This window comes from Kribbella caucasensis (assembly GCF_004361855.1).
In the GTDB taxonomy this organism is placed as follows: domain Bacteria; phylum Actinomycetota; class Actinomycetes; order Propionibacteriales; family Kribbellaceae; genus Kribbella; species Kribbella caucasensis.
The window spans coordinates 1-55,994 of record NZ_SNWQ01000031.1 but is presented as its reverse complement, the minus strand read 5'-3'; the positions used below and the strand labels follow the sequence as shown (position 1 = coordinate 55,994).

Annotated in this window: 55 protein-coding genes, 1 tRNA gene and 1 riboswitch (1 of these 57 running past the window's edge); of the genes, 37 read left to right on the top strand and 19 right to left on the bottom strand. The window is 68.5% G+C overall.

Annotated features, from left to right (window positions below; all coding sequences use genetic code 11):
- Positions 1–1,001 carry the 5' portion of an alkaline phosphatase D family protein gene (locus EV643_RS38825; RefSeq protein ID WP_133805228.1) on the bottom strand. 580 nt of this gene lie to the left of the window's left edge, so 1,001 of the gene's 1,581 nt are visible here — the first part of the coding sequence; its start codon is at positions 999–1,001; its stop codon lies beyond the left edge, outside the window.
- A gap of 186 nt (positions 1,002–1,187) precedes the next feature.
- Here EV643_RS38825 and EV643_RS38820 point away from each other — a divergent pair, with 186 nt between their 5' ends.
- Entirely contained in the window at positions 1,188–1,670 is a 483-nt protein-coding gene (locus EV643_RS38820) for a GNAT family N-acetyltransferase (RefSeq protein ID WP_133805227.1), read from the top strand.
- On the opposite strand, the gene EV643_RS38815 is transcribed toward EV643_RS38820, so the two are convergent.
- From EV643_RS38815 to EV643_RS38785, 7 genes are all read right to left on the bottom strand, one after another.
- The gene (locus tag EV643_RS38815; protein ID WP_238166103.1) at positions 1,667–3,091 is read right to left on the bottom strand and encodes a diguanylate cyclase domain-containing protein; all 1,425 of its coding nucleotides are present in this window, start codon (positions 3,089–3,091) and stop codon (positions 1,667–1,669) included. The two genes, EV643_RS38820 and EV643_RS38815, sit on opposite strands and share 4 nt — an antisense overlap.
- Positions 3,092–3,367: 276 nt before the next feature.
- A complete protein-coding gene (locus EV643_RS38810) occupies positions 3,368–4,126 on the bottom strand; it encodes a sugar phosphate isomerase/epimerase family protein (protein WP_133805226.1) in 759 nt (252 codons plus the stop codon).
- 60 nt (positions 4,127–4,186) lie between these two features.
- On the bottom strand, positions 4,187–5,002 hold the full coding sequence (locus EV643_RS38805; RefSeq protein WP_133805225.1) for a sugar phosphate isomerase/epimerase family protein: 816 nt from the start codon (positions 5,000–5,002) through the stop codon (positions 4,187–4,189).
- Entirely contained in the window at positions 4,999–6,153 is a 1,155-nt protein-coding gene (locus EV643_RS38800) for a dihydrodipicolinate synthase family protein (RefSeq protein WP_133805224.1), read from the bottom strand. Before EV643_RS38800 ends, EV643_RS38805 begins: the two co-directional genes overlap by 4 nt.
- Positions 6,150–7,313 (bottom strand): Gfo/Idh/MocA family protein, encoded by a 1,164-nt coding sequence (locus EV643_RS38795; RefSeq protein ID WP_133805223.1) that lies wholly within the window; start codon positions 7,311–7,313, stop codon positions 6,150–6,152. Before EV643_RS38795 ends, EV643_RS38800 begins: the two co-directional genes overlap by 4 nt.
- Before the next feature lie 74 nt (positions 7,314–7,387).
- Entirely contained in the window at positions 7,388–8,125 is a 738-nt protein-coding gene (locus EV643_RS38790; protein WP_133805222.1) for a cupin domain-containing protein, read from the bottom strand.
- Positions 8,126–8,460: 335 nt separating this feature from the next.
- Entirely contained in the window at positions 8,461–9,216 is a 756-nt protein-coding gene (locus tag EV643_RS38785) for a GbsR/MarR family transcriptional regulator (protein WP_133805221.1), read from the bottom strand.
- A 225-nt stretch (positions 9,217–9,441) separates the two neighbouring features.
- Between EV643_RS38785 and EV643_RS38780 the strand changes: the two genes are divergently transcribed.
- On the top strand, positions 9,442–10,113 hold the full coding sequence (locus tag EV643_RS38780; protein ID WP_133805220.1) for a DUF4097 family beta strand repeat-containing protein: 672 nt from the start codon (positions 9,442–9,444) through the stop codon (positions 10,111–10,113).
- Between the two features lie 68 nt (positions 10,114–10,181).
- Here EV643_RS38780 and EV643_RS38775 read toward each other — a convergent pair whose 3' ends face one another.
- Positions 10,182–11,627 carry an FGGY family carbohydrate kinase gene (locus EV643_RS38775; protein ID WP_133805219.1) on the bottom strand — a complete coding sequence of 482 codons (1,446 nt, stop codon included), beginning with the start codon at positions 11,625–11,627 and terminating at the stop codon, positions 10,182–10,184.
- Positions 11,628–11,769: 142 nt separating this feature from the next.
- On the opposite strand from EV643_RS38775, the gene EV643_RS38770 reads away from it, so the two are divergent.
- From EV643_RS38770 to EV643_RS38740, 7 genes are read left to right on the top strand one after another with little or no spacing between them, the layout of a single operon-like run.
- Positions 11,770–12,648 (top strand): nucleoside hydrolase, encoded by an 879-nt coding sequence (locus tag EV643_RS38770; protein ID WP_133805218.1) that lies wholly within the window; start codon positions 11,770–11,772, stop codon positions 12,646–12,648.
- A gap of 15 nt (positions 12,649–12,663) precedes the next feature.
- Positions 12,664–13,995 (top strand): ABC transporter substrate-binding protein, encoded by a 1,332-nt coding sequence (locus EV643_RS38765; RefSeq protein ID WP_133805217.1) that lies wholly within the window; start codon positions 12,664–12,666, stop codon positions 13,993–13,995.
- 9 nt (positions 13,996–14,004) lie between these two features.
- Entirely contained in the window at positions 14,005–14,940 is a 936-nt protein-coding gene (locus tag EV643_RS38760) for a carbohydrate ABC transporter permease (protein WP_133805216.1), read from the top strand.
- Positions 14,937–15,827, top strand: a complete 891-nt coding sequence (locus EV643_RS38755) for a carbohydrate ABC transporter permease (RefSeq protein ID WP_133805215.1) — start codon at positions 14,937–14,939, stop codon at positions 15,825–15,827. The genes EV643_RS38760 and EV643_RS38755 overlap by 4 nt, the downstream gene beginning before the upstream one ends.
- Before the next feature lie 21 nt (positions 15,828–15,848).
- Positions 15,849–16,850 (top strand): sugar phosphate isomerase/epimerase family protein, encoded by a 1,002-nt coding sequence (locus EV643_RS38750; protein WP_133805214.1) that lies wholly within the window; start codon positions 15,849–15,851, stop codon positions 16,848–16,850.
- The gene (locus EV643_RS38745) at positions 16,847–17,788 is read left to right on the top strand and encodes a transketolase (protein ID WP_202869955.1); all 942 of its coding nucleotides are present in this window, start codon (positions 16,847–16,849) and stop codon (positions 17,786–17,788) included. Before EV643_RS38750 ends, EV643_RS38745 begins: the two co-directional genes overlap by 4 nt.
- On the top strand, positions 17,785–18,741 hold the full coding sequence (locus EV643_RS38740) for a transketolase family protein (RefSeq protein WP_133805213.1): 957 nt from the start codon (positions 17,785–17,787) through the stop codon (positions 18,739–18,741). The genes EV643_RS38745 and EV643_RS38740 overlap by 4 nt, the downstream gene beginning before the upstream one ends.
- Here EV643_RS38740 and ribB read toward each other — a convergent pair.
- Positions 18,734–19,354, bottom strand: coding sequence for a 3,4-dihydroxy-2-butanone-4-phosphate synthase (gene ribB / locus EV643_RS38735; protein ID WP_133805212.1), 621 nt, complete (start codon positions 19,352–19,354; stop codon positions 18,734–18,736). The two genes, EV643_RS38740 and ribB, sit on opposite strands and share 8 nt — an antisense overlap.
- A 93-nt stretch (positions 19,355–19,447) precedes the next feature.
- Positions 19,448–19,581: riboswitch (FMN riboswitch) on the bottom strand.
- 171 nt (positions 19,582–19,752) lie between these two features.
- On the opposite strand from ribB, the gene EV643_RS38730 reads away from it, so the two are divergent.
- The 3 genes from EV643_RS38730 (at position 19,753) to EV643_RS38720 (ending at position 24,026) form a co-directional block, all read left to right on the top strand.
- A complete protein-coding gene (locus tag EV643_RS38730; protein WP_133805254.1) occupies positions 19,753–21,324 on the top strand; it encodes a glycoside hydrolase family 140 protein in 1,572 nt (523 codons plus the stop codon).
- A gap of 68 nt (positions 21,325–21,392) precedes the next feature.
- Positions 21,393–22,376, top strand: coding sequence for a sugar-binding transcriptional regulator (locus EV643_RS38725; RefSeq protein WP_133805211.1), 984 nt, complete (start codon positions 21,393–21,395; stop codon positions 22,374–22,376).
- A 303-nt stretch (positions 22,377–22,679) separates the two neighbouring features.
- A complete protein-coding gene (locus EV643_RS38720; protein ID WP_238166102.1) occupies positions 22,680–24,026 on the top strand; it encodes a threonine/serine exporter family protein in 1,347 nt (448 codons plus the stop codon).
- 308 nt (positions 24,027–24,334) lie between these two features.
- Here the strand turns inward: EV643_RS38720 and EV643_RS38715 are convergent, their stop codons facing one another.
- Positions 24,335–25,861, bottom strand: coding sequence for a glycoside hydrolase family 183 protein (locus EV643_RS38715; RefSeq protein WP_133805210.1), 1,527 nt, complete (start codon positions 25,859–25,861; stop codon positions 24,335–24,337).
- A 527-nt stretch (positions 25,862–26,388) separates the two neighbouring features.
- Between EV643_RS38715 and EV643_RS38710 the strand changes: the two genes are divergently transcribed.
- The 4 genes from EV643_RS38710 (at position 26,389) to EV643_RS38695 (ending at position 29,831) form a co-directional block, all read left to right on the top strand.
- Entirely contained in the window at positions 26,389–27,600 is a 1,212-nt protein-coding gene (locus EV643_RS38710; RefSeq protein ID WP_133805209.1) for a 3,4-dihydroxy-2-butanone-4-phosphate synthase, read from the top strand.
- A complete protein-coding gene (locus EV643_RS38705) occupies positions 27,588–28,352 on the top strand; it encodes a class I SAM-dependent methyltransferase (protein ID WP_133805208.1) in 765 nt (254 codons plus the stop codon). Before EV643_RS38710 ends, EV643_RS38705 begins: the two co-directional genes overlap by 13 nt.
- Positions 28,353–28,426: 74 nt before the next feature.
- Complete coding sequence (locus tag EV643_RS38700; RefSeq protein WP_133805207.1) at positions 28,427–28,834, top strand: cyclic nucleotide-binding domain-containing protein; 408 nt, start codon at positions 28,427–28,429, stop codon at positions 28,832–28,834.
- Positions 28,815–29,831 (top strand): adenylate/guanylate cyclase domain-containing protein, encoded by a 1,017-nt coding sequence (locus tag EV643_RS38695; RefSeq protein ID WP_133805206.1) that lies wholly within the window; start codon positions 28,815–28,817, stop codon positions 29,829–29,831. Before EV643_RS38700 ends, EV643_RS38695 begins: the two co-directional genes overlap by 20 nt.
- A gap of 223 nt (positions 29,832–30,054) precedes the next feature.
- Here EV643_RS38695 and EV643_RS38685 read toward each other — a convergent pair whose 3' ends face one another.
- Both EV643_RS38685 and EV643_RS38680 read right to left on the bottom strand, forming a co-directional pair.
- On the bottom strand, positions 30,055–31,257 hold the full coding sequence (locus EV643_RS38685) for an HAAS signaling domain-containing protein (RefSeq protein WP_133805204.1): 1,203 nt from the start codon (positions 31,255–31,257) through the stop codon (positions 30,055–30,057).
- Complete coding sequence (locus tag EV643_RS38680; protein ID WP_133805203.1) at positions 31,254–31,580, bottom strand: PadR family transcriptional regulator; 327 nt, start codon at positions 31,578–31,580, stop codon at positions 31,254–31,256. Before EV643_RS38680 ends, EV643_RS38685 begins: the two co-directional genes overlap by 4 nt.
- Before the next feature lie 128 nt (positions 31,581–31,708).
- Here EV643_RS38680 and EV643_RS38675 point away from each other — a divergent pair, with 128 nt between their 5' ends.
- Positions 31,709–32,635 (top strand): helix-turn-helix domain-containing protein, encoded by a 927-nt coding sequence (locus tag EV643_RS38675; protein ID WP_133805202.1) that lies wholly within the window; start codon positions 31,709–31,711, stop codon positions 32,633–32,635.
- Here the strand turns inward: EV643_RS38675 and EV643_RS38670 are convergent.
- Positions 32,632–34,599, bottom strand: coding sequence for a Xaa-Pro dipeptidyl-peptidase (locus EV643_RS38670; RefSeq protein WP_133805201.1), 1,968 nt, complete (start codon positions 34,597–34,599; stop codon positions 32,632–32,634). The genes EV643_RS38675 and EV643_RS38670 overlap by 4 nt on opposite strands.
- 145 nt (positions 34,600–34,744) lie before the next feature.
- Between EV643_RS38670 and EV643_RS38665 the strand changes: the two genes are divergently transcribed.
- Positions 34,745–35,758, top strand: coding sequence for a LacI family DNA-binding transcriptional regulator (locus EV643_RS38665; RefSeq protein ID WP_133805200.1), 1,014 nt, complete (start codon positions 34,745–34,747; stop codon positions 35,756–35,758).
- 15 nt (positions 35,759–35,773) lie between these two features.
- Positions 35,774–36,688: a 1,4-dihydroxy-2-naphthoyl-CoA synthase gene (locus tag EV643_RS38660; RefSeq protein WP_238166101.1), complete on the top strand. Its 915-nt coding sequence runs from the start codon at positions 35,774–35,776 to the stop codon at positions 36,686–36,688.
- Positions 36,689–36,776: 88 nt separating this feature from the next.
- Here the strand turns inward: EV643_RS38660 and upp are convergent, their stop codons facing one another.
- A complete protein-coding gene (gene upp / locus EV643_RS38655) occupies positions 36,777–37,418 on the bottom strand; it encodes a uracil phosphoribosyltransferase (RefSeq protein WP_133805198.1) in 642 nt (213 codons plus the stop codon).
- A 134-nt stretch (positions 37,419–37,552) separates the two neighbouring features.
- On the opposite strand from upp, the gene EV643_RS38650 reads away from it, so the two are divergent.
- The 6 genes from EV643_RS38650 to EV643_RS38625 all read left to right on the top strand — a co-directional run bounded on the left by EV643_RS38650 (position 37,553) and on the right by EV643_RS38625 (position 42,171).
- The gene (locus tag EV643_RS38650) at positions 37,553–37,756 is read left to right on the top strand and encodes a hypothetical protein (protein WP_133805197.1); all 204 of its coding nucleotides are present in this window, start codon (positions 37,553–37,555) and stop codon (positions 37,754–37,756) included.
- Between the two features lie 87 nt (positions 37,757–37,843).
- Positions 37,844–39,199 carry a hypothetical protein gene (locus tag EV643_RS38645; protein WP_133805196.1) on the top strand — a complete coding sequence of 452 codons (1,356 nt, stop codon included), beginning with the start codon at positions 37,844–37,846 and terminating at the stop codon, positions 39,197–39,199.
- 183 nt (positions 39,200–39,382) lie between these two features.
- Positions 39,383–39,883, top strand: coding sequence for a tRNA adenosine deaminase-associated protein (locus tag EV643_RS38640; protein ID WP_370452424.1), 501 nt, complete (start codon positions 39,383–39,385; stop codon positions 39,881–39,883).
- Between the two features lie 28 nt (positions 39,884–39,911).
- Complete coding sequence (tadA, locus tag EV643_RS38635) at positions 39,912–40,346, top strand: tRNA adenosine(34) deaminase TadA (protein WP_133805252.1); 435 nt, start codon at positions 39,912–39,914, stop codon at positions 40,344–40,346.
- A gap of 13 nt (positions 40,347–40,359) precedes the next feature.
- A tRNA-Ser gene (locus EV643_RS38630) sits at positions 40,360–40,450 on the top strand.
- Positions 40,451–40,662: 212 nt separating this feature from the next.
- Positions 40,663–42,171, top strand: coding sequence for a potassium/proton antiporter (locus EV643_RS38625; RefSeq protein WP_133805195.1), 1,509 nt, complete (start codon positions 40,663–40,665; stop codon positions 42,169–42,171).
- A gap of 35 nt (positions 42,172–42,206) precedes the next feature.
- On the opposite strand, the gene EV643_RS38620 is transcribed toward EV643_RS38625, so the two are convergent.
- Both EV643_RS38620 and EV643_RS38615 read right to left on the bottom strand, forming a co-directional pair.
- Complete coding sequence (locus EV643_RS38620) at positions 42,207–42,770, bottom strand: LytR C-terminal domain-containing protein (protein ID WP_133805194.1); 564 nt, start codon at positions 42,768–42,770, stop codon at positions 42,207–42,209.
- A 4-nt stretch (positions 42,771–42,774) separates the two neighbouring features.
- The gene (locus EV643_RS38615; protein WP_133805193.1) at positions 42,775–43,068 is read right to left on the bottom strand and encodes a type II toxin-antitoxin system VapB family antitoxin; all 294 of its coding nucleotides are present in this window, start codon (positions 43,066–43,068) and stop codon (positions 42,775–42,777) included.
- A 153-nt stretch (positions 43,069–43,221) separates the two neighbouring features.
- Between EV643_RS38615 and EV643_RS38610 the strand changes: the two genes are divergently transcribed.
- From EV643_RS38610 to EV643_RS38585, 6 genes are all read left to right on the top strand, one after another.
- Complete coding sequence (locus tag EV643_RS38610; RefSeq protein WP_133805192.1) at positions 43,222–43,926, top strand: L,D-transpeptidase family protein; 705 nt, start codon at positions 43,222–43,224, stop codon at positions 43,924–43,926.
- Between the two features lie 114 nt (positions 43,927–44,040).
- On the top strand, positions 44,041–45,579 hold the full coding sequence (locus tag EV643_RS38605) for a helicase HerA-like domain-containing protein (RefSeq protein WP_133805191.1): 1,539 nt from the start codon (positions 44,041–44,043) through the stop codon (positions 45,577–45,579).
- Between the two features lie 240 nt (positions 45,580–45,819).
- Complete coding sequence (locus EV643_RS46785; RefSeq protein WP_305000429.1) at positions 45,820–47,463, top strand: diguanylate cyclase; 1,644 nt, start codon at positions 45,820–45,822, stop codon at positions 47,461–47,463.
- 98 nt (positions 47,464–47,561) lie between these two features.
- Entirely contained in the window at positions 47,562–48,086 is a 525-nt protein-coding gene (locus EV643_RS38595) for a SigE family RNA polymerase sigma factor (protein ID WP_133805190.1), read from the top strand.
- Positions 48,083–48,814 (top strand): hypothetical protein, encoded by a 732-nt coding sequence (locus EV643_RS38590; protein ID WP_133805189.1) that lies wholly within the window; start codon positions 48,083–48,085, stop codon positions 48,812–48,814. The genes EV643_RS38595 and EV643_RS38590 overlap by 4 nt, the downstream gene beginning before the upstream one ends.
- A 72-nt stretch (positions 48,815–48,886) precedes the next feature.
- Positions 48,887–49,633, top strand: coding sequence for a hypothetical protein (locus EV643_RS38585; RefSeq protein ID WP_133805188.1), 747 nt, complete (start codon positions 48,887–48,889; stop codon positions 49,631–49,633).
- Positions 49,634–49,684: 51 nt separating this feature from the next.
- Here the strand turns inward: EV643_RS38585 and EV643_RS38580 are convergent, their stop codons facing one another.
- Entirely contained in the window at positions 49,685–50,902 is a 1,218-nt protein-coding gene (locus tag EV643_RS38580) for a DUF8814 domain-containing protein (RefSeq protein ID WP_133805187.1), read from the bottom strand.
- Positions 50,903–51,086: 184 nt separating this feature from the next.
- Here EV643_RS38580 and EV643_RS38575 point away from each other — a divergent pair, with 184 nt between their 5' ends.
- Both EV643_RS38575 and EV643_RS38570 read left to right on the top strand, forming a co-directional pair.
- Entirely contained in the window at positions 51,087–51,605 is a 519-nt protein-coding gene (locus tag EV643_RS38575) for a SigE family RNA polymerase sigma factor (protein ID WP_133805186.1), read from the top strand.
- Complete coding sequence (locus EV643_RS38570) at positions 51,602–52,672, top strand: hypothetical protein (protein ID WP_133805185.1); 1,071 nt, start codon at positions 51,602–51,604, stop codon at positions 52,670–52,672. The genes EV643_RS38575 and EV643_RS38570 overlap by 4 nt, the downstream gene beginning before the upstream one ends.
- A gap of 290 nt (positions 52,673–52,962) precedes the next feature.
- Here EV643_RS38570 and EV643_RS38565 read toward each other — a convergent pair whose 3' ends face one another.
- The gene (locus EV643_RS38565; protein ID WP_133805184.1) at positions 52,963–53,766 is read right to left on the bottom strand and encodes a helix-turn-helix domain-containing protein; all 804 of its coding nucleotides are present in this window, start codon (positions 53,764–53,766) and stop codon (positions 52,963–52,965) included.
- A 115-nt stretch (positions 53,767–53,881) separates the two neighbouring features.
- On the opposite strand from EV643_RS38565, the gene EV643_RS38560 reads away from it, so the two are divergent.
- The 4 genes from EV643_RS38560 (at position 53,882) to EV643_RS38550 (ending at position 55,991) form a co-directional block, all read left to right on the top strand.
- Positions 53,882–54,235 (top strand): nuclear transport factor 2 family protein, encoded by a 354-nt coding sequence (locus EV643_RS38560; protein WP_133805183.1) that lies wholly within the window; start codon positions 53,882–53,884, stop codon positions 54,233–54,235.
- 101 nt (positions 54,236–54,336) lie between these two features.
- Positions 54,337–55,119, top strand: a complete 783-nt coding sequence (locus EV643_RS38555) for a methyltransferase domain-containing protein (protein ID WP_133805182.1) — start codon at positions 54,337–54,339, stop codon at positions 55,117–55,119.
- 304 nt (positions 55,120–55,423) lie between these two features.
- Positions 55,424–55,555: a hypothetical protein gene (locus EV643_RS46580; RefSeq protein WP_255513081.1), complete on the top strand. Its 132-nt coding sequence runs from the start codon at positions 55,424–55,426 to the stop codon at positions 55,553–55,555.
- Positions 55,548–55,991 carry a hypothetical protein gene (locus EV643_RS38550; RefSeq protein WP_238166100.1) on the top strand — a complete coding sequence of 148 codons (444 nt, stop codon included), beginning with the start codon at positions 55,548–55,550 and terminating at the stop codon, positions 55,989–55,991. Before EV643_RS46580 ends, EV643_RS38550 begins: the two co-directional genes overlap by 8 nt.
- The last annotated feature ends 3 nt before the right edge of the window (positions 55,992–55,994 follow it).

Below are 55,994 nucleotides of genomic sequence, written 5' to 3'. Positions count from 1 at the left end.
CAGGTCGAGGAGTCGCCGTCGCCGCAGGGCTGGTCGGAGCGGTACTGCCGGGTGTCGAGCATGGTGATGTCCGCCAGTCGCCCGTACGGCAGCCGCCGGTGCAGCCGCACATCCGGCCCGGACGGCATCTGGTCGTGCCGCAGCGGCATGTTCTCGTACATCGCCTGGAACGCGGCCGCCCGCCGGGCCCGGAACACCACCGGGTCCTGGTCCGGCTCGGTGTCCTTCTGGGACAGGTCGCCGGCCCAGTTGTTCTCCACCTCGTGGTCGTCGATCGTCTGGATCCACGGGTGCCGGGCATGTGCGGCCTGCAGAGGCGCCTCGGTCTTGTAGAGCGAGTACTGCAGGCGGTACCGCGCGAGGTCGAACGTCTCGGTGTGGAACCGCGGGTCGGTCACCACGCCCCGCCGGTTCATCTTGACCCCGGACTCGTAGATGTAGTCGCCCAGGTGCACGACCAGATCCAGGTCTTCCTCCGCGAGGTGGTCGTACGCCGTGAAGAACCCGTCCTGCCACGCGTTGCACGAGGCGAACGCGAATCGGAGTTCGCGGGGCGACGCGTACGGGTGCGGCGTTGTCCGGGTCCGGCCGATCGGCGACACCTCGCCGCCGGTGCGGAACCGGTAGTAGTACTCGTGGTCCGGCTGCAGCCCGTGGATCTCCGGGTGGACCGAGTGGCCGAGCTCGGACGTCGCCAGCACACTCGACCGGCGCACGATGTGCCGGAATCGCTCGTCCCGGGCGACTTCGTATTCCACTCGCACTGCTTTGTCCGGCATCCCGCCGCGCCCGTCAACGGCGTACGGGTCGAGGGCGAGACGCGTCCACAGCACCACGCTGTCGTGCCGCGGGTCGCCGGACGCGATGCCGAGGGTGAACGGGTTCCCGGTGCCCGCCGGGGCGGCGTACGTGGTCGAGGCGTCCCAGACTCCGGTGCCGAGCAGTACGGCGGCGGTGCCGGCGCCTCCGAAGCCGAGAAATCGGCGACGTGAGACTGGCATGAGGTTCCTCCTTGGGCGGATGGGGGATCCGGGTCAGCCTGCAGCCGTCAGATGACCTCCGGTCGGCGGTCGCCCGTCGCGCAGGTTAACGAAGTTGTTCGGTAAGTTAACAGCAATCACCGGTAGATCGACCAGAGCTCAGCATCAGATCAGTGCAGCTGATCCGGGGACCGGCAGGATGGGGGCATGCAGGCAGACGAACGGATCCGGCGTGCGCGGCCGGACGACGTACCGGCGATCGTGGGACTGGTGCACGGACTGGCGGAGTACGAGCGTGCCCCGGATGAGTGCCGGCTGACGGCTGAGCAGCTGGAGACCGCGCTGTTCGGCGGCTCCCCGGCCGTCTTCTGTCACGTCGCGGAGCTCGAAGGCGAGGTGGTCGGGTGCGCGCTCTGGTTCCTCAACTTCTCCACCTGGCGCGGCGTCCATGGCATCTACCTGGAAGACCTCTTCGTCAGCCCCGACCAACGCGGCTCCGGCCTCGGCAAGGCCCTCCTGATCGCACTCGCCCAGGAGTGCGTCGCCCACGGCTACGAACGCCTCGAGTGGTCCGTCCTCGACTGGAACACCCCCGCCATCGACTTCTACAAGTCCCTCGGCGCCCTGCCTCAAGATGAGTGGACCACCTACCGCCTGACCGACGAGGCCCTCACCAAGCTCGGCAGCTAACTACGCGTGCGGTTCTTGGCTTGGTACATGGCGTGGTCGGCGGTGCGGAGGAGTTCGTCCAGGTCGGTGCTGAGAGGGGTGACGGCTGCGGTGCCGATGCTGGTGGTCACGGGGACGTCGATGCCGGTGAGAGGGCGGCGGATGGACTCCTCGAGCCGGCGGATCAGAGCGGTCAGGTCGTCGTCGTCGATCTCCTCGGCGAGGATGGCGAACTCGTCGCCGCCGAGACGCGCGACCGTGTCGCCGTGCCGGACCTCGGTGAGCAACCGCTCGGCGATCTCCCGGAGCGCCCGGTCGCCGGCTTCGTGACCGTACCGGTCGTTGACCTGCTTGAAGTGGTTCAGGTCGCAGAACAGCAGTACGCCGCGCCGCCCGCTCTGCCGCGACCGTTGCAAGACGGCGTCGAAGCGGTGCTGGAGCAGCCGCCGGTTCGCCAGCCCGGTGAGCGGATCGTGGCCGGCGTGGTGCTGGAGTTCGCGCTCGGCGTCCTTGCGCGCGGTGATGTCGTCGATCTGGATCAGCAGGATCCCCGGCTGATCCTTGCCCTGGTCAACGATCGCCGCGGTGCCGCCGAGCCAGATGTGGTTGCCGTCGGCCCGCAAGAACCGCCGCTCGAACCGGTGCGGCCCAGGGCCTGAGCTGAGCTGGTCGCGTTCGCGTTGGGTCTGCCCGGCGTCCTCGTCCTGGAGGTAGTCGAGCATCCGGCTGCCGATCAGCTGGCTCTGGTCGTACCCAGTGATCCGGCAGAAGGCGTCGTTGACCCGCAGGATCCGGCCCGCGTCCGGACCTTCGAACGCGAGCGTCGCCATCCCGTTCCCGGCACCCTCGAAGACCAGCCGGAACGTCGTCTCGCTCGCCTCCAGCCGCGCCTTCTCGGCCAGCAACTGGTCGGTCAGCCGCGCCTTGTCGATCGCGAGCCCGGCCTGGGTCGCGAAGATCTCCAGCAGTTCGCGGTGAATCGGCCCCGGCCGCCGCTGGTCCTCGGGCAGGTCGACCGCCAGCATCCCGACCAGCTCGCCGTCGGACGAGTACAGCGGCGCGAACAACGCGTCCAGCGGATGCCACGCGTCCGGCTCGGACGACACGGGTACGTCGGGGACCCAGCCGACCACTTCGCCCTCGGGCAACCGCTCATGCGGTACGAAGCGCAACCCGCCCCACTGGTCCGCGATCTTGAACTCCGCGTCGAAGATGTCCGCCGCGCTGACCGTGCCGAGCAGGGCCTCCTTGGCCTCGGGGGATCCGGCGACCGCGATCACCTCGAACTTGCCGTCCGGCTGCCGCAGGTTCAGCACCGCGATCCCGAAGCCGAGCCCGTTGACGACTCCGTCGACCACGGCCTGCAGGGTTTCGGCCAGGCTCCGCCCAGCACCCATCCGGGCGCTCACCTCGTAGAGACGGCGAACTGCGGTCAACCGCACAGTGGGCTCGTTCTGCACTGTGAATCTCCGGCGTCACGGCGTCGGCGGCCTCACCCGGGACCCCGCCGTGGTGAGGGCCCCTTTACAGAGTGACAGATCCGGCCACTGGGACAGCGCCTTCCGGCAAACGAATGCGGACTTTCGTGCCGGTCGGAGAGCATGCTCTCGCAGTGAGTGACGACAACAGAGCCTAACTCACCGACCGTGATCCGATCCCCAACCGCCGACCCGAGATCGCGTCGAGCCTGTACGCCCGACCAGCAGCCAGAAGCCCGATCAGTAGCGCAGTTCGGCCAGGGTCTGGTAGCTCGTCCGGGCCGAGTCCCACTGGTCGGTCGGTGCGTCGTGCTCGACCAGCCAATGCTCGATCCCGGCCTGCCCGGCCGCCGCGAACATCGCCGCGAAGTCGAGCCGGCCGCTGCCGACATCCGCGAACGACCCGTCCTCGGCCATGTCCTTGACGTGCAACGCCGGGAACCGCCCTGGGTACGTCTGGAAGTAGTGCACCGGATCCTTGCCCCCGTTCACCACCCAGTACAGATCCAATTCGAAACCGAGAAGTTCCGGTTCGACCTCGTCGCACAGGATGTCGAACAGCACTTGGCCGTCGACCTCGTCGAAGTCGTGTCCGTGGTTGTGGAAGAGCAGCCGCAGTCCCGCGTCCCGGGCCGCCTTGCCGCCCTCGGTGAACGCGCCGGCCGCTTCCCGGAAGCCGGCCAGGGTCCGCAGTTCCCTGGGCAGCGACGGTACGACGATCCACTGGCCGCCAAGCGTTTTGACGTCGGCGAGCGCACCCGCCCAGTCGTCGGTCAACCGGCTGTACGGGACGTGCTCCAGCACGATCCGGAGCTCCGCGTCATCGGCGAAGGACCGGATCTCCTCGGCGGAATGGCCGTGCCTGCCGCTCACGCCGATCGACCGGTAGCCGATCTTGGCCAGCTGCCGCAGGGTACCGGGATAGTCCGCGGCCAGTGCTTCGCGCATGCTGTACAGATGCATCCCGATCCCGTCGGCGGGGATGGTGCGGTCGCTCATAGCTCTCCTTCGGCTGGGGTCGTTGCTTCGGGGAGTTATTGATGCAGGTGATTATTTGCTTCAGGCAACGTGCTCCAGATAACGCCGCAGAGCCAGGTCGAAGACCTCCTGGCCGGGTGCGTCCCACAGGTCCTGGTTGAAGATCTCCACCTCGACCGGCCCGGCGTACCCGGCCGCGTCGCAGGCCTCGCGCAGTCGGCGCAGCTCGATCGAACCATCGCCCATCATCCCGCGGCCGAGCAGGTTGTCGACCGGCAACGGGACGATCCAGTCGCTCACCTGGTACGAGCAGATCCGCTCACCGGCCCGCTCGATCTGCCGGTACACATCCGCGTCCCACCACAGGTGATAGGCGTCCACGATGACGCCCACCTGCGTTGCCGGGAACTGCTCCGCGAGATCGAGTGCCCCGCCCAACGATGACACGACGCACCGGTCCGAGCAGAACATCGGGTGCAGCGCTTCCACCGCGAGCCGGACTCCCCGTTCACCCGCGTACGGCGCGAGCTCGGCCAACCCATCCCGAACCATCGCCCGTGCCCCGTCGAGATCACGCGAACCGGCCGGCAGCCCACCGCTGACCAGCACCAGTACGTCGGTGCCGAGCGTGGCCGCCTCGTCGATCGCGCGCCGGTTGTCCTCGATCTTCATCCGCCGTTCGGCCTCGTCCGTCGCAGTGAAGAATCCGCCGCGGCACAACGACGACACCCGTAACCCGGCGTCCGCGACCAACTTGGCCGCCCGCTCCACGCCGTACTCCTGAATCGGCTCCCGCCAGAGCCCGATCCAGTACAGCCCGGCCTTGTTGCTGGCCGCAACGACGTCCTCGAGCGGCCAGTACTTCGTGGTCGCCTGGTTCAGGCTGTACCGGTTCACGCGTCGACCCCGTTCACGGCCAGCAGTTGGCGGAAGCGGCTCACGGCAAGGGACGGATCAGTCAGTACGCCGGCCTGATCGGCCAGCCGGAACGTCTCGGCCAGATGGGGCAGCGACCGTCCGGTCTGCAGTCCGCCGACCATGGTGAACCCGGGCTGGTGCCCGTTCAGCCAAGCGAGGAAGGCGATTCCGGACTTGTAGTAGTACGTGGGCGCCGCGAAGATGTGCCGGGCCAGCGGTACGGTCGGCGCGAAGATCTCCTCGTACCGCGTGAGCTCGCCGTCGTCGAGTGCTTTCAGCGCAGCCGCCGCGGCCGGTGCGATCGCTGCGAAGATCCCGAGCAACGCATCGGAGTACCGCTGGTCGTCGCCGCGGATCAGCTCCGGGTAGTTGAAGTCGTCGCCGGTGTAGAGCCGTACGTCGATCGGTAGGCGATTGCGCAGGGCAACTTCCTTCGCGGCGTCCAGCACCGAGACCTTGATCCCGTCGACCTTTGCGGTGTTCTCCGCGATCAGGTCGACCACCACATCGGCCGCGGTGTCGAGCGATTCGCTGCCCCAGTACCCGGTCAACGCGGGATCGAACATCGACCCCAGCCAGTGCAGGATCACCGGACGCGACGACTGCGCGAGCAGCCGGTCGTAGACCTTCCGATAGTCGTCCGGGGACGAAGCCGCCGCACACAACGCGCGGCTGGCCATCAGGATCGGCTGCGCACCGACCTCCTCGGCGACGGCCAACTGCTCCTCGTACGCCGCGATCACCGTCTCCAGGGAATGATTGCCAGGGGCAAGCTGATCCGTCCCGACACCCACCGCGATCCGGCCGTCCGGGGCCTCAGCCGAAGACCGCCGGATCAGCTCCTGGGTCGCGGCCCAATCGAGCCCCATCCCGCGCTGAGCGGTGTCCATCGCCTCGGCCACGGACAACCCGAGCGACCACAGGTGCCGCCGGAACTCCAGCGTGTGCTCCCAGTCGATCACCGCAGGCGCACCGGGCGCGTTGTCCCCCAGCGGATCCGCCACCACATGCGCCGCCGCGAAGGCCAGCCGGCTGCGGGCAGGCTCATAGGTGCCCTGGGCAACAGGTGTGCCGATCAGCTGATAGGTCTCCAGTCCACCGGCGGCGGGTAACCGCAGCGACAGCGTCATGCCTTCGCCTCGATGTCGAGCGCCGGAACCTCCAGCTTGCGGCCCTCCCGCCACGACTGCAGCCCGAGCTCCGCGAGCTGCACACCCTTGGCGCCCTCGACGAAGTCCCAGGTGAACGGTGCGTCGTCGACCACATGCCGCAGGAACATCTCCCACTGCACCTTGAACCCGTTGTCGAACACCTCGTTGTCCGGCACGGTGGACCACTGGTCGCGGAAGTTCTCGGTCGCCGGCAGGTCCGGATTCCACACCGGCTTCGGGGTCGCGGACCGGTGCTGGGCCCGGCAGTTCCGCAGCCCCGCGACCGCCGACCCCTCGGTCCCGTCCACCTGGAACTCGACCAGCTCGTCCCGGAACACCCTGGTGGTCCACGACGAGTTCAGCTGCGCGACGATCCCGCCTTCCAACTCGAACACGCTGTACGCCGCGTCCTCCGCGGTCGCGTCGTACGGGTGGCCCTGCTCGTCGTACCGGGTCGGGATGTGCGTGGCGCCCTGGCAGTAGACCGACTGGACCGGGCCGAAGATCTGGTCGAGCACGTACCGCCAGTGGCAGAACATGTCGACGATGATTCCGCCGCCCTCTTCCTGCTTGTAGTTCCAGGCCGGCCGCTGCGCCTCCTGCCAGTCGCCCTCGAACACCCAGTAGCCGAACTCGCCGCGGACCGACAGGATCTGCCCGAAGAACCCGCCGTCGACGAGTCGCTTCAGCTTCCGCAGACCGGGCAGCGACAGCTTGTCCTGGACGACACCGTTCTTCAGCCCGGAGTCGCGGACCAGCCGGGCCAGGTCGATCGCGGCGTCCAGGCCCTCGGCGATCGGCTTCTCGCAGTAGATCGCCTTGCCGGCCTCGACCGCCGCGCGGACGCCCTTCTCCCGCAGCTGGGTGAGCTGGGAGTCGAAGTAGATCTCCACATCCGGCTCGGCCAGCGCCTCGGACAGGTCGGTGGTCCACCGGGTCAGCTCGTACTGCTCGGCGATCCGGCGCAGCTTCAGCTCGTTGCGGCCGACCAGGATCGGCTCGGGGATGATCATCGACCCGTCGGCGGCCTGCAGGCCGCCCTGCTCGCGGATCGCCACGATGGAGCGCTCCAGATGCTGGCGCAGGCCCATCCGGCCGGTCACTCCGTTCATCACAATGCCGACGTGTCGCTCGTTCACTGTGCTGCCTCTCTTCGGCGCTTCGTCTGCGCTCTGCTCTGTCTAGGTCGGGCCGGATTCCGTACTGCGGATGGTCAGGTGGTGCCGAGGTCGTACACGTCGAGGCGGCCGCACATCCCGTGCCGGCCGTACTCCGTCGGGTTGGGCAGCTGGTGGAGTTCGGCGGTCCAGAGGTGGGGGGCCTCGCCGGCTTCCAGAGCGTCGAGGGCTTGCCCGGTCTCGTCAGCGAGCCGGCGAGCGCCTTGCTCCCAGCGGCGACGCCAGTCCGCGAGCTGCGGACGGACGAGCCCGATCGCCGCCTGGTAGAACGCGTCCAGCGCACTCGACCCGTCCACCTCGTACGCCGCGCGCAGGGCGGCGTACCCCTCGAGCGCAAGGTCGCGGCGAGCCATCGCGGACGTTGTGCGCGCCTCGCCTTCGCCGATGAGCGTGGTCGCCTTGAGATAGGTCTCGCGGTCGGTGAGGTGTTCGGGTGCGAGGGTGAGGACGGCGTCGCCCGCCTCGGGGAGGCCGGAGTTCGACATCAGGGTGAGGATCTGCAGGCCGCCGCCGTTGACCAGCCGGTGGATCGTGCCGGGGTCGAACCAGACCACGGTGCCGGCCTGGAGCGGGGTCTCGGTGTACCCCTTCGGGTTGAGCGTCTGGACCGCACCGGAGCCGGCGATCACGTAGTAGCCCTCGGAACAGGCGAGGTGCACGTGCGGGGTGCCGCCGACCAGACCGTCGGGGGCCTCGATGTCGTACACCTTGAGCAGCGAGACGCCGATGCCGCCGGGCAGGGCCGTGGACGGGCCCGGACTGAACTCGCACATGGTTCCGCCTCCCGCATCCGCCGTGGAAAGGGCTTTCCAAGGCTTGTGCGGCAACCTTAGGTGTGCGTTCCCGGCAGAGTCAACCCGATGCCGCTTCCGGCCGGAAAGCGATTGCACTCTCCCCGCCTGTCGTACTCCCGTGCACCGCCCGGATCGGGGATCCGGGGCGTCGAGTCGTGCATCAGAAGGCGGGGCAATCGGTTGCCGAGCCCCGATATCCACGACTCGGTAAGCCCGGCCGCCTGGCCGACCACACGCACCGTCGCACAGATCGGGGAGGGCTCCTGGCGGGACCGGGGTGGGTTCTTGCCCGGCAGCGGCCCGGCAGCCCGGGTCTATTCGCGGTCCGAACCTGGCGTGGCAGTGCCGTCTGGGCTCGCTTCGGGTTTTGTGTAGAGGACTTCGCGGACCTGTTCCGCGGCGCGGAGGATGGCCTCGCTGATGAAGTCGCTGAAGCGGGCGATGTTCTCCAGGCGGGCGGCGGCCGGGCGGTCGCGGCCGAGGACGTCGACGCCCTGCCGGGCGATCTCGGCGACCTGGGCCATGCCGCGGGCGCTGTCGATCGTCGACTGGTACCAGACGCCGTCGTCGACGAAGTAGCGCTCGCGGCGGCGTTCGTCGCGGACCCGGCGGACGAGGCCCTGATCCTCGAGGAGCGCGATCGCCTTGGAGACCGACGCCGGGCTGACCTGGAGGTGCTGGGCGAGTTCGGATGCGGTGAGGCTGCCGGCGTCGGCGACGAACAGGCAGGTCAGCACCCGAGCCGTCATCTTGGGCAGGCCTTGTTGCATCAGCAGGGTGGTGAACGCCTCCTCGTACTCGCGCACGGCCTCGTCGTCGCGCCCGTGGCTCTGCGCCGGCGCACCGTGTCCTCGGGGTGGGCTGGGCTTCCGCTGGCGGGCGCGGCGTTCGGTGGCGCGGTGGGCCAAGTCGGCGCGGTAGGCGGTGGGGCCGCTGTTGCGCATCACCTCACGCGTGATCGTCGAGGTGGGGCGGTCGAGACGTCGGGCGATCTCCGCGTAGGCGAGGCCGTCGGCCAGCCCCAGCGCGATCTGCTGACGTTCCTGCTGGGTCAGCCTGCCTCCCGGCACGGTGATCTCCCTTCGTGTGTCGCTAGCGCCGTCAGCGTAGCGTTCATTCAAGTTCTATGCAACGGCAAGGAAGCTTTTCGTTGCGTTAGATTCATACCAGTTGCAACGATATCTTGCCTGTGACCTGCACGAATGCAGATTGTTCGCAACGATGTGCTTGCCAGATTGTCGAACGCAACGTAGCGTTTCCGGTGTTAGAAACAACAAGCACACAAGGAGAGCATGATGAACAAGTTCGAGACCCCTGCCGCGATCTCCGCCGTCGTGGACATCCCCGCCGGGCGCATCCAGGTCATCGCCGCCGACCGGGCCGACACCACCGTCGAGATCCTGCCCACCAAGGCCTCCAAGGGCCGCGACGTGAAGGCGGCCGAGCAGACCAAGGTCGAATTCGTCGACGGCGTCCTGCGGATCACGGGCCCGGCGGAGAAGAACCAGCTCCTCGGCCCGTCCGGATCCATCGAGGTGACGGTCCAGCTGCCCGCCGGCTCGAGCGTCGAGTCGAAGGCGGCAGGCGCAGAGTTCCGGAGCGTCGGACGGCTCGGCGACGTCGCCTGCGAAGGCGCGAGCGGTGCGGTCAAGATCGACGAGGCCGCGAGCGTGCGGGTGGCCGGCTATGCCAGTGACGTCACGGTCGGCCGCCTGACCGGCCCCGCGGAGATCAGCACCCAGAAGGGCGACATCAACATCGCCGAGGCCACCTCCGGCACGGTCGTGCTGCGCGCCCAGATGGGCAACGTGACGGTCGGCGCCGCCAACGGAGTCTCCGCCTCCCTGGACGCCCGCACCGGCTACGGCCGGATCAACAACGCGCTGAAGAACACCGAAGGCGCCGCAGCCGGCCTGACCATCCAAGCGACCACCGAGCAAGGCGACATCACGGCCCGCAGCCTGTAGAGAACGGCATGACAGCCAATCAGCTCCAGCGCCCTGGGATCCACCTGCAGGGCGCTGGAGCTGTCGTACTAGGAGCCGGGGGCCAGGGCGGCCGTTAGGGCGGTTGACCAAGTGGTGCGGAGGTGTTGGCGGGTGGGGGCGTCGATTGACGGCGTGAAGGTGCGGGCGGGTGTGTTGGCGGGGGGCCAGGGGGCGTTGAGGGTTTGGTGGGCGAGTTGGGCTGCGCCTAGGGCGGAGAGTTCGGGGATGTTGGCTACTTCTACGGGGTAGCCGAGGAGGTCTGCCTGGGTTTGCATGAGGAGGTCGGCGGCGGTGGCGCCTCCGTCCGCACGGAGGCAGTGGGGCGTCGTGCCGGTGAGTTCGGTGATGTCGCAGATCTGGTGGGCGACGGCGTCGATCGAGGCGCGGGCGAGGTGGGCGCGGGTGGTGGCGTTGCTCATGCCGGTGAAGGTGGCGCGCGCGTTCCGGTCCCAGTGGGGTGCGCCGAGGCCGGAGAACGCGGGGACCAGCGTGACACCGCCGGCGTCGGGGACGGTGGCTGCCAAGGTGGCGAGTTCGCCGACGTCGGGGAGGCCGAGGATCCCTGCGGTCCAGGCGAGGGCGGCGCCGGAGGAGATGATGTTGCCTTCGAGGGCGTACAGCGGTTCGTCGGTGAGCCACGCGAGGGTCGAGGTCAGCGCGGACTGATCCGGTGCGAAGGCGGCCGTCGGCGTCATCACCGAGGAACCGGTGCCGTAGGTGGCCTTGATCATCCCCGGCTCGGTGCAGCCCTGGCCGTACATCGCCGCGTGTGAATCAGCGAGTACGGCGACCACCGGGATCCCGTCCCGCAGACCGGGGACCCCCGACGTGACCCCGAAGCCGGCGTTCGACGCGCGCACCTCCGGCAGTACGGATCCCGGTACGCCGAACGCGGCCAGCAACTCGTCCGACCAGTCCAGCGCGAGCACGTCGTACAGGAGAGTGCGGGACGCGTTCCCGGCCTCGGTCAGGTGCTCACGGCAACCAGTGAGTTTCCAGATCAACCACGAGTCGATCGTGCCGACGCAGACGTCGGTGAGGTCGGCCAGGGATGACAGCAACCAGTTGATCTTGGGCGCGGAGAACATCGCGTCCACTCGTAGCCCGGTCCGTCCGCGCGCCAACTCACTGACCGAGGTCGGCAATGTCTCGCACCATTCGGCCGTCCGCACGTCCTGCCAGCCGATCACCGGACCTACCGGCTTCCCGGTCCGCCGATCCCAGGCGGCCACGGACTCCCGCTGGGTGGACAACGCCAGCCCAGCGATCTCCACCGAACCCGCCGCTGCCAGGCACCGCGACACAGCCGTCAGCACGCTCGCCCAGATTTCGTCCGCATCCTGCTCGGCCCAACCAGGACGCGGCAGCGAGAGCCCGGCCGGCGCCGACGCCGTCGCCAGTACTACGCCCTGCGGGTCGACCAGCACCGCCTTCGTGTTGGTGGTGCCTTGATCGATGGCGAGCACTGCCCCGTGCTCACTGATCGGCGACATCACGGCCCTCCTCGGTGACTTTCGGCTGACCTCTTGACGGGACTGTAGCCGGTGAGCAGACTCAAGAGCGACAGTCTATGCAGTACTGAATATCTATGCACGACTGAGAACCAGGACCGCGACAGACCGGAGGAGTGCGCAGATGAAGCCGACCAAGCGCCGGGTGATCGTCAACACCGACGCCAAGAACGAGGCCGACGACCAGTTCGCGATCGTGCACGCGCTGTTGTCGCCGACGTTCGACAACCGCGGGCTGATCCCCGCGCACTTCGGCACCCGGCGGTCGGACCGGAGCATGGAGGAGTCCCGCGAGGAGGTCGACCTGCTGCTCGAACTGCTCGGCATGACCGGGCAGGTGCCGGTCGCGAACGGTGCGCCGACCGGCATCCCGGACGAGCAGACCCCGCTGGACTCACCCGGTGCGCGGCTCATCATCGAGGAGTCCAAGCTGGCGTCGAAGGGCGATCCGCTCTACGTGTCCTTCCTCGGCCCGCTGACCGACATGGCCTCGGCGATCCTGCTCGACCCGGAGATCGTGCACCGCGAGGTGATCGTGATCTGGATCGGCGGCCGTGGGTACGACGGCCTGACGTCGTACCCGGGCATCGAGTTCAACCTGTCCAACGACATCCCCGCCGCCAACGTCGTGTTCGGGTCCGGCATCACCGTCTGGCAGGTGCCGAGCGACGTCTACACCAAGGTGTCGGTCAGTTACGCCGAGCTCGACGAGAAGATCGGCGACGCCGGACCACTCGGCAAGTACTTGATCGAGCAGTTGCACGAGTGGAACGCCACCTACCACCCCGAGCCGATCGAGTCCCGCTCACTCGGTGACTCACCGGCCATCGCCCTGATGCTCTACCCGTCCAGCGGTGCCATGCGGGTCCGGCCCGCGCCGCGGTTCGGGTCCGACGGTTGGTACCTGCCCGGCACCAACAACCCCATCAGCGTCTGCGAGCAGGTCGACGTCCGGTTCCTGCTGGAGGACATGTTCGCCAAGATCCGCCGTTTCGCTCGGTAAAAGGAGTAGGAAAGCATGACCACAGAACCCACCACCCCACCGCCCCGGACAACAGGCAGTTCGTTCACCCGCCGGGGATTCCTCGGCCTCACGTCCGCCGCTGTCGCCGGCGTCGGTCTCTCCGCCTGCACCGGCGGCGGCGCGTCCACCGGTAGCGGTGCGACGGCCGCGGCCACGAACAACCTGCGCGTGTTCACCTACGAGGGTGACGAGACGATCGACCTGTTCAAGGCGCAGATGAAGGCGTTCGACCAGCAGGCCGGTACGACGACAACAGTCGAGAGTCTGCCGGGATCGGGTGCGGCGGTGTATCCGGACAAGCTGCGAACGCAACTGCTCGGTGGCAAAGGCCCAGATGTCTGGCGGATCTGGGGCGGTCAGATCGGAGCACCGTTCGCGAAGGCCAAGCAGGCGCTGGACCTGAGCCCGTACTACTCCAAGTTCGGCTGGGACTCGAAGATCAACACCGCGGCGATCAGCGGGATGACCTTCGACGGGGTGAAGTCCGGGGTGCCGTTCGTCTCCCTCGGAATAGGTGCCTGGTACAACAAGTCACTGCTCGCCAAGGCGGGCGTGAGCGGCCCGCCGACGACGTACGCCGAGCTGGAGGCGATGAACGACAAGCTCGTCGCGGTCGGCGTGACGCCGTGTGGTCTCGGTGGAAAGTACGGCTGGGACATCATGCGGCTGTTCGAGTACCTGCTCGAGCACACCGCCGGGCCGGAGTTGCACGACAAGCTGCTTACCGGCGCGGAGAGCTGGGACCGGCCCGAGGTGGTCGAGGCGTTCGCACTGTTCAAGAAGTGGCAGGACAAGAAGTGGCTGCCGCAGGGCGCGCTGGGCCTCGACCCGGCCGACATAGAGCCCGCGTACGTCCAGGGCAAGACGGCGTACACGATCACCGGACCGTGGACCGAGGCGGCCTCGATCCTGTCGGCGAAGAAGAACCCGGCCGGCTTCGGCAGCTTCGAGCTGCCCACCGACCAGAGTCCGGCCCGCCACTCGGGCTTCGTCGAGGGCTACATGATCAACGCCAAGTCGGGGAACGCCGACAAGGCCGCGGAGCTGATCGACTTCATCGTCAAGCCCGCGACACAGAAGGCGTTGCAGGTCAGCGCCTCGACGGTGAAGGGCGCCGAGCCGGACGCGAAGTCGCTGCCGCTGTCCTACGAGTGGTCCCAGAAGTACGGCTCGAACCCGTTCTACACGATCCAGGATCAGGCGTTCCCGAAAAAGCAGGCCGACCAGTACTTCAGTGTGCAGAGCGACATCCTGCAGGGTTCGGTGACACCGGACGCGGCGGCGAAGAAGATGCAGGAGATCGTCTCCGCCTGGGCCAAGGGCTGAGTCTGCGTCATGGCGACTGTCGCGATCGCACGATCGAAGCCCGGGGCAACGAGGCGCCCGGCGAAGAAGGGCGCGAAGCGGGGTGGCAAGTGGTCGCCCTGGCTGTTCGCCCTGCCCGCACTGGTGGTGTACGTCGCGTTCCTGGTGTACCCGGCGGTGTCCTCATTGTGGTTCAGCCTGACCGACTGGGACGGCCTGAGCGCGACGTACAACTTCGTCGGGCTGGACAACTACGCCAAGCTGCCCAGTGATCCGGTGGTCGCCACCGCGGTCCGGAACAACCTGATCTGGACCATCGTGACGATCATCGTCCCGACCGTGATCGGGCTGGCTCTGGCGATCGCGCTGAACGGCAAGGTGCACGGCAAGCCGATCCTCCGGATGGTCTTCTACACACCGGCCGTGCTGCCGTTGGTGTCGATCGCCTCGATCTGGGGCTGGCTCTACAACCCGCAGTACGGCGCGATCAACTCGTTCCTCCGGTTGATCGGTCTGGACGGGCTGGCCCAGCCGTGGTTGGGGCAGGACTCGACCGCGTTGTGGGCGGTGATGGTGCCGGCCATCTGGTTGCGGACCGGCTTCCCGATGTTGCTCTACTTGGCTGCCCTGCAAGGGATTCCGAACGAGCTCTACGAGGCCGCGACGGTCGACGGTGCGAGCCGATGGCAACAGTTCTGGCATGTCACGATGCCGGGTCTGCGGCCGGCGCACTACATCGTGCTGGCGTTGTCGCTGATCGACTCGTTCAAGGTCTTCGACATGATCTACGCGATGACGTACGGCGGTCCTGGTACGGCGACGCAGGTGATGGGAACGTGGATGTACGCCAACGTCTTCCAGTACTACCAGGCCGGATACGGCACGGCCATCGCAGTCGTGATCACGCTGGTGGCGATCGCGGTCGGCATCCCGTACGTACGGTCGCAGACCAGGGAGGCGTCATGACGATCGCACCGGTTCGGGTGGAGGCCGCCGTACCAACCGAGCCGGAACCGGTGAGCCGGCCGTCGAAGGGTCGTCGCGGGCTGGTGATGACGCTGGTGCTGGCGGTGACGGCGATCTTCTGGATCTCGCCGCTGGCGTTGCTGGTGATCACCGCGGTCCGGCCGCTGGCGGACTTCATCGGCAACGGGCCGTTGTCCTGGCCGGATGAGTTCACCTGGTCCAACTTCAAGGACGCTTGGGGTATCGGCAACTTCGCCACCACCTATCGCAACAGCGCGTTCCTGGCGTTGATGAAGGTGCCGCTCGGCGTGGCGATCTCGGCGATGCTCGGGTTCGCACTGGCCAAGCTGCGGATGAAGTTCCGGCGTACGGTGATGTTCACGGTGTTCCTCGGGCTGACCATCCCGATCTACATCACCATCGTGCCGGTCTTCATCATGATGCGCGGTGCCGGTGCGACCGACAGCCTGTTCGGGTTGATCGGGCCGTACCTGGCGTTCGGCATCCCGTTCGAGGTGCTCGTGCTGCAGTCGTTCTTCCGGCAGATCCCGGACGAGATCATCGAGGCGGCCAAGGTCGACGGGGCCGGCGACTGGCGGATCTTCTTCACCATCGTCCTGCCGCTGTCCACGCCGGCCCTGGTGACGGTCGCGATCCTGGACGCGGTGGCGACCTGGAACGAGTTCCTGTTCGCACTGATCCTGCTGAACTCCGATGCCAACAAGACGATCCCGGTCGGGCTGCTCAACTTCCAGGGGCAGTTCGCCAACAACAACACCGGTCTCGCGGCGGGCATCCTGATCGCCGTGGTGCCGATCCTGATCGCGTACATGCTGCTGCAGCGCTGGATCGTCGGCGGGCTGACCGCCGGCGCCACCAAGGGCTGACCACATATGGAGGAGATCACCATGACCGACCTGCCGGTGTTCGGCGCGGGTATCTGGCATTTCGCAACCTACAAGGACCGCTACGCCACCGACGGCTACGGCGACCCGGTCGGGCTGCTCGAACAGATCGACCGGGCGGGCGCCGTCGGCGATCTGTCCGTGGTGGACCTGAACTGGCCGTTCGCGGGGTACGACGGCACCCTGGACGACGTCAAGGCGGCCCTGGACCGGAACGGGTTGCGCGCCATCGCGATCACCCCGGAGATCTACACCCGGGACTTCGTCAAGGGCTCGATCACCAACCCTGATCCGGCGATCCGCAAGCGGGCGATCGAGCTGTTGCACGAGGCAACCGAGTTGGCCAAGGACCTGGGCTGTTCGTACGTGAAGCTGTGGCCCGGGCAGGACGGCTGGGACTACCCGTTCCAGGTGAACTACCACGACATCTGGAACCTCGCGCTGGACGGCCTGCGCGAACTCGTGTCCGCCCATCCCGACATCAACTTCGTGATCGAGTACAAGCCACGCGAGCCACGGGTGAAGATCATCTTCCCGAACGTGGCCAGGACGCTGCTCGGGATCGAGAAGATCGGGCTGCCCAACCTCGGCATCCTGCTCGACTTCGGCCATTCCCTGTACGGGCTGGAGACACCCGCCGACGCGGCCCAGTTGGCGATCGACTACGGCCGGCTGTTCGCGATCGACGTGAACGACAACCTGCGCGGCTGGGACGACGACATGGTGGTCGGCTCCGTCCACCTGGTGGAGACCTTCGAGTTCTTCCACACCCTGCGGAAGAACAACTGGGAGGGCGTCTGGCAACTCGATCAGTTCCCGTTCCGGGAGGACAGCGTCGAGGCGGCAAAACAGGCGATCCGGTTCCTCAAGGCCGTGCACTTGGCCCTCGACACGCTGGACGAGGAGGCGCTCGCCGCGGCGCAGGCCTCTCACGATGCGCTCGCGTCCCAGCGGTTGATCCAGCGGGCGCTGCTGACTTCGATGGCCGGCCTGGAGGATGCATGAGTAAGGCTGCTCTCTCGGTAGAGCACACCACCATGCCGCTGCTCGGCCGGCTGCCCGCGCACAGCAGCCGGGCCGAGCAGGTCGCGCACATCGCCGAGGCGGCGCGGCAGATCCGGATCCAGGACCTCAAACTCGTGTACCACGCCGGCGCCGGCCATATCGGGGGCGACTTCTCCGCGATCGACATCCTGGCCACCCTGTACGGCGCGGTGCTGGAGATCGGCCCCGAGACCGTGGCGGACCCGGAACGCGATCGGTTCATCCTGAGCAAGGGACATGTCGCCGGGGCGCTCTACACCACGCTGGCGGCGTTCGGGTTCCTGCCGATCACCGAGCTCGCGACGTTCCTGAAACCCCTGTCCGCGTTGAACGGTCATCCCAACCGGACCAAGGTCGCTGGGGTCGAGGCCAACACCGGACCACTCGGGCACGGTCTGCCGATCGCGGTGGGCCATGCGTTGTCGGCCAAGCTCGACGTGTCGTTGCGGCGTACCTATGTGCTCGTCGGCGACGGGGAGTTGCAGGAGGGCAGCAACTGGGAGGCGATGATGGCGGCCTCGCAGTACCAGCTGGACCGGCTGACCGTGATCGTCGACCGGAACCGGCTGCAGCAGGGCGCCACCACCAAGGAGACGAACGACCTCGACCCGTTGCCGGAGAAGGCGGCCGCGTTCGGGTTCGCGGTGGTCGAGGTGAACGGCCACGATCACGGCGAGCTCCTGGATGTGCTGTCCGCCGTACCGTTCCGGCCGGGCAAGCCGACGTTCGTGATCGCCCATACCCACAAGGGGCATCCGGTCTCGTTCATGAGCAACAACGTCGCCTGGCATCACAAGGTGCCGAACCCGGCGGAGTACCAGCAGGCGATGACCGAACTGGAGACCGTCGGGCAACCCCGGCTCGCGGTGAGCCCTCGACTCGACAAGGAGCTGCGATGACCGTCGTCGACACCTCGATCGCGGACCAGCCGCGGTACGACTGCCGCGACGCCTACGTGGAGACGCTGGCCGAGCTCGCGCATGAGGATCACCGGATCGTCGGGGTGGTGAACGACTCGGTCGGCTCAAGCAAGTTGAACAGTTTCCGCAAGGCGTTCCCGGATCGGCTGATCAACGTCGGCATCGCCGAGCAGGACATGGTCGGCGTGGCGTCCGGGCTGGCGAACGGCGGCCGGATCCCGTTCGTCTCGGCGGCGTCCTGCTTCCTCACCGCGCGGGCGCTGGAACAGATCAAGGCCGATGTCGCCTACTCGAACACCAACGTGAAGCTGTGCGGGATGAGCCCGGGCGTCGCGTACGGCGAACTCGGCCCGACGCATCACTCGATCGAGGACATCGCGTGGTTGCGGGCGATCTCGGGGATGACGATCATCGTGCCGGCCGATCCGGTGGAGACCGCGGCGGCGTTGCGGTGGGCGGCGGCGGTCGACGGTCCGGTGTTCATCCGGGTCAGCCGGATGAGTGTGCCGCAGGTGTACCCCGACTCGTACACGTTCGAGCCGGGCAAGGCGATCACGATGCGCGCGGGGAACGACGTGACGCTGATCAGCAACGGCACGGTGTTGTGGCGGGCGATGGTCGCGGCCGAACAGCTTGCGGCGGAAGGGATTTCGGCGCGCGTGCTGTCGATGCCGTCGGTCAAGCCGCTGGACGTCGAGGCGGTCGTCGCGGCGGCCGAGCAGACAGCCGGGATCGTCACGGCGGAGGAGTCGACGATCGCGGGCGGTCTGGGTGGCGCGGTGGCGGAGACGGTTGTGCAGCACCATCCGGCGCGGGTGTCGATCCTCGGGATTCCCGAGTTCGCGCCCACGGGGTCGGCCGGCTACCTGCTCGACCGCTACGGCCTCTCCCCGGAAGGCATCGCCGACACCGCCCGCCGGCTGGTTAGCTGAGGTGGTTGACCAGATCGGCGATGGAGATCATCGCCAGGCCGTGGGTGTCGGCGAAGGTGCGCAGTTGATCGCCCGACATGAGCGTGCCGTCGTCGTTCATCAGCTCACCGATCACCCCAACCGGAGGCAGTCCGGCCAGGCGGACCAGTTCCACTGTGGCTTCCGTGTGGCCGGACCGGTGCCGTACGCCGCCTGGGACGGCCCGCAACGGCAGGATGTGCCCGGGCCGGATCAGGTCGGCGGGCTGCGCGACGGGATCTGCCAGCACCCGAACGGTCCGGGCCCGGTCGGCGGCGGAGATGCCCGTCCCGACGCCGGTGCTCGCGTCGACCGACACCGTGTACGCCGTCCGCAGGCTGTCTTGGTTGTTCGGCACCATCAGCGGCAACTCGAGCCGGTCCAGCACCTCCGGCGCGCACGGGGCGCAGACGTAGCCGCTGGTGTAGCGCACCAGCATCGCCATCAGTTCGGGAGTGGCGAGACTGGCGGCGAAGGTCAGGTCGCCCTCGTTCTCGCGGTCCTCGTCGTCGATCACCACGACCGGCCGGCCGAGAGCGATCTCGTCGACGGCTCGCTGAACGGTGTCGAGCCGGGTCTTCACGGAGCCCTGCATGCGCTTCCTCTCGGCATGGCGCTCCGGGGCAACGACAAACCTCGCAACGCCCTCTACGCGGACAGGCACGTCCACAGGGCGTCGCGAAGACTGCCACGTGCATCTTCCCATCCGGACTTTCACCGTCGGTTCCGGAATTACACCGGATCAACCGGACACCCTCGCGGATGTACGGGTCGCGGACTGTTACCGCCGGCTCGGAATTTCACCGACCCCAGAGCACGTGTTGTCTACGTCACCGCTCAGTCTATCCGCGCGAACCGCCAACCGCAGTGTCGTGTCCGTCTCAGCCCGCCCGCCGGTTGCGAGTGTGCTGTTATCGATTCGAGCCCCACCCCACCGCCCCGGTCAGTCGTAAGTGATCCGATATTCATGAAGGGAAGGCTGCCGTGAGCGAGATGGGAACCCCGGTGTGGCGCGAGCTGGAGCTCGTACTGACCGACGGCCCCGACACCGAGGGCAGCGGCCCGGAGGTCGACGGCGGCGGTAACCCGTACACCGAGGTCGAGGTCTGGGTCGATTTCGAGCATGAGACCGGGATCCGGCTGCGGCGGCCGGCGTTTTGGGACGGCGGGCGCACCTGGCGGGTCCGGTTCGCTCCGCCCGAGGTCGGCAGCTGGAAGTGGACGAGCGCCGGTTCGCTCCCAGAGCAGAGCGGTCAGCTCGACGCGGTCGCCGCCGAGCCCGGTGAGGCGAATCCGTTCTACGCCCACGGCTTCTGGCGGATGTCCCCAGGCGGGCGCAGCCTCGTGCACGCCGACGGGACCCCGGCGATCCTGGCCGCCGACACCCCTTGGGCGCTGCCGTGGCGGGCGACCCCCGAGCAGGTCCGGGTCTACGCGGCCGATCGCCAGGCCAAGGGCTTCAACGCGGTCCTGCTGATGACCATCCAGCCCGACATGCGAGCCGTCGGACCACGTGACCGAACGCAGGACGAGGGATTCGGCGTCGGCTTCGACGATCTCGGCGAGGGACACCTGAACCGGATCGAGATCGGCTACTTCCAGTACCTCGACGAGTTGATCGCGATCCTCGTCGAGCACCACCTCGTACCGGTCCTCCAGCCCGTGTTCCACGGGTTCGGCTGGAAGGGTCTCGACGTGGCCGGTCCGGTCGTCCCGCCGGTGGAGTACGCGCGGTACTGCCGCTACCTGGTTGCCCGGTACGGCGCTCGGCCGGCCCTCTACCTGGTCGGCGCAGACGGATCCGGGGAGGAGCCGCAGATCCCGGCCGGTGGAGCCGAGGTGCACGCCTGGGACTGCTACGGCCAACCCACCGGGATCCACTATCGCCCGCACATCCGGAGCGACGCGTTCCAGGACGCGGAGTGGCTCGACTTCCAGTGGTGCCAGACCGGGCACGAAGGCGAACACGTGGCTGAGCGAGTGGCCGACATGTGGCGGAACCTGCCGATCAAGGCGGTCGCGAACGGCGAACCGACGTACGAGAACTCCGGTGTCACGGGCAAGGCGACCGGCTGGTGGCAAGGGCACGAGGCGTGGAGCAACCTCTGCGCGGGCGGCACGATGGGCGTCGTCTACGGTGCCGGCAGCCTCTGGCAGTGGCGGCTGCATCCGGACGAACGCGGGCACGAGCCGTACTTCGTGGCGCCGGGCGCCGGTTGGCGCGAGGCGCTCGACTTCGAGGGTTCGGTGTACGTGGGAATGGTGTCGAAGATCCTGGATGGGCTGCCGACCACGGACATGGCGCCCGACTGGACCCGGGCGATCGCGGGGCGCGCGCTGAGCGTCGACGGCCGGATGTTCCTGGCGTATCGGGAGAACGGTGGTCCGATCATGGTCTTCGACGATTCGGTGCCGCTGAACTACCGGATCGTGGACCCGCGGGACGGGTCGGTGGTCGCCGTCGGGGTACGGGAGTCGCCCCGCGATCCGATCCCGGATGCCGGTGGTGCTCCGCGGGTGTATATCTGCCTGGCCGACGAGGATCTGCCGTCGGCTGACCTATAGTCCTGGTTCTGAGACTCCATGAGCAGCGGCTCGGGGGAGCAGGAACCGTCCCGAAGGGAGTCGGCGTCATGGCTGGGGCGAACGGCCGGCGGTCGGTACGCCAGCCGCGGCTGGACGAGCTGCGGCTGCTGGCGAAGGTCGCCCGGATGTACCACGAGAAGGGCATCCGGCAGCCGCAGATCGCGACCGAGCTGAACCTGTCCCAGGCCCGGGTGTCGCGGATGCTGAAGCAGGCCGTGGACGTCGGCATCGTGCACACCGTGGTGACCATGCCGGGCGGCGTGCACGGCGAGCTCGAGGACGCGCTGCAGACGAAGTACGGGCTCCGCGACGCGGTCGTCGTCGACACGATCGGCGCGGGCGACGAGGTGCTGCCCGCGCTGGGGTCCGCCGCCGCGGCGTACTTCGACATGACGCTGACCAGCGGGCACGTGATCGGGATCTCGTCCTGGAGCGAGACGCTGATCAGCGCGGTGGACCGGATGCCGCGCAAGAGCGTGCCGGCGGTCGATCGGGTCGTGCAGATCGTCGGCGGGCTCGGCGACGCGGCCGTACAGATGCAGGCGACCCGGTTGACGGCCCGGTTCGCGGAGCTGACCGGGGCGATGCCCGTGTACCTGCCGGCGCCCGGGCTGGTCGGTACGCCGGCGGTCCGGAAGGCGATGATGAACGACGTCTCGGTGCGCGACGTGATCGGTACCTGGGGTCAGCTCACCGACGCGCTGGTGGGGATCGGCAGCCTCGAACCGTCGCCCCTGCTGCAGCGAAGCGGGAACGCCGTCGCCGAGTCCGACCAGGACGAACTACGCAGCCTCGGCGCGGTCGGGGACGTCTGCTTCCGCTTCTTCGACGAGGCCGGGAAGCCGGTGCGATCCAAGTTCGACCAGCGGGTCATCGGTGTCACCCCGAAGGAACTGCTCGCGGTCCCCCGCCGGATCGGAGTCGCCGGCGGCGCCCGCAAGTTCTCCGCCATCCGCGCCGCCCTCCTCGGCGGCTGGGTCAACATCCTCATCACCGACCTGTCCATGGCCCAACGCCTAGCCACCGCCTAACCCCACCCCCCCGCACCACCCACGCCGTACCGGCTGCGCGGTGCCTGGCCGCACCCGCCGCGCGGCCGCGTACGCCGTACCGGCTGCGCGGCGTCTGGCCCCACCCGCCGCGCGGGCCGCGTACGCCGTACCCGCTGCGCCGCCGACGCCGCACCGGCCAACCGTCTGCACCGGCCCGCCCATCGGGAATTTGAGGAGTTAACCTCCAGGATCGGGGGTTGCCCCTTGAGAATCCGAGGGGGCAACCCCTCAGCTCAGGGGTTAGCCCCTCAAATTGCGGAGTGGGAAGCGGGAAGGGAGTCGGTGGACGAGCAGCGGGAGGTTTACCGGACGCTGGATCTGGCGTTGCGGATCGGCGAGGTGCTGTTGTCCAGCGGCGCCGGTACCGCGGACACGACGGCGACGATCCTCGGGGTGACGGCCGCCGGTGGGTTGCGAGGGTGCGAGGTCGACATCACGTTCACCTCGATCGCGATCTCGTACCAGGCGACGCCCGACACCGCCCCCGAGACGCACCTGCGGATCGTCCGGTATCGCGGCCAGGACTTCTCCCGGTTGACCGGCGTGGACCGGCTGGTCCAGCGGTTCGCCCGCGCCGAGGTGACGCGCGAAGAGGCGAGCCGCGAGCTGGCCCGGATGGTGTCGGCCGGTCCGCCGTTCCCGCGTTGGGGTTCGGTGCTCGCGTGGGGCGTGATGGCCGGCGGGGCGACCCTGTTGCTCGGTGGTGGCTGGCTGATCACGCTGGTCGCCGTCGTCACCGCGGTCGTGATCGAGCTGAGCAACCGGTGGTTTCATCGGCAGCGGTTGCCCGCGTTCTACCAGCAGGTGGCCGGCGCGTTCGTCGCCACCGCGGTCGCCCTGATCCTGTACGCCGTGCACGCGCCGGTGAAACCGTCCCTGGTCGTTGCCGCCGGCATCATCATGTTGCTCGCCGGGATCGCGCTCACCGGCGCTGTCCAGGACGCGATCACCGGGTACTACGTGACCGCGTCCGCGCGGCTGCTCGAAGCGATGTTGCTCACCGGCGGGATCATCGCGGGAGTCAGTCTCGGGATCACGCTCGGGATCAGGTTCGGCCTGCCGGTCGCGATCGAGGCGCAGACGATCCAGCTCGCCAACCTGCCGATCATGACCGGCGCCGGCGCGCTGATGGCGGTCGCGTTCGCCTTCGCGTCGTACGCACCGCTCCGATCGCTGCTGCCGGTCGGGTTGGTCGGGGCGGCCGGGTCGCTGGTGTTCACGCTGATGGGGCGCGCCGAGTTCGGGCCGGCCTGGTCGACCGCGGCCGCCGCGTTCACGGTCGGCCTCGGCGCGTACGCCCTCGGCCGTCGGTCCGGCGTACCGCCGCTGGTCGTGGTCGTGTCCGGTACGGTTCCGCTCCTCCCCGGCCTCACGATCTACAAAGGCCTGTACGAACTGATGGGATCAGGCAACCTCATCGGCATCGTCAGCCTCGCCACCGCGCTCGCGATCGGCGTCGCCCTCGCCTCGGGTGTCATCCTCGGCGAGTACGTCGCGCAGCCCATCCGCCGCGAAGCCCGCCGCCTCGAAGACCGCCTGGCCGGCCCCCGCCTCGTCGGCCCCCGCCGCCCAATCCGTCCCCGCCAAACCCGACCCCGCCGCGGCGGTCGCAGTCGCCGCTCAACCTAGGTCCAGGCGACCTTGAGCACCGACCAGTCGCTTTCCTGTCCGCCAGACGCCCGCCCGGTGCCCAAGGCCGCCCTAGCCCGTCGCGGGAGCTGGTTCAGCGGGGTTCCAGGCGCCAGGTTTGGGGTTGTAGGTGGTTGCAGGTCCAGATCTGGACGTTGGCGCCCGGTCTGCCTGGGTGCGCGGGTCCGGCTGAGCGGTCGGATCCGTTTGGGCGGTCGGGGTTGCTTGGGCGGGCCGAGTTGCTTGGGCGGGCGTAGTACTGACTAGACCGGAGGCCAGGAGGGCTAGGACGAGGCCGAGGGGGCGGATCATCGGATCTCTTCCAGGACCACGTCGTCGAGTTGGAGCCAGACGTCCTGGCCGTGGCCGAAGAACCCGGCGTACAGCTGGATCAGCGACTCCCGCCCGGACTCGAACTCCACACTGACCTTCGTGTACTGCGGATGCGCGCCGCCCGGCCTCTTCGCGATCGTCGTGCCGTGCAACGTCCGGACTCCGAGTACTGTGTCGCGGTTGTTGTCCGCAGTCCGGATCCAGGCGGACAGGCGATACCGGTGATAGGGGCGCACGGCAACGTTCTGCTGGAGTGCGTGGGCGCCGATCGAATCGCGCAGGTAGGCGTTGTTCTGGCCGGTGTGGCCCAGGTTCGTCCGGTCGACACCGCCGCGGCCGTTGAGCTGCCACGGGGCCGATGGGGTCGCGCCGGGCTGGTCCTCGAAGCCGGGATCGGTGACGAGGTTGGTGGGTGCGCCGTCGTCGGTGAGCTTGGTGTGCATCAGGAAGACGTTGTACGGATCCCACTGCGACATCGTGAAGTAGAGATCCGGCCCGGACGACCACGGGTGGATGTAGGTGCCGTACAGACCGGGGAAGTCGGTGCCCCGGACAACTACTTGTTCACCGCTCCACGGTCCGGTGAGGGACCCGGCGGATCGGAGTACGACCGAGGCGCGCTGCTCGTCGAGGTACATCATCAGCCACTTGCCGACGTGTGCGTTCCACTGGACGGACACCTCGCTGACCGGGCCGATGGCGATCGGTGCGGCCGCGCTCTCATTCGTCGACCACGTCTTGCCGTCCCAGTAGCGCCACGCCTTCTTCGACAACACCTGCCGCTCCGGGACCCGGGCCAGATGAGCGTTGCCGAAGCGGCCGTTCGGCGTACCGACCATGTATACATAACCGTTGTTACGTACCAGTGCGGTCATCTGGAAGTTGTTGTCCCATTCCGGCGTGTTCTGCCAGCGGGCGCCGGGGTCCTTGGTCCAGGTCTCGCCGTTGTCGTCGGAGTACGCGAAGCCGGAGTAGTTGGTGAACCAGCTGCCGGCCGGACCCCAGTAGTTGACCGACATGTACTGCACGTACTGCCGGTTGCCGACCGAGATCCCCGCGGTCGGGATCACCGTGTGCTCGTCCCGGTCGACCTTCTTGCAGTCGAGGAACTGCTTCGCGTGCCCGGGCCGGTCCTCGGCCGCGCTGTCCAGCGTCATCCCGTCGGCCAGGTTGCGGTCCTTGCTGCGGAACAGCAGGTTGCACCGCCAGTCGATCGTCGCCGGATCACCCACGCCACCACCGGGACCGGTCCACCCGCTGCCGTAGCTGTCGCCGAACGCGGTCAGGATCTCGCCGGATCCGTTGTCCCACAGGATCCCCAGATCGGTCGCCTTCAACTGGAACCGCGCCTCGGTGTCGTTGATCGACCCGGGTCCGGTCAACTTGGCGATCTGCTTGGCCGGTGACGGTACAGCCGAAGCCTGAGCGGAGGGCGGCGGATTGGCCGGTAGTAGGGCCGCGCCGAGCAGCAGCGGCAGGATGAGCACGAATCGCGTCGGCATACGAGTCTCCTCAGCGGGGGCGGACGCACAGGAAATCGATTTCTCGCGACGATAGTCCGCCCACCACCCGAGGTCAACGCCTCGACGGCGACCGGCATGCGGCGAGGGGGTTCAGCGAGGCGGGGTGGGGTGAAGGTGCTGGCGGGGTGGCCGCGCGTCGCGTCGACGGGGCGGCCGGGTGGGTCGGCGGGGCCACGTCTGGGCGGGGTGGGGTGGAGGCGTTGCCGAGGCGGAGGTGGGGAGGTGCTGCCGAGGTGGGAGGTCGATGTCTGGGTGGGGTGGCTGGGTGGGCGGGGTCTGGGTGGGGTCTGGGTGGGGTGGCGGCGAGGTTGGGGTCTGGGTGGGGTGGTTGTGGTTTACTGCTGGCGGTGTGATTCCAAGGTGTGGCGGCTGGGAGTTGATCCTGGGCCCGCCGGCTTCGTGCGGTTCGCGGAGTGACCCGGCTGCGACCGGGGCCATGCGGTGATACCCCGCTCCTGCTCGGACCCGGCCGGGTCCCTGGCCAGTCCAGGCTCAGGAGCTGAAGCATGTTCACAGGAAGAATCGAGTGGACCGCGACCGTCGCCGAGGTGGGCGACGAGGCGCTGCGGATCAAGCTCGACGCCGCCGTCCCGTTGTCCGCGGGTGGAGCGGTCTGTATCGACGGTGTCCGCCTCACCATGCAGTCCGCCGTACCGGGTGAGCTGGTGGCGACCATCACCGAGGAGACCCGCCGTCGGACCACCCTCGACCGGATCGCGGCCGGTACGTCGGTCCACCTCGAGCTGCCGGTGGCCGCCGGGGACCGGATCGACGGCCATCTGGTCCAGGGACATATCGACGGCGTCGGCAAGGTGCTCCGGGTCGACGAGGAACCGGCCGGGCGCCGGGTGTGGATCAAGCCGGGCGACCGGTTCCTCGCGCGGCTGGTGGCGAAGTCCTCGGTGGCGCTCGACGGCGTCAGCCTGACCGTGGCGGAGGTGCTGAAGGACCGGTTCTCCGTGGTCCTGGTGCCGAACACCTTGCTGAAGACCAACCTCGGCGAGCTGGTCTCCGGCGACCGGGTGAACCTGGAGAGCGACCTGCTCGCCCGGATGGCTCGCGACGGTCATGGCCCCCAGCTGCTCAAGGCGGTGGCCCGGCTGCCGTGGGCCGGTCACCTCAGCGGGCCGATCGGCGTCCAGAAGGTGGTGGCGCAGGTGGCGGCCGGCGGTGGCGTCGTGGTGTGGGATCCGACGGTGGAAGGCGAAGGTGACGTGATCTTCGCCGGCGCGGCATTCCGGCCGGAGGCGATGACGTTCCTGCTCACCCAGGCCTGTGGGCATACGACCATTCCGTGTGCCGCCGAGATCCTGGCCCGGCTGGAGATCCCGCCGATGCCCGGCGAAGGTGATCGGCAGGGAACGGCGATGCACGTGTCGGTGGACCTGGCGGCGGCGCTGGGCACCGGGGTGAGTGCGGCCGAACGTGCTGCGACGATCCGGCGGCTGGCCTCGCCCGAAGCCACCGCGGCCGACTTTCTCCGGCCCGGCCACGTGTTCCCGCTGGCGGCCCGGCGGGGGTTGCTTGCCGAACGCAAGGGACACACGGAAGCGACGGTGGCGTTGAGTCTCGCCGCTGGACTGGCGCCGGTCGGGGTTTGCTGCGAGGTGATGCGTCCCGACGGTGTGATGGCGGACGCGGCCTGGTTGGAGCAGTTCGCGTTGCGCTGGGAGCTGCCGATGATCGACATCCACGAGCTGGCCCGATGGCTGCCGTGAAAGGCGCGGACCTGTACGACGACCCGGTGTTCCTCGCGGGATATCGCGAACTCCGACGAACGAAGCGCGGACTCAACGACGTACTGGAGATCCCGGCGATGGCCGCGTTGCTGCCACCCGTCCGCGGGTTGCGTGTGGTCGACCTGGGATGTGGTGCGGGCGAGCTCGCCGTACGGCTGGCTGAAGGGGGTGCGGCTCAGGTCGTCGCGGTGGATTCGTCGAAGGCGATGTTGGCGGCTGCGCGGCGGCATCCGCGGGTGCGATACGTGCGGTCGGATCTGGCGGACCTCGATCTTGCTCCTGGCACGGTCGAGCTCGTGGTGAGCAGCCTGGCCCTGCACTACGTGGAGGATTTCGCGGGGTTGGTCGCGCGGATCCAGGACTGGTTGGTACGGGACGGGCGGTTCGTGTTCTCGGTGGAGCATCCGGTCGTGACGGCGCCGCAGCGGGAGGCGGACGGGGTGATCGACAACTACGCGGACGAGGGACCGCGGCAACGAAAGTGGTTCGTCGATGGGGTGGTGAAGTACCACCGGACTATCGGGTCGATGGTTGCCACGCTGGGCCGGTGCGGGTTCCGCCTGGAAACGCTCGACGAACTGCAGCCCACCCTCGATCAGGTCCGGCAGCATCCCCACCTGGCAATTCACCGGCGTCGACCGCCTTTGCTGCTGTTCTCGGCCGTTGCGTCCGAAGAAGCGAGCGCTCTGACCCTCGATTCTTCGGACGCAAGTGACCCTCGGGAACTGTGAGCCGTTAGAGTTACCGACTGGAAACATCGGCTGCTAGCGCTGGGTGTTCCGCCCGGCGGGTTCGGAGGATCGACGTGGCATTGGGTAGGACGTCCCCGCGGGACCTGCCGCTGTTCGCGGATCTGACCGGACGGGAGATCAAGGAGGTCTTCCGGGCCGGCGAGGAGGTCTCGGTGCCGGCCGGCTGGTCGCTGATCCTGGAGCAGACCCCGCCGGACGCGGCGTACCTGATCCTGTCCGGGACGGCGGCGGTGCGGGTGAAGGGGCAGGAGATCGCCGTGCTCGGGCCGGGCGACATCGCCGGTGAGGTCGCGGTCCGGCAGAACCGGTTGCGGACGGCAACGGTGACGGCGAAGTCGCGGTTGCAGTTGCTGCACTTCACCCGGGAGAAGTTCGACGACCTGACCAACCGGCTGCCGAGCTTCCGCGACGCCATCGACGCCACCATCGCCGAGCGCCGCGGTGACAACTCCAGCTCCTGACGACCGCTCCCCGGCCGAACTGTCGGGCGACGCGGCGCCGGACTTGGAGGCGTTGCAGCAGCGGTTCGAGCGGTCGTTGCTGGGTGGGGAGCGGAAGTTCACTCGGATCGAGGTGTCGGAGCGGGCCGGGATCTCGATCGAGCGGGCCGAGCGGATGTGGCACGCGCTTGGGTTCGCGACCGTGCCGGATGATGAGGTCGCGTTCACCGATGCCGATGTCGAGGCGCTCCGGTTGGTCGTGGCGCTGGAGGACGACGGGTTCATCGACCCGGCGATCGAGTCGTCGCTGGCTCGCAAGCTCGGCCAGACGCAGTCCCGGCTGGCGTCGTGGCAGTCGGCGATGTTCTTGGAGTTCCTGGGGCAGTCGAAACTTCCGGTGGATGAGGCGATCGAGGTCGCCGATTTGTTGCTGCCGGCAATGGAACGGCTGCAGACGTACGCGTGGCGCCGGCATCTCGCCGCCGCGGCCGGCCGGGCGATGGCCGGGTCCGATGAGCTGGCTCGCGGGATCCGTGCGGTCGGGTTCGCCGACATCGTCAGCTACACGCGGCTGACGCGGCGGCTCACCGAGGCCGAGTTGGGTGAGCTGATCGAGCGGTTCGAGGGTACGGCGGCGGATGTGGTCGCGCTGAACGGCGGCCGGGTGATCAAGTCGATCGGCGACGAGGTGTTGTTCGTGACCGACACAGCCGCTCAGGGAGCCGCGGTCGCGTTGGCGCTGCAGGACGCGGTGGCCGCCGTCGGGGATCTGCCTGAGCTGCGGATCGGGCTCGCGTACGGCACCATCCTGATCCGTCTTGGTGACGTGTACGGCGAGACCGTCAACATCGCGGCCCGGTTGACGGCCGAGTGCAGACCCGGGCGAGTGCTTGCCGATCGCGAGATGGCCGCGGCCTTGGACGGTCACGATGACTACCGGCTCCGCCGCCTCCGCCGGGTCTCGGTCCGCGGGTACCACCACCTGATCCCGTATGCGCTCCAGCGGGCCGACGACTGACAATGGTCGGGTGCGCGAGATCCTGACCACCGCCGATCTGATGGCTGCCTCCGGCAACGACCCGATGATCGTCTGGGCCGGACAAGGCCGCCTCGGGTCCCCAGTACGGGCCGGGTCGGCGGGGTCCGCGGGGTCCGCAGTACGGGCCGGGTCGGCGGGGTCCGTGGTGCAGCCGGCCCGATCGCCCAGCCAGCCCGGCCGACGCGCACAGCCCGCCGATTGGTCAGCGAGTTGGGGACACGGTCAGCGTTACGCCTGAGCTTGGTTTGGGGCTGGGCGTTGACGGCGTCGGGGTTGGGGTGGTTGTCGGTGCTAGGCGCGGGGTGAAGGGCGCCTTGGTGGAGTCCTTGCAGTTCTCCGCGTCGGTGGTGCCGTTCGGATCGTGTTGCACCTCGGGGAGCGGGAAGAAGTTGCTCACCCCCGAGTGCGACTCCGTGCCGGGGTAAAGCGTCGCGCAGTCCTGCAGGTCGAGTCTGAGCGCCGCACCGCTCTGCGTGTAGAGCAGGACCTTGACCTGGCGGCCCTGCTCGTCGAACGGGTAGATGTTGGTGATCTGCTCGCCGTCGAGGGTCAGGCCGTTCTGGTAGTTGTAGCCGGAACTACGACCACGGGAGTCGTCGCCGTTCGAGAACAGGAACGGGCCGTTGCTGCCGAGGATGAAGCTGGCCGCGAGCCCGGCCGGCACCGCGACTGCGGCGACCACGTTCAGCGGGACGAGGTACCAGAGCCAGCGGCGGTCCTGCTGGGTCCGGCGGCCGATCCAGATCGACACCGCGGCGCCGGCCAGCGCGCCGACCACGGTGACCGCGCCCGCACCGAACAGCGCGAAGAACCCGCCACCGCCCACCACACCCCGCGCGACCCACCAGACCGGCTGGCCGATGGCGACCAGCTCTTGGCGCAGGTGAGGCGGAAGTTGCTGGATCAGCTCGCGGATGGAGTTCGCGGCCGCGACCCCGCGAGGGGTGTCGAGCACCGTCCGCGGGTCGTTGCCGCGCAGCGCCCGGACGCCGAGGTACGCCGCGCCGAACAGCACGGCGAGCCCGATCAGCCCGAAGAACGCGCTGGCGTCGCGCGACCAGGAGAAGATCCCGACCACCAGGAAGAACGGCCCGACCGTCCCGGCGATCACACCCCAGCGCAACGCCTGCCCGGCCGACGCCTGCGCCGACGCGTGATCCATCGAGTGGGTCCTCGGCGGATAGCCGGCCGCGCTGCGCAGTTCATCGGCGTACTCGCGGGGCGTGCCGAGGCGTTCCTGCAGCGCCGCTGCCGTCGGCTCGCCGTCGAACTCCGCGGCGACCTCGGTCAGGTGGCCGGAGACGTCGTCCAGCACGTCCTCCAGCTCGCCCGGCGGCAGATCGTTCAGCTCGGCCCGGATCTGAGCCAGGTAGGTCGCGACCGCTCCGGTCACAGTGCTGTTCACGCCGCCTCCTTGCGCAGCAGGCCCGACATGGTGTCGGAGAAGTGGTTCCAGGTCTTGGTCGACTCGGCCAGCAGGTCGAGGCCGGTCTGGTTCAGCCCGTAGTACTTCCGGTGCGGCCCTTCCTCGCTGGGCTGCACGTACGACGTGAGCGCGCCGCCCGCGAACAACCGCCGCAACGTCCCGTACACCGAGGCGTCCGCCACGTCCTCGAGCCCGGCTGCCCGCAACCGCCGCAGTACGTCGTACCCGTAGCCGTCGGCGTCCCGCAGTACTGCGAGCACGGCGAGATCCAGCACTCCCTTGAGCAACTGACTCGGATCCATGGTCCCTCCCGGCTAGGTCATCCGCGGAGCACACTACTACACATCGCGGAGTACTGCGCCAAGCAGCGCCGCCGGGGTCCGCAAGATCGATCAAGTCGGGCGGGCGCTCGCCGGGGCAGAGTGGAGGCATGGAAGACGTTTACGCGGCGTTCGTCTCGGTGGTGGCGGAGAGTCTGGACGAGCCGGCGACGAGTGCGGCCGACCTCGCTCGGCGAGTGCATCTGTCCCGGTTCCACTTCGACCGGGTGATCGGTGCTGTTGCCGGGGAATCACCGTCGGCGTTCCGGCGCAGGTTGCTGCTCGAGCGGGCGGCGTACCGGCTGCTTGCCGAGGACGCCGGGGTGCTCGAGCTCGCGATCGACGCGGGGTACGGGTCGCACGAGGCGTTCACGCGGGCGTTCAGCCGGGCGTACGGGATGTGCCCGCGGGACTGGCGCCGCGAACCGTCGCGGGTGTTCTTCCTGGATGCGCCCAGCGGGGTGCATTTTCAGCCACCGGCGGGGTTGCGGCTGCCGGCCAGAAGAGAGGCGAAGGGGATGGACGTACTGGTCAGGATGGTGGAACACCACGTCTGGCTCACCGGCGAGATGATCGAGCGCGGCGCCCGGCTGGACGCCGAGACCCTCGACCGGCCGATCGAGCTGTCGGTCGAGGGGATCGACGACGACGTGTCGATCAGGTACCTGCTGGACCGGCTGGTCTGGCAGGAGGAGATGTGGCTGGCTTCGGTCGAGGATCGGCCGTTCCAGGTGCCCGAGTGCGGCCGTCAGGTGACCACGCCGATTGCGGAGCTGCGTGAGCGGCACGCCTCGGCCGGTTCCCGATTCGTTGCCTTGGTCAACCGGTTGAACGATGAGGGCCGGTTCGACGAGAGCTTTGTCGACACCACCTGCGAACCACCACGGGTCTTCACGTACGGCGGGATGGTGGCGCACGTGATCACCTTCGCGGCCCATCGTCGGTCGCTCCTGGTCGGCGCATTCCACACCGCCGGCATCACCGATCTCGGCTTCGGCGACCCCATGCGGTTCGTTGCCGACGGCACCCCGAGTTAGCCCAGCGGGTCGTGGAGGTCGGGGCGTTCGGTCGGGTTGGTGATGCGGACGTCGAGGGGTTCGGCCTTGGTCGGTGCCGGGACGTTGCCGACGGTGACCGGGAGGTTGAGCTTGCTGTGCGCCAGGTCGATGTCGATAGTGGCGCCGGTGTCGTTCGGCGTCGTCCACTCGGTGTCGCTCAAGGTCACTGCCAGGCCGAGGATCCTGCCCTTCGGGATCACCTCGTCCTGGGCTCGCAGCGGGACCGTCACAGTCGCCCACTGGCCCGGCGTCAACGGCCTCGGCTTGCTGATCGAATTGTTGTGCGCGGCATCGATCCAGCCGCGGCTGACGATGCCGTGGTCGCTGATCTCGGTGAGCTTGTCGACCGTGTAGTAACAGCTGTCGTCGTACTCCGTGCTCTCGCCCTCACACGTGCTGATCTGGGTCCGCCGGATTCCCGCGTACCGCTCACCTTCGCCGTACTCGATCAGTCGCGCGGTCACCGGCGTGGTCACCGAGTCGGCCTTGATCCGCAGCGTGACGGTCGGTGTCCCGCTGACCCGGATCGAGGCCGGCAGTGGTGCGGACAGGAACATCTGCCGGCCGGCGATCACCTCGGACGGCGTGGCCACGATGTCGTCCTCGGTCAGCGCCGGGTCGTCCGTCACCGTCACGGTTCCCTTGCCGTAGGCACCTAGTTTGCCGTCGGCCAGCGGTACCGGGACGGTCTTCGGCGCGGCCGGCCAGGTCTTGTAGTCACGCCACACGTCCGGCGCCACCTCGACCGAGGCCATCGGCTCGCCCATCACGTTGTTCTGCAGGTCCTGCAGCCAGTAGTCGAACCACTGGTGCAGCTCGTCCACCCACTCGTCCCGGCGGAACTCGAACGGGTCGACGTGGTCCTCAAGGCCGAGCCAGATCTTCCGCGGGACCTTGTTCTTCGCCAGCGCGTCCCACCACTGGGCGAAGTGGTTGGTCTGGACGTTGTAGTCGCTCAGCCCGTGCGTCACGAACACCGACGCCTTCACCTTGCGGGCGTCCTTGACGTAGTCCCGGTCGGCCCAGAACGACGTGTAGTCGCCGGTCTCGTCGTCGTCCTGCTCGCCGAGATCCGCGCGGACCGCCTCACACGCGGGCGTGTCGTGGCCGACGTAGCCGCCGAGCCAGGGCATGTAGTCGATCGAGTACGGCACGCCGCGGGAGCGGGAGTAGTCGTACCACGAGGAGATCGCCGAGATCGGGACGATGGTCTTCAGCCCCTGTACGCCGGTCGCGGCGACCCCGTTGGCCAGCGTGCCGTCGTACGACTTGCCGATCATGCCGACCGCGCCGGTGGTCCACGTCGCCTGCACCGGTTCGCCGCCGAGGGTGTGCGCGGTGTTGCGGCCGTTCAGCCAGTCGATCACCGCGACGACCGAGGCGATCTCGTCCTTGCCGCCGACATCACCGCAACCGGTGGAACGGCTGGTCCCGACGATGTCCACGCCGACGACGGCGTACCCGCGGGGGACGAAGTAGTTGTCGTAGAACAACGGCATCTTCTGGATGACGCCGCTCTCGTCGTACGTCTTCTTCTCGCTCTCGTTACCCCGACCGCAGCAGGCGTAATACGGCGAGGCGTCCATGATCACGGGGATCCGGATGCCGGCGGTGTCGGTCTCGCGGGGCCGGACGATGTCGACCGCGACCTCGTCGGTCTGGCCGTCGGAGTCGGTGTCCAGGTTGGTGTCGACGTACACGGACTCGCGAATCGCGTCGGCGTAGTCGTAGGCGGCCTGAGTACTCCGCGTCCGCGGGTCGACGTGCGGCGGTATACCGGTGGCGAGTCCAGATCCGGAGATTCCGGCGATCTGGGGTACGCCGCCGGCCGGGGTTCCGGGTCCGTCCGGGATGCGGGCGGCCGTGGCGGTGCCGGTGACTGTCCCCAGGCAGACCACGGTGGACGAGACCAGGACGGTCACCCTGGTGCGGACGGTCGTCATGGCTCGGAAGGCTAGTCAACCAGGCGCGCAGATGCCAGGTTCTGCCGATATTCGTACCCGCAAACTGCCACGCAGCGTGATGATGGTCTCGGTTCCGATAGGGTGCCTGCACCCAAGGGGGAGCTGTCCGGAAGGTGGGTAATCGATGAATCTTCGAGCACCGGTGACATTGCTGGACGTGGCGCAGCGGGCCGGCGTGTCGGTGGCGACCGCCTCCCGCGTGCTGAACGGGGGCGACCGGGTGCCGCGCCCGGAGCTGCAGGAACGTGTCCGCGCGGCCGCGGCCGAGCTTGGCTACACGCCGAACGCGCAGGCCCAGGCTCTGGCGAAGTCGTCCACCAACGTGGTCGGCATCCTGGTCCACGACATCGAGGACCCGTACTTCGCGGCGATCGCGAACGGCGTGATGCGGGCCGCCGACGAGCGCGGGCTGCTGGTGATGATGGCCAGCACCTTCCGTGATGCCGATCGCGAGATTGCCTATCTTTCTTCGCTTCGCGCGCAGCGGGCCCGGGCCGCGGTGATGATCGGCAGCCGCCGGACCGATGCCGAGGCGCTGGCCCGGACGGCGACCGAGATCGAGTCGTTCCTCGGTTCCGGGGCCGGGCTCGCGTTGGTCAGCCAGGCCGGGATGCCCGCGCACACGATCGAGCCGGACAACCGCAAGGGTGCCGCCGAGCTGGCCCGGTCCCTGGTGAATCAGGGGCTGCGGAAGTTCGGCGTACTGGCGGGTCCGGAGAATCTGGCGACCGCGCGGGACCGGCGGGACGGATTCGTCGACGGGCTGGCCGAGGCGGGGCTGGAGCCGGTGGCCGTGCTGGCCGGCGAGTTCACCCGCGACGGTGGTCACGCGGCGGCCGGCGAGTTGCTCGATCGCAAGCTGGACCTGGACTGCCTGTTCGCGGTCAACGACGTGATGGCCGTCGGCGCGATGTCGGTACTACGGACGCGGGGCGTCGACGTACCGGGCGAGCTCGGGGTGGCCGGATTCGACGACATCGCGACCCTGCGGGACGTCTGGCCGGGGCTGACGACGGTTCGGTTGCCGCTGGAGCAGATGGGGCGGCGGGCACTCGAGCTCGCGATCGAAGGCGGCGAGCCGAAGGTGGAGACGTTCCCGGCCGAGGTCGTCCTGCGGGAGAGCACTCCGAAGCGCTGAAATATGCTCGGGACCGTGACCGAACCCGTGAACGTCTCCGAGATCTTCGACCCGTCGGCCTGGAAAGAGGTGGACGGGTTCGAGCTGTCCGACCTCACGTACCACCGGGCCGTCGACGCAGGAGTGGTCCGGGTCGCGTTCAACCGGCCCGAGGTGCGCAACGCCTTCCGGCCGCAGACCGTGGACGAGTTGTACCGGGTGCTCGACCACGCGCGGATGTCGACCGACGTGGGCTGTGTGCTGCTGACCGGTAACGGCCCGTCCCCGCGCGACGGTGGCTGGGCGTTCTGTTCGGGTGGCGACCAGCGGATCCGTGGCAAGGACGGGTACAAGTACGCCGAGGGCACGACGGCCGACACGATCGACCCGGCTCGCGCGGGACGACTGCACATCCTCGAGGTACAGCGCCTGATCCGGTTCATGTCGAAGGTCGTGATCTGCGTCGTACCGGGCTGGGCCGCGGGTGGTGGACACAGCCTGCACGTGGTGGCCGACCTGACGATCGCGTCGGCCGAACACGCGCGCTTCAAGCAGACCGATGCGGATGTCGCGTCGTTCGACGGCGGCTTCGGTTCGGCGTACCTGGCCAGGCAGGTCGGGCAGAAGTTCGCCCGGGAGATCTTCTTCCTCGGCGACGAGTACTCCGCCGAGGACGCGTACCGGATGGGCATGGTGAACAAGGTCGTCCCGCACGCCGAACTGGAAGCGGTCGCGCTCGAGTGGGGCAAGAAGATCTGCGCGAAGTCGCCGACGGCCCAGCGGATGCTCAAGTATGCGTTCAATCTGATCGACGACGGACTCGTCGGCCAGCAGATCTTCGCGGGTGAGGCGACCAGGCTCGCCTACGGCACTGACGAGGCCGCCGAAGGCCGCGACTCGTTCCTGGAGAAGCGCCCAGCCGACTGGTCACCGTACCCGTACGCCTTCTGACTGTTGCTGGACGCAACTAAAGGGTCGGATCGTTGCGTCCGAAGAACTGTGGGTTATAGCGCTCGGTTCTTCGGACGCAACGGGGTCATCAGTGGGCGACGCCGTACAGGCGGTCGCCGGCGTCGCCGAGGCCGGGGACGATGTAGCCCTTCTCGTTGAGGTGGGAGTCCATCCCGGCGATGACCAGGTTGCAGGGGACGTCCAGGCCGGCCAGTTCGCGCTCGATCCGCTCCACGCCCTCCGGCGCGGCCAGCAGGCAGATCGCGGTGATGTGGTCGGCGCCGCGGTCCACCAGGAACTGGATCGCCGCGGCCAGCGTGCCACCAGTCGCGAGCATCGGGTCGAGCACGTAGCACTGCCGTCCGTGCAGGGTCTCGGGCAGCCGTTCGGCGTACGTCGAGGCGGCGAGGGTCTCCTCGTTCCGGATCATCCCGAGGAAACCGACTTCGGCGGTCGGCAGCAGCCGGGTCATCCCCTCGAGCATGCCGAGACCGGCGCGCAGGATCGGTACGACCAAAGGCTTCGGCGCGGTCAGCTTGACGCCCTGCGCCTCGGCGACCGGGGTCTGCACGGTGACCGGGCCGGTCCGGACGTCCCGGGTCGCCTCGTACGCCAGCAGCGTGACGAGCTCCTCGGTCAGCCGCCGGAAGGTCGGCGAGTCCGTCTGCTCGTCCCGCAGGGCGGTGAGCTTGTGGGCGACGAGCGGGTGGTCCACCACGAGGATCTGCATGGCTGGCAACGGTACCGTCGGCGATTCGCTGCCGGAAAGCGCGCCCGCTGTTACGGTCGAAAACGGAGTCGATTCTGGTCAGTGCCCCGCCCGCCCCCGGGCGCGTTGCCGCAACCGACGAAGGACGTGCGCCCGTGACGGAAAACGACCGGGATGGCGGGGTAGGGAAGGAATCGAGCCCTGCCAAGTCGCCCGAACAACTCGACCGCCTCCGCCGCCGCGCCGCCTTCCTGCGCGAGCTGGAAGAGGCCCGCGCCCTCCGCGATCGAATAGCCCCGCGCCGGGCCCGAGTCCGCCAGCTCCGCGAAGCCATGCGCCGAGCCACCTACCACCACTAACAGAAGCGCAACATTCGCCGCTGCACCTGCATCTAGCTGACTGGAAGCGGTCTCGCTCCCACCGACGCTCTGCTAGGAGCAGCTGTCATGCGCGGTCTTGTCAGTACTTTCGTCGCCGCTGTGTTACTCACGACCTCCATGGCCGGGACGGCATCGGCTGAGCCGGTGCCGGACGAGTGGTGTCTCGGGACGCCGAGCGTCAGTGAAACCCACTCATCCTTCGAGGGGACGCTGTCCGACACACCGCTCCAGGTCCCGATCCGGGTCCGGTTGATCACCGGCCCCCTTTTCGAGATCTGCACCGGTATGACCGCAATCGTGCAGAAGGCGGACGGCAGCCACCGGACCGTCGTACCTCTGGACAGGAACGCCGACAGCTCGTCGGGACCGCCGGTCTGGGCGAAGTACGGGTACCTGTCGGCGCCTGTCGCCGACGGTGCCGGCAGCTGGGTGGTCACGAAGGTCACCTGGGGCGCGAAGTTCCTCGATGTCAGCGTGCCCTTCCGGGTGGTCCGCACCAGCACGCTGACCGTCGAGCAGCCGGCCCGGACCAGTGGCACGGCCAGGACGACCATCACCGGGGTTGCCCGGCAGTACACCAGCACGGGTGCGCAGGCTCCGAGCGCCAACCGGAAGGTCGACATCATGCACCAGGCCGGCTTCCGGCTCACCACGGCCACGACCGACTCCACTGGCCGATACCGCGCCACGGTGGCGTTCACCCAGAACACCAGTCTCCGCGCCACCATGGCGGCGACGGCGGCCGCGGGCCCGGCGTACACGGACTTCGTCACCGCGCACAAGTTGCTCGCGATGAGCTACCTGACCGCTGCTACGACGGCCAACGTGAACACGTTGTGGAAGGTCTCCGGGACGGTGTTCCCCGGCAAGCTGTGGACCGCGCTGGAACTCTGGAACGGCAAAACCTGGTCCGCGGCGGGCTCAGCGGGCTACACCGCTGCCAACGGCTCGTACGCGCGCTACTGGAAGCCGAACCGGGCGGGCACCTTCCGACTTCGGGTGGTCGTGTCCGGACCGCGGCTGGACAACTCGCCCTGGAGCCGCGAGGTGACCGTCACCGTGAAGCAGTTGCCGCAGCAACCGACCTACTTGACCGGCACGATCGCCCCAACGGCCGGACCTCCGGTCAAGTACCTGACCAAGATGTCCAGCTTCGGGTTCCTGAAGATCCGCCGCGCCGACGGCTCACTCGGTCCGGTGGCGAACGCGCGGGTCGACGTCCTCGCCAAGCGCCCCGCCGACGCCGGCTGGCACGTTGTCGGCGGCTCGTACACGACCAGCAGCGGCTACTTCTACAACAACTGGCAGGTGGGATTCGCCGCGGGTGAAACCTTCACCGCCGTTCTCCGCTACACCACAACGTTGCCGAGGACCGCCAGCACCACCTCGACCACCTTCGGCCCGTTCACCGTCCAGCCGTAAACCGAACTCCGTACTACGTGCCGCAGGGGCGGAGGCGGCACGTAGTACGGGCTGTCGAGTGGGTGTCTCAGGCGTGGCTGCGGGATTGCGGTGGGTGGTCGTGCGGGAACCGGGGCGGCACCGATATCTCGTCGCAACCGGTAATACCTCCCACGTGCGGCCCGATTCTGCGACGATGAACCGGTGTCTGATCCCACGGCTGGGCCGATGTTGACGACAGAGCTCGACTTCGCGCTCGCGGCTTACACCGAGGACGGGGTCTGGACGGTCACACCGCTGGCGCTGCGCGGCGAGCCCGACCTGTCCACCCTGGTGTCGGCGCTGCGGCGCTACCCCGGGGAAGCCGGGGTGATCGGGATGGTCTCGGTCGACGAGGACTTCTTCATCCTGATCCGGGTGATCGGCGGCCGGGCCCGGCTGCTGATGTCCGATGTCACCGCCGCCACCGAGTGGCCGCTGGCCAAGCAGGTGGTCGACGAACTGGACATCCCGCTCGCCGATGACGACGACGACCAGGTACCGGCCGGCGACCTGGCGATCATCGCCGACCTGGGGATGAGCGCGATGGACCTGGGCGCGCTGATCGACGACGTCGACCTCTACCCGGAGGAGATGCTCGAGGAGATCGCCGAGGCGCTCGGGTTCGGCACCCAGTTCCACGAGGCGATCGAAGCCATTGGCTGACCCCGCTCACCGGGCCTGGTCCCGGTTGATGGAGCTCGCCCTCGCCGAGGCCGAGAAGGCGCGCGGGACGGCCGACGTACCGATCGGCGCCGTCGTGGTCGACGCCGACGGCCAGGTGATCGGCCGCGGCCACAACGAGCGCGAGGCCACCGGCGACCCCACCGCGCACGCCGAGGTGCTGGCGATCCGCGACGCCGCGCGGCAGGTCGGTGAATGGAGACTCACCGGCTGCACCCTCGTCGTCACGCTGGAACCGTGCACGATGTGCGCCGGCGCGATCGTGCTGGCCCGGCTGGACCGGTTGGTGTTCGGCGCGTACGACGAGAAGGCGGGCGCGGTCGGGTCGCTCTGGGACATCGTCCGGGACCGCAGGCTGAACCACCGGCCCGAGGTGGTGAGCGGCGTGATGGCCGACGAGGCGGGCGCCCGGCTCCGCGATTTCTTCATCGGGCACAGATCTTGATAGCCTCTCCGGCGGTGGCGTGTCCGAGCGGCCGAAGGAGCGCGCCTCGAAAGCGCGTGAAGGGTACCCCCCTTCCGAGGGTTCAAATCCCTCCGCCACCGCCAACCGTCCGCCGCGGCGGACGTAGTACCGAAGACCCTGATGCTGTGTGATGCGTCAGGGTCTTCGCCTTTCTCAACCCAACACCCTCCCGCCCTTCATCAGTGCTCTCGCCACCGCCCGCACAGCAGGCAAACCAAGCCCTTCTCAAGGTGCGGATGATTCGTTGCCGGGGGCACGGCTCAATTAAGATGCAGGCCCCGACCTAAGGGCCGCTGTGGACGTGCACGAACTCGACCGGATCCTGCTCGCCGGCGCCGCGGTGCTGCTGGTGGCGATCGTCGCCGTGCGGTTGTCCGGCCGCCTCGGACTACCCTCGCTGCTGATCTACCTCGGCATGGGCCTGCTGCTCGGCGAGTCCGGCCTGGGCATCCAGTTCGAGGACGCCGAGCTCGCCCACGCCCTCGGCTTCGCCGCCCTGGTGATCATCCTGACCGAGGGCGGCCTGACCACCCGCTGGAACGAAGTCCGTCCGGTGATGCCACTGGGCGTCGTCCTCGCGACCGTCGGCGTCGCGGTCAGCGTGGGCGTGGTCGCCTGCGTCGCGCACTACGTCCTGGGCCTGGACTGGCAGATCTCGGTGCTGCTCGGCGCGGTCACCTCGCCGACCGACGCGGCGGCGGTCTTCTCCGTACTGCGCAAGGTCCCGATCCGCCCGCGACTCCGGGGTGCGCTGGAGGCCGAGTCAGGCCTGAACGACGCTCCCACAGTGCTCCTGGTCACCCTGGTCAGCACCGGCGAGGTCGGCGAGCACGGAATCGTCTACTTCGCCGGCCTGGTCGCCTATGAGCTGATCGTCGGGGCATTGTTCGGTCTCCTGGTCGGCTGGGCCAGTGTCGGCCTGCTCCGCCGGGTCGCGCTGGGCTCGGCCGGTCTCTACCCGCTCGCGATCGTCTCCCTCGCCGTCGTCTCGTACGCCGGCGGCACGGTGCTGCTGCACGTCAGCGGGTTCGCCGCGGTCTATGTGACGAGTCTGGTCCTCGGCCGGGCCGAGCTCCCGCACCGGCTGGCCACGAAGTCGTTCGTGGACGGGTTCGCCTGGCTCGCCCAGATCGGCTTGTTCGTGATGCTCGGCCTGCTCGCGTCGCCGGGCCGGATCCGGCTGGAGGACGTCCTGGTCGCGCTGGTGATCGGGATCGCGGTCACCGTGGTGGGGCGGTTCGCCTCGGTCGCGTTGTCGGCCACGCCGTTTCGGATGCCGTGGAGCGAGCAGACGTTCCTCGCCTGGGCCGGGCTGCGGGGCGCCGTACCGATCGTGCTGGCGACCATCCCGCTGGCCGAGCACGTGCCGCAGGCGGAACGGGTGTTCGACGTGGTGTTCGTGCTGGTGATGCTGTTCACCCTCCTGCAGGGACCGTCGCTGCCGTGGCTGGCCAAGCGGCTGAAGGTGCTCGACGACAACGCGGCGTACGAGGTGGACATCGACGTGGCGCCGCTGGAGACGCTCGGCGCGGACATGCTCCAGGTGCAGATCCCCAGCCAGTCGCGGCTGGCCGGCGTCGAGATCGGCGAGCTCCGGCTGCCGCACGGGGTGTCGGTGTCACTGGTGATCCGTGACCAGAAGGCATTCGTCCCCGAGCGCCGCACCGTACTACGGGCCGGCGACGCCGTCCTCGTCGTCGCCCCCAACCCCCTCCGCGAACAAACGGTCCGCCGCCTCCGAGCCGTTTCCCGGGCCGGCCGCCTGGCCGGCTGGTTCGGCGAACGAGGCCGAGAACAGCACTGACCAGCCTCACCCGCGGTCAGGGAGCCCCGGGCCGGTTAGTTGGGGTTTTGGCCGGAGGGAATGGGTTGGGAGGGGCGGACCACCGGGAGGCAGTGGACGCTGTCCTTGGGGACCGCGACGGACGGCAGGCCCTTGGTGTTCAGCTTGGTGAAGCCGGGGCCGACGATGATGTCCACGGTGTGATCCGGGCGGTTGTCGGCAACCGTGAGCGCCTTCTGGTTCAGCTGGCCGGCGACCAGCTTGATCTCCGGCCCGTTGTCCGTCGTACCGCGGACCGAGACGACGTCGATCTTGTCGCCGCTCGGCTCGTTGGCGATCTTGCCGACGTTGAACCCGCGTTTCTCCAGCGCCTCGCCGACCAGCGCCGCCGTCCCGGCCCGGGCACCGCCGTTGTAGACGTTCACCACGACCTGTTTGGGCACCAGCCGGTTGTTCGGCAGTTTCTGTTCGACGCAGTTCGGCTCGGCGCTGCTGTTGGTCAGCGAGTTCCAGCCCCACCAGAAGCCACCCACCAGCACCGCCAGCAGCACGACCAAGGTGATCGGTGTCCGCCAATGGATCCGCGAGTGCGGTCTCGGCTGCGGATAGAGGGCGGTCATCGCGCTAGTCCATTACCAGGACCCGGGCGTGCAGGACCAGACGCTGCTGCAGGGCCGCGCGCAGGGCACGATGCAGCCCGTCCTCGAGGAACAGCTCGCCCTTGTACTCCACCACGTGCGCGAACAGGTCGCCGTAGAAGGTGGAGTCCTCGTCGAGCAGCGCGTTCAGGTCGAGGGTGCCCTTGGTGGTGACCAGCTCGTCCAGCCGCACCTGTCGTGGTGGCAGCACGGACCAGTCCTTGGCCTTGTACCCGTGATCGGGGTACGGCCGTTCCTCCCCGACGCGCTTGAAGATCACCCCTCGAAGTCTAGCGGGGGAAAAGGTCTCACGGAGAGGTCGGGAATGTCACCGAAAAGGTCGATATCAAGACTCAACCTTTACGCCCGCTCGTGCGTCCACTCAGGATAGGGACGAAGGTGGCCCGTGCCGCGGGTCGCCAAGGGGGTGCACATGAAGGCTCTGACCAGGCTGGGGATGGGCGCGGCCGCACTGGTCGTCGCGATCACCGGTACGACGATTCCGGCCGAGGCGCTGACGATCGCGCAGAACAAGGCGGCCCAGACCAAACTGAACAAACTCGGCTGCTACGCGGGACCGGTGGACGGCGTAGTCGGGCAGATGACCCAGGCCGCGACCGTCCGGTTCCAGGCGGCCAACAAGATGACGCAGAACGGTTCGCTCGGCGGTACGACGTACAGCCGGCTGCTGGCGAGCTCGGCGAAGAGATGCGATATCCGGGCGGTTCCGGCGGGCAGCGGGAGCGGGCGCCGGATCGTGCTCAGCCAGAGTCAGAACTATCTGTGGCTGATCGATGCCAGTGGCAAGGTCGTCCGGCAGGGCGGCATCATCGACAATCCGACCTATCTGAGTCCCGGCTCCTACACCACCGGTTCGAAGTGCGGCCGGGCCGGCCGGATCAAGCGGAACACCGACGGCGGGAGCCTGTACCTGAACAACTTCGTCCGGTTCGCGCCCTGCGGGATCGGGTTCCACCAGATCCCGACGTACAAGAGCAACGGCGCCCAGATCCACGGCGACTGGCTGCTGGGCACCAACATGCGGGCCTCGCACGGCTGTATCCGGGTGCAGAAGTCGATGTCCGACACAATCTGGAACTTCACCGTCAGCACCACCCGGGTCGTCGTTCTCCGCTGACCTCAGGGTTTTCCACAGCCCCGCGTGCGCGTTCACCCAAGAGCGCACGCGGGGCACTAGCATTCCGAGCGCAGGGGAAACCGGGGAACTTTTCGCTCGAAAGGCAGTGCTGACATGGCCGAGACACTGGACGTCGTGGAGACCGTCAAGCAGGGGTACGCGTTCGGCGGGCCGGCCGTCGAGCTGGGCGCGCTGCTGGTCGACGGTACGCCGAACACGGAGGCGGCGGTCCGGATCCCGCTGGCGATGGTGAACCGGCACGGTCTGGTCGCGGGTGCGACCGGTACCGGTAAGACGAAGACCCTGCAGCTGATGGCCGAACAGCTCTCGTCCGCGGGGGTCGCGGTGTTCGCCGCCGACATCAAGGGCGACCTGTCCGGGATCTCGCAGCCGGGTGAGGAGAGCGAGAAACTGCTGGCCCGGACGAAGACGATCGGCCAGGAGTGGACCGCGGCGGGTTTCCCGACCGAGTTCTACGCGCTCGGCGGCCAGGGCACCGGCGTACCGATCCGCGCCACCATCACGTCGTTCGGGCCGGTGCTGCTGTCGAAGGTGCTGGGGCTGAACGACGTCCAGGAGTCGTCGCTCGGGCTGATCTTCCACTACGCCGACAAGCAGGGCCTGACGCTGCTCGACCTGAAGGACCTGCGCGCGGTCATCCAGCACCTGACCAGCGACGAGGGCAAGGCCGACCTGAAGGACCTCGGCGGGTTGTCGGCGGCGACCGCGGGCGTGATCCTGCGGGCGCTGATCGGGTTCGCGGACCAGGGTGCGGACGCGTTCTTCGGCGAGCCCGAGTTCGACACGGCCGACGTGCTGCAGCAGCGCGACGGCAAGGGCGTGATCTCGCTGCTCGAACTGCCGAACCTGCAGGACCGGCCGGCGCTGTTCTCGACCTTCCTGATGTGGTTGTTGGCCGATCTGTACCACGACCTGCCCGAGGTCGGCGATGTGGACAAGCCGAAGCTGGTGTTCTTCTTCGACGAGGCGCACCTGCTGTTCGCGGACGCGTCGAAGGCGTTCCTGGACTCGATCGCGCAGACCGTGCGGCTGATCCGGTCGAAGGGTGTCGGCGTCTTCTTCGTCACCCAGACCCCGAAGGACGTGCCGGACGACGTGCTGGCGCAGCTCGGGTCCCGGGTCCAGCACCAGTTGCGGGCGCACACCCCGAACGACGCGAAGGCGCTGAAGGCGACCGTGTCGACGTTCCCGAATTCGTCGTACGACCTGGGCGAGGTGCTGACCCAGCTCGGGATCGGCGAGGCGATCGTGACCGTGATGAACGAGAAGGGCGCGCCTACGCCGGTCGCGTGGACCCGGTTGCGGGCGCCGCAGTCGTTGATGGCTCCCGCTCCGGCCGAGGCGCTGGCGGCCGCGGTTGCGGGGTCGCCGAACAACGCGAAGTACACCGAGGTGGTCGACCGCGAGTCGGCGTACGAGAAGCTCGCGGCCAAGGTCCAGGCGGGCGCGGAACAGGCCGAGGCCGAAGCACAGGGGCAGCCGGCTCCTGCCGAGCCCAGGCCACAGGCGGAGAAGAAGGAGAAGTCGATGGTCGAGCAGGTGGTCGGCTCGTCGGCCTTCAAGCAGTTCGCCCGCTCGGCCGGCCGCGAGATCGTCCGGGGCCTCTTCGGCGCCGCCCGCCGCCGCCGCTGACCTCCGCGTTGCCGCACCTTTCGACTGTGGTGCAAAGGTGTCCGGTATCTGATCGTTGATCAAACGCCTGAATCGGCAGCGGTCGGGGTTCGTTTCCACATCGTCATCCACAGCTCGCCGACACCGATTGGGACCGGGCCCTCACACGTCGTACCGTTGAGGGCAATGGTTGCGCAGAGTAGGCGAGCGGTACGGAATTGGGCGCTGTGGACGCTGACGGTCCCAGCGTTCGGTCTTGTCGTGCTGGTTGATCTGCTGGCCATCGGGTACGGCGTACGTGCGTTCTCGGAGTTGCCCTCGTGGCGTGGGATCGACCTGGTGTTCGCGCTGACCGTTTCGGCCTTGATCTCGGTCGAAGGCGCGCGCCGGGTGGAGAACCGGCGTCGCCGTGGCGGCCCACTGCACAAGGACCTCGCGCCGGCCTGGATGATCGCGGCGGCCCTCATCCTGCATCCCGCACTCGCGATCCTGGTCGCGATGTCGCTGCGGATCTGGTGGCGGATCCGGGCCGGCAAGTGCATCCCGTACCGGTGGGCGTTCTCGACCGCGGTCCACGTCCTCGCTGTCGGCGCGGCGCATGCGGTGTTCGTCTCCGCGCGTGACCTGTTCGGCGGCGGCGCACTCGGGCTGGTCGTGTCGATGACCGCCGGTGCTTTTGCCTACGTGACGACCGAGACCTTGCTGTGCGGCCTGGCGATCTCGCTGATCGTCCCGGGCAGCACGCGGCGCGACACGATCGGCGGCCGGGACGACCTGTGCGTCGACGCGACCGCGGCGACCTTCGGTTGCCTGCTGGCGGGGGCGGCGTTGGTGAGCCCGTGGTTCGCGTTCGTGGCGATTCCGGTCACCCTGACCGCCCAGCGTGCGCTGCTGCTCGGTCAGCTGGAGTCGGAGGCGCAGACCGACCCGAAGACGAGACTCGGCCGGGTCGACTGGTGGCGTCGCCGGACCGAAGAGATGGTCCGCACCGCCCGCACCCAGCGCGAGCCGATGGCAGTGCTGCTGATCGACATCGACCACTTCAAGCAGGTCAACGACCGGCACGGCCATCTGGTCGGTGACGAGGCCCTGCGCGCGGTCGCGACGATCCTGCGCAGCGCGATCCGGGCCAAGGACGTGATCGGCCGGTTCGGCGGCGAGGAGTTCGTGATCGCCCTCCCCGACACCGACCTCGCCGACGCCACCGTCACCGCCGACCGCCTCCGTACTGCGGTCGCCGCGAGCCCCCTCGCCGCCATGTGCGCCGGCGTCCTCGACGACCCCGGCCTGGACCCGGACACCTTCCACCTCACCGTCTCCATCGGCGTAGCCGTCTACCCCACCGACGGCCTCACAGTCGACGCCCTGCTCCTCCGAGCCGACCGCGCCATGTACGCCGCCAAGTCCGCCGGCCGAGACCGAGTCCGCCTGGCCGCCGACCTCCCCAACCCCGCCCTAGCCCCATCCTCAGTCCCCGCGGCCAGCACCCTGTTCGACGACCCCACCCGCGCCTTCCCGGGCGCCCCCACCCGCGCCCTGCCCGGCGAGCCTGCCCGTGTCCTGCCCGGCGACCCCGCCCGCACTCTTCAGGGCGAGCCCGCCCGTACCCTGCCCGGGGACTCGGCCCGCGCTGTCCGCGGCGAGCCAGCGTCCGCCTTCCCCGCCGAAAGCGCTGCGCCGCGCGACCCAGCTCGCCTTCATCGGGGCGAACCCACCCGGGTTGTCCGCACCGGCTCGGCCCGCGCCCGCACACCCGACGCCGACCGCGCCGCACCCAACCAGGCCGCGCGCGTCCTCCCTCGCGATCCCGCACGCGACTCCTCGTCGGGCGCCCGGGTCCTCCCGAGCGACCTCGCCCGCGATTCCTCGGCCGCTCTCGCTCGCCCCGAGCGCCACCCGCGGTAACCGCACAACACACGCCAGTTGGTGGGTGGGATTTGGGGGTGGGAGAACCTTTTGGGGGGTGGGTGGCGTCTTTTGGGGGGAGGAGGTGAGGGCGGCGGGTGGAGAGGCGGGATGAGGACTTCACGGCGTTCGTGGTGGCTCGGTCGGGGCGGTTGGTGCATATCGCGCGGATGTTGTGCGGTGATGCGGCACTCGCCGAGGACCTGGTGCAGACAGCGTTGGAGAAGGCGTATCTGCGCTGGGACCGGATCGAGCTGGGCGACCCGTTCGGGTACGTACGCCAGGCGGTCGTCAACCAGCACCTGTCCTGGGTACGGCGTCGGCCCTGGCGCGAGCGGCCGAGTGGGAGCTCGACCGAGCTCGACCAGGCGCACTCGCTGACCCTGACGGACTCGACGGCGGGTGTGGACCGCCGGCTGGCGATCGAGGGCGCGTTGAACCGCCTGACCCGCCGGGAGCGGGCCGTCGTCGTACTGCGGTACGTCGAGGACCTCACCGAGGCCCAAACGGCAGCCGTCCTCGGTGTCGCAGTGGGCACGGTGAAGAGCGCGACCTCCCGGGCGATGCAGAAGTTGCGCGCCGCCCCCGAGTTGAGCGGCACCCAGGTAGGAGAGCACGCATGAACGACGACGACATCAGGGCCGTACTACGGACGCAGCCCCAGCAGACCCAGCCGCTGGACCCCGCGAAGGTGATTGCCGGGGCACACCACCGCCGCCGGGTTCGTGGAGTCACCGCCGGTGTGGTCGCGTCGGCGGCAGTGGTCGCGGTCGTCGCCGTCAGCGTCATCTCCAGCGCCGGCGGAGCGAGTCAGCCTCCCGTAGCCCCGCTGGTCTCGACCACGCCGACGACAACACCGGCCGCCAAGAGCATTTACGCCTTCCAGAACGCCGAACCGCCCATTAGCACGCTCCCGCGCGATGGCGAGACGAAGATCGCCGATCACCTGTACTTCGCGACGCGGGGCACCCAGTGGGCCGTGATCAGCCGCGTCCCCAGCGAACCTGAGTACGAGCCGTTCGGGTGGCGGAAGACGGTCGGCAACGACAACATCGGTGACGGGACGTCGCCCGGTCTGCAGAGCGTGGGGCCGGTCACCAGTTCGGTGTTCAAGAACGCCAAGGCGCACACTGTCGTCTACGTCCAAGGCCGGAAAGCCTGGTACGGCAAGGTGTATCGGCTCGCGGGTATCCCCGACTGGGTGCAGACCTCGGTCGAGTTGACCGGTGGAAAGGCTCCGGAGGTCACCCCAGGTCCGAACCAGAACGAGGTGTCGATCTTCGTCTACGACCAGAACGGCAAGCTGCTCGTGCAGTACCCGGGTGGAGCCCCGGATCCCTTGCACAGCTGAAGAACCATCGCGGCTCCAACTGCGTCCTTCAGCCCGACACAACCTCGAGAAAACCTTGTGGAGGGCAACGACATGCAAGAGAGCACGCCGAGGCAACGAGTGATCCGGCTACTCGCAACGGGTCTCGCGGCCGCCGCGGTAGCCGGCGTCACGATCATCACCGCCGCCGTCACCGGTAACAACGATCAGGCGGCCGCAGGCTCCAGCGAACCGGCGGTCGCGGGTTCCAGCGGGCCGGCCGGATCACCCAACAGTACTCCGACCCCGCCGGCGATTCCCGCGCCGGCCAAGGAGAAGCAGGCCGGCGCCATCACCAGGAAGGCGCCCAAGGCAACGAAGTACGTCTTCCAGAACGAACGTCCCGAGGTCGGCACACTGCCGGCCGGTGGTGAGGTCAAGATCGCCGAGCACCTGTACTTCGCGACGCGGGGCACCCAGTGGGCCGTGATCAGTCGCGTCCCCGGCGAACCGGAGTACGAGCCGTTCGGCTGGCGCAGGACCGTCGGCAACGACAACATCGGGGATGGGACGTCGCCCGGTCTGCAGAGCGTGGGGCCGGTCACCAGTTCGGTGTTCAAGAACGCCAAGGTCAGCACGGTCGTCTACACGCGCGGCAACCAGGCCTGGTACGGCAAGGTCTACCGCCTGGCGGGTATCCCCGGCTGGGTCGAGTCCTCCGCAGACCTGACCGCCAGCGACCCCGAGCCGAAGTCGACTCCGGGCCCCCAAGGACCTGACACCTCCGTCTTCGCGTACGACGCCGCCGGCAAGCTGCTCGCCCAATTCCCCGACAGCAAAAGCAACCCGCTCGCCAAGTGACAACGAGCCGCGGGGTTCCTCATACACAAGGAACCCCGCGGTTGTCGTGGGTCAGCAGGCGCCGAAGGTGCCGGCTGAGATCCAGGCCTTGGAGACGTACATGCCGGTGTGGACGCGCAGCCACACGTTGGTGGTGCCTTGTGAGCCGGTCACGCTCTGGCCGGTCGTCTGGCATTCGACCGTGATCTGCGCCGCCTTGCCCGCCATCCCGACGATCGCACCGTTGGAGCTCGCCGCGTTGCGGACGTTCAGGTAGCCCGAACTGATGGCGACCGTGCCGCGACCGCCGTCACCGGTCCACAGGTACGTCGCGTCGACCCATGCGTTGTTCGTCAGTGCGAGCGCGTCCCAGAACGTGCCGTCGGCGAGGTCGATCCCGGCCGGGTTCAGCACGGTCCGGCCGAACTGGTCCTTCCCGCCGTTGTACCCGTTCTGGTACGCCGCCTGCGCCTCGGGCCGGCCCTGCGGAAGGTCCTTCCACATCTCCCGGATCGCGCTCGGGTTCCAGTAGTCGTCCTTGGTGTTCCACGGTCCGACGTCCCACACCGGCTCGAACGCACACCGGAGCGTGCCGGCCGTCGTACACACCTTGACCGAGTAGCTGCCCCCATCGTTGCTCGACAGACCACGTCGCGACGGCAGGGCGACGAAGTGGTCCCGCTGGATGATGACGTGCCCGTTGGCCGTCGTACCGCCGACCAAACCCTCACGAGTGGCGAACACGCGCGACTTCAACGGAGCAGCCTGGATCACCATCTGGCCGGCGGCAGCCTGGTCGGTCGGCTGCACAGTCAGATCGCCGACCCACGGTTTGCCGCCAGAAATCGGCGCGCTGACAATGATCCGCAGCTGGACCAGATCGCTCGCGCCCGGCAACGCGGTCGGCGTACCGGATTTCGCCGGCGTCCACTCGGACCACTTGGAGTTGACGAGAGCCCGTACGTCGACCTCGGCGCTCGACTTGTCCGGCGTACCGGAGGTGTAGCCGACGATCACGGCAGAGGTGGCCGACGGGAAGCGGACTGGATCGAGTTCGGCGAGACCGGAACGCTGCCGGATCTCGACGGACCCCATCGTGGCCGGGGCGTCGCCGAGAATGATCCGGCTGCCTTCGACGCGCACGTTGCTGGATCCCTCGAGCGGCTGGGCGGCGACGCTGACCTGGTCGGGCGACGCGGCCGAACTGGGGAGGGCGGTGACCGCAAGTGGTGCTGCGGCCAGGGCCGTGGCGACGCATAGAGCCGCCTTGGACCTGAGGGTGATACGCATGGGCGGTACCTCCGGGGCGGTGAGGTGGTCACCGGGCGCGAGACCCGGCTCACCTAATGTGACAAACAAACTGTCCTCTTGCATAGCGCGTGAATAAATTTCTTCGAAGGATTTGGTGACCGGACAGAACCCAACTGGCTACCCAGCGGGTTTGTAGCGATGTGACAGAGGCAGAGGAGAATCGATGACCCGGACCGCGGACGCCGATTTCGAGCGGTTCGTGCAAGCGCAGTCCACCCCGTTGCTCCGCTTCGCGGAGATGCTCTGCGGTGATCGGCACACCGCGGAGGATCTCGTCCAGCAGGCGTTGATGCGGTCTTATCCGAAGTGGCACCGGCTGGACGGCGATCCGATGCGCTACGTCCGCCGGGTGCTGGTGAACCGGTTCCTCTCCCAGGCCCGCCGGCGCTGGAACAACGAAGTTCCCAGCGATCCGGTGGAGAACGACTGGGACCAAAGGGCGGTCGCCGACTTCTCCGTTGAGGTGCAGACCCGGGAGGCCGTGTTGTCGGCGCTCGCGGGACTGACCATGCGCGAGCGGACGGTGGTCGCGTTGCGGTACTCGCAGGATCTCTCCGAGGCCGAGACCGCCGAGCTCCTCGGTATGGCGGCCGGGACGGTCAAGAGCACCGCGTCCCGGGCCCTGGCCAAGCTGCGTCTGGCACCCGATCTGATCGAAACAGGAGTTGGAGGAACTAGATGAGCGACGAGCAGCGGGTACGCAGCGCGCTCGAGTACGACCTGGAGCCGTGGCAGCCCGATCCGGCCGACCTGATGCGCCGGGGCCGCAAGCTGGCCTGGCTTCGCCGTGGTCTGGCCGCGGCAGGCGTGACGGCGCTGGCCGGCACCGTCGCTACGGTGTCCGCCGCTGTCGGCGGACCCTCGGCTGTCGGGAACCTGCTGGCGGGCGGCGACAAGCCGTCCGTTCCGACTCCGTCGGTCGACCCGACCTGCCTGCCGAAGGCGCCGGAAGGGCCGGACAAGGTCAAGATCACGGTGCAGGGCGAGGCCTCGAACAAGGGCGAGGCCTCGGCGAAGGTGAAGGTCACGGTGAAGCCCGGGCTGCCGGGTAAGCCGAACCTGCCGACGACAAAGCCGTCGCTGCCGGGCAAGCCGTCGCTCCCGGTTCCGACCGGCAAGCCCTCTCTGCCGGGCAAGCCGAGTCTGCCGTCAGTGCCGACGACCAAGCCGACGTTCCCGACGACGAAGCCGTCGCTGCCGGGCACGCCGACCATTCCGACGGCCAAGCCGTCCTTCCCGACCACGCAGCCGTCCTTCCCGACGACGAAGCCGTCGCTGCCGACCACGAAGCCTTCGCTGCCGCCGGTGCCGACGACCAAGCCGTCGCTGCCGGGTAAGCCGTCGCTCCCGGTTCCGACCGGCAAGCCCTCTCTGCCGGGCAAGCCGTCGCTGCCGGTCCCGACGGGCAAGCCGTCCCTGCCGGGGAAGCCGTCGCTCCCGACGACCAAGCCCTCCCTGCCGGGCAAGCCGTCGCTGCCGGACTGCGTGACGGAGCACGTGCCGTCGCTGCCGCCGGCGTCGGTGCCGACGACGAAGCCGTCACTGCCGGGTAAGCCGACCCTGCCGACGACCAAGCCGTCCCTGCCGGGCAAGCCCTCGCTCCCAGTCCCGACCGGCAAGCCCTCGCTGCCGACCATCCCCACGACGAAGCCCTCGCTGCCGACGACGAAGCCTTCGCTTCCGACGACCAAGCCGAGCCTTCCGTCACTGCCCACCACGCAGCCCACCGGGCTGCCGACCCACCGGTAGAGAACCCCTCCTCTATTTCACCGGTGCGGCCGTCGGTCGGCTCGAGGGCGACATCGAGCCGGCCGACGTGCCGGGCGTAGTCCTGCACCACCTGAGACCCAGTTCGGCGTCGGCTACTCCTCATCGGCGCTGAATCTGCCGCCGGCCGCAGCTGATACACCGAGATCAGCTGCGGTCACAATCTCCTGGTCGCCTCAGCCCTCAGCCCTCAGCTGACTGAGGAGACCATCGAGCGAATCGCCGGGACCGAGCTTCCACCGGTCCCGGCGATTCGTATCTCCCCACGGGCTTCAGCGCTCCTGGAGGAACGCGGCGGTCTGCTCGTCGGCCGGGAAGAACTGCTCGATCATCAACTCCGACACGGTCACGTCGAGCGGCGTACCGAATGTCGCGATCGTGGTCAGCAAGGACAACTCCCGATCCCCGTGCCGAAGCTTCATCGGTACGACGACCTCGGCCGACCCGTGTTCGCCGGATCCGTTGGGCTCGCCCGGTCCGACGGGGTACGCCCGAAGCTCGTCGTACAGGTCCTGCAGGTCGGGATCCGCCGTACTGGCGACTTGTCGCTGCAATGTTGTGAGGGCGCTTGCGCGGACCTCGGGCAAGTTGGTGATGCGGCGCGCGAGTCCGTCGGGGTGCAACGTGAGCCGGAGTGCGTTGACCGGGGCGGCGAGCAACTCGGGCGCGACGCCCTCGGTGAACAGGTCGATGCCCGCGTTCGCCTCGACGATGTTCCACCAGCGGTCGACCACGAGCGCGGGGTACGGCTCGTGCGCCTTGAGCAGCCGGCGAAGGGACTGGCGGATCGCCAGCATCGCCGGGGAATGCAGCGACGCTTCGCTGTAGATCGGCGCGAAGCCACCGGCCAGGAGCAACTGGTTGCGGTCCCGCAGCGGTACGTCGAGATGCTCGGCCAGCCGCAACACCATCTCCCGGCTCGGTTTGGACCGGCCGGTCTCGACGAAGCTCACGTGCCGGGTGGACACCTCGACCCGGTTCGCGAGGTCGAGCTGGCTGAGCCGACGACGTTCCCGCCAGCCGCGCAACAGCTCGCCGACCGGGCGCTGGAAGGTCTGCTCGACGGTCGCGGTCATACCCCGACCGTAACCGCTGGCGTGATCGCCGCCATTACCTCCGGCGTTATCGCCAGCCGCGCATCGTTGACGGCAATCTTCCTGGCATCAACCAGATTCCGAGGAGGAACCCGAGATGAACCTTGCCGACCAGTACTTCGCGATGTGGAACGAGACCGACGTCGACCGCCGGGCCGGCATCATCGAGGCCAGTTGGTCCGCCGACGCCTCGTACGTCGACCCGAGCTTCGAGACGACCGGCCACGACGGGCTGACCGAGATGGTCGCGACCGCGCAGGAGATGTTCCCGGGGCACCGGTTCGCCCTGACCGGTGAAGTCGACAAGCACCACAACCGGCTCCGCTGGACCTGGGAGCTCGCGGCCGACGGTCAACCCGCGGTCGCCGGCGGAACGGATGTCGTCACCCTCGATGCCGACGGCAAGATCCAGGCGGTGATCGGCTTCCTCGACTTCGCCCCGGCTCACTAGTGGCCCGTGTCGGAGCACTTGTGTCGTCTTGAGTGTTGGCCCTCCCCGTCGGCGGATGTGCGGACCATGATGAAGGGCATGTGTCGACAAGGGGGTGGGTGATGGGCAACCTGCAGTTCGATCCGGTGGTGTCGCGGCAGGTCGAGATGGTTTACACGACACCGGACGTGATCGAGCAACGCCGGGTGGTGAGGACCGCCTTGGCGCTCCGGCCGGGGGACCGGGTGCTCGACATCGGGGTGGGGCCTGGCTTGCTCGCCGCCGAGATGGCGGCCGAGGTCGGGCCGGACGGGCGGGTCTGCGGGATCGACCTCAGCGAGAGCATGCTGGCGATCGCCGCGACCCGCGCCAAGGTTCCGGACGGACCCGAGATCGAGCTCGAGCAGGCGTCGGCGTACAAGTTGCCGTACGGCGCCGAGAGCTTCGACGTGGTGGTGTCGACCCAGGTGTTCGAGTACCTCGACGACGTGGCGGGTGCACTTGCGGAGATCCGCCGGGTACTACGGCCCGCCGGGCGCGTGGTGCTGCTGGATACCGACTGGGGGTCGATCGTCTGGCGATCGGGCGACGACGAGCGGATGACCCGAGTACTGGCCGCCTTCGAGGAGCACCTGGAAGACCCGCATCTGCCCCGGACCCTCGGCGACGCGCTCAGCAAGGCCGGCTTCACCCGCACCCATCTGCAAGTGGTCCCGCTGCTGAACGCGGGTTTCGACTACAACACGTACAGTGCCGGGCTGATCGACATCGTGTCAGCCTTCGTCCCGGGCCGCGCCGACATCACCGGGGAGGAGGCCGAGGCCTGGGCGAGCGATCTCCGCAACCTCGCGGCCGGCTACTTCTTCAGCCTCAACCGCTACCTCTTCGTCGCCTCAGCCATCTGACCCGCGCCGGCGGGCGCATCGTGGGATACGCCCGCCGCCATCGGTCGTTCTCCCGCCCCTCAGTGGGAGAACTCGCGGCTTAGTGAGCTCCACCCATGCCCGAATGGGGCTGACTGAACCGCGGGACACTTCAACACGTACCCAACCCCGTGCGCCTCACACCCGCCGGTTTGCGAAAACTTGACGTTCCGCCTGCCGATCAGGGCGGATCTTCGTGGACGAGTGACACCGGCCGCACCTAATCTGAAACTCGGTTCCGTCGGCAGGGGAGGCCCACGGACGTGAGGTGGGGAAGGGGTGAACGATGTCGGGAGTGTTCGGTGAACTCTTCGACGACGCTTTGACCGAGGACGATCTGGACGAGCTGGAAGCGCTCGCAGCCGCGGAGGACGCGGACCGGATTCTCGGTGATCTCGGGGGCGAGACAGATGCCTGAGGCAAGGATCACCTGGCGGGACAAGCAGCTGAACAAGCGGACCGTGGCGATGATCCAGGCCGCGGAGAAGCTGGCCAGGTTCCAGTTCACGATCATGCAGGGCTCGTACAACTCGGGCGGCGTCACCGCCTCCGCGGGGACGCACGACGGGGGCGGTGCGATCGACGTCGCCGCCGACCAGCTGAACGCGGCGCAGCGGAAGGCCGTGGTGCTGGCCTTGCGTCAGGTCGGTTTCGCGGCCTGGTTGCGGACTCCGGCCCAGGGCAACTGGCCGTACCACGTGCATGCGATCGCGGTCGGGGACAAGGACCTGTCCCGCGGCGCCGCGCACCAGGTCGCGGAGTCAGGGCCCCGGCAAAGTCGTTGCCTGGGGCTCTGGCCTGCGGGTTTACGGCCGTGTGACCGGTGTGGCGTGTGTGACGGGTGTGGCTCGTGAGGC

Coding starts and splice junctions, on each gene's coding strand:
- EV643_RS38820 (WP_133805227.1), top strand. CDS start 1,188: ATGCAGGCAGACGAACGGATCCGGCGTGCGCGGCCGGACGACGTACCG.
- EV643_RS38810 (WP_133805226.1), bottom strand. CDS start 4,126: ATGAGCGACCGCACCATCCCCGCCGACGGGATCGGGATGCATCTGTAC.
- EV643_RS38800 (WP_133805224.1), bottom strand. CDS start 6,153: ATGACGCTGTCGCTGCGGTTACCCGCCGCCGGTGGACTGGAGACCTAT.
- EV643_RS38790 (WP_133805222.1), bottom strand. CDS start 8,125: ATGTGCGAGTTCAGTCCGGGCCCGTCCACGGCCCTGCCCGGCGGCATC.
- EV643_RS38780 (WP_133805220.1), top strand. CDS start 9,442: ATGAACAAGTTCGAGACCCCTGCCGCGATCTCCGCCGTCGTGGACATC.
- EV643_RS38775 (WP_133805219.1), bottom strand. CDS start 11,627: ATGTCGCCGATCAGTGAGCACGGGGCAGTGCTCGCCATCGATCAAGGC.
- EV643_RS38770 (WP_133805218.1), top strand. CDS start 11,770: ATGAAGCCGACCAAGCGCCGGGTGATCGTCAACACCGACGCCAAGAAC.
- EV643_RS38765 (WP_133805217.1), top strand. CDS start 12,664: ATGACCACAGAACCCACCACCCCACCGCCCCGGACAACAGGCAGTTCG.
- EV643_RS38760 (WP_133805216.1), top strand. CDS start 14,005: ATGGCGACTGTCGCGATCGCACGATCGAAGCCCGGGGCAACGAGGCGC.
- EV643_RS38755 (WP_133805215.1), top strand. CDS start 14,937: ATGACGATCGCACCGGTTCGGGTGGAGGCCGCCGTACCAACCGAGCCG.
- EV643_RS38750 (WP_133805214.1), top strand. CDS start 15,849: ATGACCGACCTGCCGGTGTTCGGCGCGGGTATCTGGCATTTCGCAACC.
- EV643_RS38745 (WP_202869955.1), top strand. CDS start 16,847: ATGAGTAAGGCTGCTCTCTCGGTAGAGCACACCACCATGCCGCTGCTC.
- EV643_RS38740 (WP_133805213.1), top strand. CDS start 17,785: ATGACCGTCGTCGACACCTCGATCGCGGACCAGCCGCGGTACGACTGC.
- ribB (WP_133805212.1), bottom strand. CDS start 19,354: ATGCAGGGCTCCGTGAAGACCCGGCTCGACACCGTTCAGCGAGCCGTC.
- EV643_RS38730 (WP_133805254.1), top strand. CDS start 19,753: ATGGGAACCCCGGTGTGGCGCGAGCTGGAGCTCGTACTGACCGACGGC.
- EV643_RS38725 (WP_133805211.1), top strand. CDS start 21,393: ATGGCTGGGGCGAACGGCCGGCGGTCGGTACGCCAGCCGCGGCTGGAC.
- EV643_RS38715 (WP_133805210.1), bottom strand. CDS start 25,861: ATGCCGACGCGATTCGTGCTCATCCTGCCGCTGCTGCTCGGCGCGGCC.
- EV643_RS38710 (WP_133805209.1), top strand. CDS start 26,389: ATGTTCACAGGAAGAATCGAGTGGACCGCGACCGTCGCCGAGGTGGGC.
- EV643_RS38705 (WP_133805208.1), top strand. CDS start 27,588: ATGGCTGCCGTGAAAGGCGCGGACCTGTACGACGACCCGGTGTTCCTC.
- EV643_RS38680 (WP_133805203.1), bottom strand. CDS start 31,580: ATGGATCCGAGTCAGTTGCTCAAGGGAGTGCTGGATCTCGCCGTGCTC.
- EV643_RS38675 (WP_133805202.1), top strand. CDS start 31,709: ATGGAAGACGTTTACGCGGCGTTCGTCTCGGTGGTGGCGGAGAGTCTG.
- EV643_RS38670 (WP_133805201.1), bottom strand. CDS start 34,599: ATGACGACCGTCCGCACCAGGGTGACCGTCCTGGTCTCGTCCACCGTG.
- EV643_RS38665 (WP_133805200.1), top strand. CDS start 34,745: ATGAATCTTCGAGCACCGGTGACATTGCTGGACGTGGCGCAGCGGGCC.
- upp (WP_133805198.1), bottom strand. CDS start 37,418: ATGCAGATCCTCGTGGTGGACCACCCGCTCGTCGCCCACAAGCTCACC.
- EV643_RS38645 (WP_133805196.1), top strand. CDS start 37,844: ATGCGCGGTCTTGTCAGTACTTTCGTCGCCGCTGTGTTACTCACGACC.
- tadA (WP_133805252.1), top strand. CDS start 39,912: ATGGAGCTCGCCCTCGCCGAGGCCGAGAAGGCGCGCGGGACGGCCGAC.
- EV643_RS38620 (WP_133805194.1), bottom strand. CDS start 42,770: ATGACCGCCCTCTATCCGCAGCCGAGACCGCACTCGCGGATCCATTGG.
- EV643_RS38610 (WP_133805192.1), top strand. CDS start 43,222: ATGAAGGCTCTGACCAGGCTGGGGATGGGCGCGGCCGCACTGGTCGTC.
- EV643_RS38605 (WP_133805191.1), top strand. CDS start 44,041: ATGGCCGAGACACTGGACGTCGTGGAGACCGTCAAGCAGGGGTACGCG.
- EV643_RS38590 (WP_133805189.1), top strand. CDS start 48,083: ATGAACGACGACGACATCAGGGCCGTACTACGGACGCAGCCCCAGCAG.
- EV643_RS38585 (WP_133805188.1), top strand. CDS start 48,887: ATGCAAGAGAGCACGCCGAGGCAACGAGTGATCCGGCTACTCGCAACG.
- EV643_RS38580 (WP_133805187.1), bottom strand. CDS start 50,902: ATGCGTATCACCCTCAGGTCCAAGGCGGCTCTATGCGTCGCCACGGCC.
- EV643_RS38575 (WP_133805186.1), top strand. CDS start 51,087: ATGACCCGGACCGCGGACGCCGATTTCGAGCGGTTCGTGCAAGCGCAG.
- EV643_RS38570 (WP_133805185.1), top strand. CDS start 51,602: ATGAGCGACGAGCAGCGGGTACGCAGCGCGCTCGAGTACGACCTGGAG.
- EV643_RS38565 (WP_133805184.1), bottom strand. CDS start 53,766: ATGACCGCGACCGTCGAGCAGACCTTCCAGCGCCCGGTCGGCGAGCTG.
- EV643_RS38560 (WP_133805183.1), top strand. CDS start 53,882: ATGAACCTTGCCGACCAGTACTTCGCGATGTGGAACGAGACCGACGTC.
- EV643_RS38555 (WP_133805182.1), top strand. CDS start 54,337: ATGGGCAACCTGCAGTTCGATCCGGTGGTGTCGCGGCAGGTCGAGATG.
- EV643_RS46580 (WP_255513081.1), top strand. CDS start 55,424: ATGTCGGGAGTGTTCGGTGAACTCTTCGACGACGCTTTGACCGAGGAC.
- EV643_RS38550 (WP_238166100.1), top strand. CDS start 55,548: ATGCCTGAGGCAAGGATCACCTGGCGGGACAAGCAGCTGAACAAGCGG.